Origin of the sequence: Algoriella sp., assembly GCF_036647415.1 — a bacterium.
In the GTDB taxonomy this organism is placed as follows: domain Bacteria; phylum Bacteroidota; class Bacteroidia; order Flavobacteriales; family Weeksellaceae; genus Empedobacter.
This window is the reverse complement of record NZ_JAVXKG010000003.1, coordinates 77,613-135,283: the sequence shown is the minus strand read 5'-3', so window position 1 is coordinate 135,283 and position 57,671 is coordinate 77,613. Positions and strand designations below refer to the sequence as shown.

Here is a 57,671-nt window from a genome sequence, read left to right as displayed (position 1 = left end):
GTGGAAAAGTAGGAACATTCATATTCTCAAATCTATTTTCTACAGTTTGTTGCATTGTAGCGAAAGGACATTCAATTATTACTTTTTTAGGATTTAGTTTAAATTCAGAAATAGCTTTCATAATTGAAACTGCTCCCATAGAATTACCATAAAGTATGATATTATGGTTACTTTTTAAGGCATAATTATATACTGTAGCCACATTATTTGCTTCTAAATAACCAATTGTAGTTTGATATCCTTCCGAATTTCCACAACCCATAAAATCTGTTAAAATAGTAGAATATCCCATTTTATTAAAAAATTCTGCATTTTTAATAAGTGAAGATTTTTCTGATGAATAACCATGAAATAGTAAAACAATTCCTTTAGAATTTGGAATAATATTTTCCCAAATTTCTATTTCTACATTACTTTGTAGTTTCTTGGAAACTGTATTGGTCGGTATTTCTCCAATATATTTAGGCTTCGGATTATTAACGCCAAAAATTAACGTATTAATTTTCTCTAATGTATTTAATTTACTTGGTGATTGAGTTTTGTTAGAGCTTTCTTCTTTTTGAAAATGAGTAAATTTATATGAATGAAATAATGAAATAATATTCATGAAAATGAAACAAATTATTAAACTATAAATTAAAAATTTGATTGTTTTTTTTATTAATGATACTTTTTTCATTAGATTGTTTGTAACTAATTCATTTATATAAAAGTAAACGAAAACTAATCGTAAATATTTTATTTAGTTCTCAACCAATTCCTTACAAATATCTTTCACAATACGTGGACCTTCGTAGATAAAACCTGTATAAACCTGTAATAAACTTGCACCAGCTTCCAGTTTTTCTTTCGCATCTTCGGCAGAATGTATTCCGCCAACACCAATAATAGGAAAAGCTTTGTTTGATTTTTCTGAAATATAACGAATCACTTCTGTAGAGCGATTTTTAAGTGGTTTTCCCGAAACGCCACCTGCTTCTTTTATTAGTTCAGGATCAGAAATTAATCCATCTCTCGAAATAGTTGTATTTGTAGCAATAACTCCCGAAATTTTAGATTCTGTCACAATATCAATAATATCATCTAATTGAGAATCGGTTAAATCTGGTGCTATTTTAAGTAAAATTGGCTTAGGATTTTCGTTTTGATTATTATATTGTTGCAAATAATTCAGAATATACAACAAGGGTTCTTTTTCTTGTAAATCGCGTAGTCCAGGCGTGTTTGGCGAACTTACATTTACCACAAAATAATCAACATAATCAAACAACGCATTGAAACATTTGATATAATCATCAACAGCATCTTCGTTTGGAGTCAATTTATTTTTACCAATATTTCCACCAATTATGTATTGATCACGATTTTTTAATTCTTTTAGTTTAGAAACTGCAAAATCAACACCTTTATTATTAAAACCCATTCGATTAATAATTGCTTCATCGTCAACCAAACGAAACATTCGTGGCGCATCATTTCCTGGTTGAGGTTTTGGTGTTACAGTTCCAATTTCAATAAATCCAAATCCGAAGTGGTTCAATTCTTCAATATATTCGGCATTTTTATCGAAACCTGCGGCTAAACCAATCGGATTTTTGAATTTAATTCCGAAAACTTCTCGCTCTAAACTTGGGTGATTATATTGATAAAATTTGTCCAATAATTTTCCAACTCCAGGAAAAGCCGCATAATTTTGTAAGTTGCGTGTCACAAAATGATGTGCTTCTTCGGGCTGTAATTGAAAAAGAATGTTTTTGATTTGTTTGTACATGCTGCAAAATTAAGAATATCCAATTAATATTCGAATTAACCAGCGAACTGTTTTAAATTATTTCGAAAGATTTTGATTATTAGCGATTAGATTTTAATATAAACTTTAGAAATCGTACTTTTGCAGACTATTTATATAAAAAAGAAAAAATTATGCAATCAAATTTTGTTGACTACGTAAAAATCAATTGTAGAGCCGGACACGGTGGTGCGGGTTCAGCAAGTTTGCATCGCGAAAAATATATCGATAAAGGAGGTCCAGATGGTGGTGATGGTGGTCGTGGTGGTAATATTACGATTGTTGGTAATTCTAACTTTTGGACTTTATTAGAATTTCGTTTTAAAAGACATTTCCGTGCAAAAAATGGTGGTCGTGGTGGTAAATCACGTTCTACTGGTGCAGACGGAGAAGATATTATTTTGGATGTTCCGATTGGTGTTATTGCCAGAGATGAAGAAGGAAACATTATTGGAGAAATTACGGAAGATGGTCAAGCATTGATTATCGCAAAAGGAGGAAAAGGAGGTTTAGGAAACTGGAATTTTCGTTCTGCAACACGTCAAACTCCTCGTTATGCACAACCAGGTTTAGATGGTGATGAGTTACAAGTAACATTAGAGTTAAAAATATTAGCCGATGTAGGTTTAGTAGGTTTTCCGAATGCTGGGAAATCAACTTTATTATCTGCTGTTTCTGCTGCAAAACCAAAAATCGCAGATTATGCGTTTACAACGCTTACGCCTAACTTAGGAATTGTAGAATATCGTAATCATAAGTCATTTGTAATGGCGGATATTCCTGGAATTATAGAAGGTGCTGCCGAAGGAAAAGGTCTTGGACATCGTTTCTTACGTCATATTGAACGTAATTCTACATTATTATTCTTAATTCCTGCAGATGCGGAAGATTACGGAAAAGAATATGATATTTTGTTGAATGAGTTAACGAAATTTAATCCAGAATTGTTGGATAAAGACCGTGTTTTAGCAATTTCTAAATCAGATATGTTAGATGATGAATTAAAAGCTGAAATTTTAGCACAATTACCAACAGATATTATTACAACTTTTATTTCGTCTATCACAGGAGAAGGAATCACAGAATTGAAAGATATTTTGTGGGATAAGTTACATGAATAATTAACTATTAAAGATAAAATAAATGTTTGGAAATTTTGGAGACATCATGGGAATGATGGGGAAAATTGGTTCAATTAAAGATAAATTCTCTGATTTGAAAAATGATTTGGAAGGAGAAGTTTTTACAACGACATCTAACGATGGAAAAGTGAAAATTACGATGTCTAAATTAGCTACAGTAAAAGATATTGAATTAGCTGAAGGTATGGATAAAGAAGAAATTGAAGATTTGTTGGTAATGACGTTAAACAAAGCCTTAGAGCAAGTAAAAACCGAAGCCATAGATCGTGCAAAGAAAACAGCACAAGAAAATTTACCTAATATTCCTGGATTACCTTTCTAATCACTTAGAAAATATAAAACAATAAAAATCCCTGAAAGTAAACTTTCAGGGATTTTTTCTTGTATCAAAAATAATTATTTACTTGATGATTAATTTAGATGTTGATTGTCCTTCGTCAGAAGATACTTTTACAACATAAACACCAGCAGGTAATTTTGTGTCAATTTGTTTTTTGAAATTACCAGAAGCATTTTCAGAAGAAGTGTAAACAGTTCTTCCATTCAAATCGATAATTTCTACACTAACTTTACCAGATGTTTTTTGCTCTATTGTAAAACTTCCGTTTGATGGATTAGGATAGATTAAAGATTTTTTTGCGTCTAATTCTTTTGTAGCTAAAGTTCCTGTCGAGAATTTTTTAACTGCTAAATAGACATTGTCTACAGCTTCTATCATAATATAACCATTTGTTACATCTTTTGCATTTGCAGGTAAAGCAAAGTTTGCAGTTCCTGTATTGTCTACAACACCCAATTCTTCGAAAGTACTACCATTATCCCAAGAGATAGATACTTTTACTTTAGCAGTATTTACAGGCGCTATATTAGTATTTGCAACATTCCAAGTTACATCAAAATTAGATGCATTAAGCATTAACTTATTGTCTGTATCATTTGGTGTATTTACAATAAATGGACCAGCAGCATTAGAAGCTATAATTTTTACAGATGCAGTATTTGTTTGAGGACCTTGAGGATTATAATCTCTTGCTGTTACAGTAAAATCATAATTTCTTGCAACAGATGTTACCGATTCCCAAACCGAATTTCCTGTACCTGTATGTAATAGTTTATTTGTTAAGATAGCACTAAATTTAGGAAAATATCTATATGTTTCTTTAACTGGTGCAAAAGATCTAAAGTTTGGACCAACTGTTTTGGTTTGTTTTACTCTACTATTACCATCTTCAGTAGTAGAATTTCCTGAATTGTTTTGTTCCCATGTTGTTAAAAAAGCATCATTTTCTGCATCAGTAATTTTTGCATCTAATTTAAAAGCTGTTGAAATAGGAATAGTATAACTAGTTTTTACTAATTCAATTTTTGGAGGTGTATTTAAAATAGGTTTTTGAATACCACACGTTTTATTTTTTAGATTATTCTGAACTTGTAAAATACTTCTATATGTAAAATAATCATCAGAATTTGATTGTACATTATATGCTGTGATTCCTGCATATCCCATGATTGTAGATCCACTTCCTGGTTCTACGTTAACTCCAGTTCCTTCGTAAATATGAGAATAAGTATGGTTTGCACCAATTTGATGTCCTATTTCATGTGCAACATAATCAATGTCGAATTTATCTCCAGATGGAATACCATTCGAAGGAGAAGTCATACCACTTCCTTTTCCATCAGGAAAATCTGTGTCACAAATACATCCAATACATCCTGCATTACCACCGCCTCCACTAGAACCAAAGAAGTGTCCTATATCATATTTTGCTTCACCAAAACTATTTGTCAGGTAAGATTGTAGTTCTACTTGCCAAGTTGATAAGTAGTATGGAGCACCACCATAAGTAGGGTCGTCACTCATTCCTTTTGAGGGAGCCGAATATGGATCTGTAGTAGAATCGGTAAAAATCAAATCATTCGTATCATCTACAAGCTGAAAGTTAAGCGCCATATCTTTTTCAAAAACACCATTTACACGTGTCATTGTATTTGTCATAGCAGCTAAAGCTTTTTCCTTTGTACCTCCAAAATAAGCAGTGTATTCACCAGGGACAGAAAGTGCTAAACGATATGTTCTAAATACTTTATCATTTGCTTTATTAGCTATATTTACAGACTCATCATTTGTTTGATGTTTAGATATCAACTCGTTTGTAGAGCAAACAAAGTTACTACTTGCTTTACTAGAGCTATGTACTTCATAAAAAGTATTACCATTTACATCATGAGAGTCTATAAAATCAGAATTTCCATCATTTCTAAAAATAGAAGAACTAAATCCTAATGGAGTTACACTAAATCTTAAGTATACAGAAGGATCTTCTAAATTTTTACCAACGTAAGATTTGATATTAGGATATTTCTCCTGTAATTTAGGTGATAAAATTGAAGCTTCCCATACCATGAATTTTTGAATATTTCCGTCAGAAGTAGGAATATCAATAACAGCTCCAGTTTGACTACTTGTACTAGAAGGTGCTGATGCTAATTTATTTTTTAAATTAGTAGCATCCATAGAATAGACTTTAGAATTATTAAATTCTGAGTTGGAGTTTTTGCTTTTTAAAATATTATTTGAAACTTGTGTCCAATTTTGAGCATTTGCAGAATTGAAAAAAGTTAAAACTGATAATGTGAATAAAAATTTTTTCATTAAAAAAGGGTTAATTATATTTGGGTTATATAGAATAATTATAAAATTAATATTTTTTTATGAAACTTAACATATTATTATCATGCTTTTTAATTTTAACTGCATGTCAAAAAAATAATTATTTAGAGAATGAAAAAGATTCTCTATCTAAGATAGAAAGAACAGAATCGTCTAGAAGGGGAAGTTACACGATTGGACTAAATAAGGATGTTATTTATTTAATCCAACATGAGAATGACACGTTAAATAAACGAAATGTTAAAAACGAATGGAGAGAAATTAATAATTTGATGAATGGAATTTCTTTTAATAAAATTGAAGAAATAAAATCTCCAAGTCAATCTTTTATGCGTGATGGAGCAGCCGCAACTTCTATCAAATTTGATACAAAGGACTCTATATTTTCTACAAACAAATATGATAAAGGAAATCCGGCAACAGATTTAAAGAAATTAGATGATTATTTGACTAAATTATCCGAATCATTGTCAAAATAATCTTCATTATCTTTTTCATTCAAAGCGTTGAGATATTCAGCTTTTTCACGCTCTTGTTCTAGATAAGTATTCCATAATTGTTCTTCGCGAGGATCATAATAATTTTCTTGATCCCATTTAGGACTTTCTTTTTGTGGACCAATTTTTCTGAATAAATAAGCGAAAAAAGCACCAGTTATAAACCCGCTTAAATGTCCTTCCCAAGAAATAGAATTATTTCCAACTTCGGATTTTAATTGTGGTAAAATTTCTTGTGGAACCATGCCCCAAATCATTCCGCCATATAAAACAATTATAATCAAAGAAACAGCCATTAAACCTCGTTCTTTACGAATAACTCCACTGAAAAATATAAAGGAAGCCAATAAATATACAATTGTACTTGCGCCGATATGACAACTTACATGATCGTCTAAAAAAGGAGGATTTCCGATAATCCAAAGTAAAATTCCAGAAATTATCCACCCAAAGAAAATAACATAATATGCTAATCTATCGTATAATAACAAAGCTAAAAAGCTAAGAAAAGCCAAAGGAAAAGTATTACTCAAAATATGTTTCCAACCAGAATGAAAAAGAGGAGAAAAAAGAATTCCTTTTAGTCCGACAAATGTTCGCGGAATAACACCATAACACCCACTTGTTTCGTATCCATTTATCTGAAACAGAAAAATAATCCACATAGGAATTAGAAGTAATACAGGAATTACAAGAGTTTTTTTAGGAAATGGATAATTCATAAAAGTGATTTGTAAAATCCTTTTCAATCTTTATTCCCTTTCAAAAAATATGACAAATATGGTTAAATTACGACTTATAGCGCGCCATAATTTCTTTTGCAAGTAACCTCCAATCTGTCCATTTTATACCATTTTTGTTATTTTGAACCGCAATTTTATGTTGATAATTCAAATGCTTAAGTACTTCTTTGTAGGCTTTTAACAAATTATAACTTGGGTCGTAAATATGTGTAGCTTCAGAATTTGCACCGTTAATTTCGAGTATGACAAAATTTCCGTTCTGAAAATTTTCTAAATTTTTTGCTTTTAAATCAATTCTTCCATAAAAAAAGCCATCTATGTTTTTAGCAATTTTATCAATTGTTTTTTCAAGTTGAATTGTTTTTAAATGACTTCCATCCAAAAAAATTGTACCACGACTATGGTTTCCAATTGGTTCTATTAATTTTTGTTCGCCATTTGCTAAAATCAGAAAAAGATGGGTTTTATAACGTTCAAACAAATAATCTTTACGGTAAAATGCACGTAAATTTTGATTGATTAATTCTTTGAAAGTTGATTTTCCATCGCCAGTAAATGTTAAAAATTCTTTTGTTGTAATTGAGATAATTTTTCCATTTTTTTCATTCGGTAATCTGACATAAAAAACACCAAATTCAAATTTAGAATTGAAGTATTCTTGTAAAATTAATTCGCGATTATTTTGTAGAATATACGTTTCCCAATCGCTTTTATTTCTGATTAATTCTACGCCAATTCCACGTTCTCCAATATTTGGTTTTGCAATAAAAGGAAAATCAAATGGAATTTTTTGCGAAGTAAATTCTTCAAAGAAAACTGTTTTTGGTTTATACTTTTCTTCAATTTGATTAAGAAGATCAATCTTAGGATAATTCATAAAACCACCCCATTTTATACCTGGGTTTACTGCACAAAAATAAGCAGGAGCACCAGCACGAAATATTTTGTAAATATACCAAGGCGTTAATGGTCCATAAAATAGCCAAAACGACCAAAATTCATATCGTGTCCACTTTGTTATTTTTGGATTCATTTGTTATTTTGAGGATTTTTTAATGAATATTTATTTGCGTCATCTTCAGAAAACATAATAGTCAAATGGTCTGCCCAATAATAAGGATTTCCATTTTCTCTCAATTCTAGTGTAGAAATCCATATATTTTCTCCTTCAAAATTAATTTCCCAAGTCAAAGGCAAACGAATATGTGTTTTTCTTCCTATTGGAATTAAATAATTAAAAACCTTTTGCAAAGATTGACTTTCACTTTCATCCCAGTAAACTTTTATTGCAGAAATAGTTTTTCCAATTATATTTTTCCAATTAATATTATCAGAAACTTGAATTAGTTTATATCCCTCTTTTGTTTCTAATTCAAAGATTTCAATAAAACCAATTCCATAACTTTCGAATTCATTATCCCAAAAAAGTTGAATAAGTTTTCCGTTTGAAAATTTCATAATGACATTCATGTCAATCGAATGAATTATTTTAGAAAATTCCCAATATTTCTTATTTTCCTCGTAATTAATTTCTTCATAAAAAATCGCTTCAATTTTTTGTCCAATAAAAGTTGAAATAATTCTGTTATGATAGTTTACTTCTTTTGTTATTTTAGAATTCATTTTTCTTGTTTTTGAAAATGAAGAGTAGAGGATGCAATACCAAAATTTGTAGGGATTTTAACGGTAGGAAAAGTTGTTGTTAGAGCAATTTTAAGAATAGCAAAATGATGAATACTATGATCAAAACAATACATCAACTCACGTTGATTTGTAGATTCGATAAGAAAAGAATCGTTGTAATAATTTTGTTTTAGTTTGATTTTTTTAGTCAAATCCAACTGTGAAATTTTATCATTTAAGTGATTAATAATATTCAAACTTTCAATAACAGAAGTTTCCCATAAATAGTTGCGATTACGCTCATCATAACAAACACAATTATTTTGTTGTGCTTCTATAAAACAGTAATAAAACTCAATAATATGTCGAAAATGTTGACCAATTGTTCCATTCGAAATAATTTTCAATTCTTTTTGATACATTTCATCATCAAATTGTAAAAGAATCGATTTTATTTCGCTAAAAGAATGTGCTATTGTTTTTTGAATACTCATAAATCTATGCAAAGATAAATTTTTACATTTGAAGTAAATTGAAAAATGAGATGTGTATAATCAGTTTTTATAGAAAGAAAGATCAATTTATTTTAACGCACAACAGAGATGAGGAAATAAATCGTAATTCTTCAAAAGAAATTATAGAACAAAAACGATTTAATAAAACCTATTTTTCACCTGTTGATGAGCGTGCAAAAGGAACATGGATTTTTTATTCGGAAGAATTTATTGCGTGTATTCTGAATGGTGGAGAAGAAAAACCAATTCATTTTAAAGAACATTATAAAGAAAGTAGAGGAATTATTTTATTAGATATATTAAAGTATAATTCTGTAAAAGAATATATTGAGACTGAAAATTTGTCAGACATTGCACCTTTTACAATTTTTGTATTTGAAAGAAAAAATAAAAATGCGTACCTTTTGTATTGGAACGAAAATGAATTGAAGATAGATGATGTTTCTAATCAAGAAATAGTAACATGGTGTTCGTCGACACTTTATTCGACTTCGCGTAGGAGAGAAGTTGATGGTATTTTTAAGTTGAATAAAGATTTAGAAACGACACAAATTCTGGAGTTACACGATTCATTAAAAATGAATAAAGGAGATATATACGACTTTTTAGCAACAACATCTATTTCTCAAATCATTGCGAATCATTCAAAAATTGATATGAAATATTGTCAGTTATTTTAGATTTAGTAGACAATAATTGTATATTTTTAGGAATCATTAAATCAATACTTACAAAGGCATAATTTATGCTAGTATAAATCAGAATAATTATATTTGTTAAAGACAGCTTAAATAAATGAACGATAACTTCTCACAACAAGTAAAGGACGTTATTTCTTATAGTAAGGAAGAAGCGTTGAGATTAGGCCATGACCAAATAGGAACGGAACACCTTCTGTTGGGAATTATTCGCGACGGTGAAGGTAAAGCAATTTCAGTCTTAGAGGCATTGAATGTAGATTTAGACGAAATGCGTCAAAAAATTGAAAACCTAAATCCTCCAAAAGAAACAGATGGTAATAGTATAAAGAATTTGAGTTTGACAAAACAAGCTGAAAGAGCGTTGAAAACAACATTTCTAGAAGCAAAATTGTTTAAAAGTCCAACTGTAAATACAATTCATCTTTTATTATGTATTCTTCGTAATGAAAACGATCCGATTACAAAATTGATGAATAAACTTGATATTGATTATAATACAGTAAAAGAGGAATTTAAATTTCAATTTCAAGACGAAGAGATTCAATCGCCGCGTGCAGAGAATCCTTCTTTTGATGGAGGAGATTCTGATAATGATTTTGAACGTGCATCAACAAGTAAAACAACGTCAAAAAGTAAAACACCAGTTTTAGATAACTTTGGACGAGATTTAACGGCAGCTGCACAAGAAGGAAAATTAGATCCAGTGGTTGGACGTGAAAAAGAAATTGAGCGCGTGTCGCAAATTTTATCACGTCGTAAAAAGAACAATCCATTGTTAATTGGAGAACCAGGAGTAGGTAAATCTGCAATTGCAGAAGGTTTGGCATTACGTATTATACAACGTAAAGTTTCGCGTGTATTGTTTAATAAACGTGTTGTAACTTTAGATTTAGCATCTTTGGTTGCAGGAACTAAATACCGCGGTCAATTTGAAGAACGTATGAAAGCCATCATGAATGAATTAGAGAAAAATGATGACATTATTCTTTTTATTGATGAGTTACATACAATTGTTGGAGCAGGAGGAGCTACAGGCTCGTTAGACGCTTCAAACATGTTCAAACCAGCATTAGCTCGTGGAGAATTACAATGTATTGGTGCAACAACATTAGACGAATATCGTCAGTACATCGAGAAAGATGGTGCTTTGGTACGTCGTTTTCAAAATGTAATGGTTGAACCAACATCACCAGAAGAAACATTACAGATTTTACATAATATAAAGGATAAGTACGAAGCGCATCACAATGTAAATTATACAGATGAGGCATTACAAGCTTGTGTTAGTTTAACAACACGTTATATTACAGATCGTTTTTTACCAGACAAAGCAATTGATGCTTTAGATGAAGCAGGTTCTCGTGTGCATATCAAGAATATAAAAGTTCCACAAGAAATTTTAGATCTTGAAGAAAAACTAGAAGAAGTTCGCGAAGAAAAAACAAAAGTTGTAAAATCACAGAAATACGAAGAAGCTGCTCGTTTACGCGATTCGGAAAAGCAAATTGAAAGTGATTTGAAACGCGCACAGGCACAATGGATGCAAGAATCAAAAGAAAATCGTGAAACGGTTACAGATGAAAATGTTGCAGAAGTTGTATCGTTAATGAGTGGTGTTCCTGTACATCGTGTTGCAGAAAAAGAATTGAAAAAATTAGCTCAAATGAATGAGTTAATGAAAGGAAAAGTAATTGGTCAAGACGAAGCTGTTAATAAAGTTGTAAAAGCTATTCAACGTAATCGTGCTGGATTAAAAGATCCAAACAAACCAATTGGTTCATTTATTTTCTTAGGAACAACAGGTGTTGGTAAGACACAATTAGCAAAAGTATTAGCAAAAGAGATTTTTGATTCTAATGATGCATTAATCAGAATTGATATGTCTGAGTATATGGAGAAATTTGCCGTTTCTCGTTTAGTTGGAGCACCTCCGGGCTACGTTGGTTACGAAGAAGGTGGACAATTAACAGAAGCTGTACGTCGTAAACCTTATGCAGTTATTTTGCTTGATGAGATAGAAAAAGCACATCCAGATGTTTTTAATATTTTATTACAAATTTTAGATGATGGACATGTAACAGACAGTTTAGGACGTAAAGTTGATTTCCGTAATACGATTATCATTTTAACATCTAACATCGGAACACGTCAATTGAAAGAGTTTGGAGATGGTGTTGGTTTTGGTACTTCAGCTAAAAAAGATACAGCTGATGAACGTGCAAAATCTACAATAGAAACAGCACTAAAACGTGCTTTTGCTCCAGAATTTCTAAATCGTATTGATGATATTATTTTCTTTAATTCATTATCAAAAGAAAATATCATGTCGATTATTGATATTGAATTGGCTAGTTTATTTGAACGATTAACTGCGCTTAATTATCATTTAGAATTAACTACAGAAGCAAAAGATTTTATTGCTGATAAAGGTTTTGATAAAGAATATGGTGCTCGTCCACTAAAACGTGCGATCCAAAAATATATCGAAGATCCGATGGCAGAAGAAATCATTAATGCAGAAATTAGCGAAGGAGATCATTTGTTATTAGAACTAAATGAAGCAAAAGATGGTGTTAAAATCTCTGTAAAAGAGAAAACACAAGAAGAAAAATCAGAATAATAACATTCTAAGTTTTTATATAAGAAAGTCTTAAATATTTTATTTAAGGCTTTTTTTTATTTGGCTAGTTTTGCTGTACATTTGTGCCAGCAAGCCACTTTGTCGCTGCGAATTTATTCGGAGAGGAAAGTCCGGACACCAGAGAGTAAGCATAGCGGGTAATGCCCGTCACTTCTTCGGAAGTAGGACAAGTGCAACAGAAAGTATGTACAGTTCGGCTGTAGTGAAACCAGGTAAACTCTATGCGGTGCAATGCCATGTATACCAGCAGTTAAGGGCTACTCGTCCGTTGCTGGGGGGTAGGCAGATGGAGATCTTGGGTAACTAAGGTTCTAGATAAATGACAAAGCATTACATTTGTAATGACAGAATCCGGCTTATCGGCTTGCTTTTATTAGATTGTAAGAAGTATAAAAATAAAAAAGGAGCTTATATTAAGCTCCTTTTTCATTTTATGAAATATTAGTTCTTATAACAAAGATTTTACTTTTTCTATAACTGCTGTAGAATCTATACCATATTTTTTCATTAAATCTGATGGTGTTCCAGATTCTCCGAAAGTATCGTTTACAGCAACAAAAGCTTGTTTTGTAGGTAATTTTTGTGCCAATACTCTAGCAACAGATTCACCTAAACCACCAAGAATATTATGTTCTTCTGCTGTTACAATTTTACCTGTTTTCTTTACAGAATTTAAGATGATTTCTTCATCTAAAGGTTTAATCGTATGAATATTAATTACCTCACAAGAAATTCCTTCTTTTTCTAATTCAGCCGCAGCAACCAAAGATTCCCAAACCAAATGTCCAGTTGCAACAATTGTTACATCCGTACCTTCGTTCATTAAGATTCCTTTTCCAATCTCAAATTTCTGATCAGCTGGAGTAAAAACAGGAACAGCAGGACGTCCGAAACGTAAATAAACAGGGCCTTCGTATTCCGCCACCGCAATTGTAGCTGCTTTTGTTTGGTTATAATCACATGGATTAATTACCACCATTCCTGGTAACATTTTCATTAATCCAATATCTTCTAACGTTTGGTGTGTTGCACCATCTTCTCCTAATGTTAAACCTGCATGTGATGCAGCAATTTTTACATTTTTGTTAGAATATGCGATAGATTGACGAATTTGATCGTACACACGAGCTGTAGAAAATTCTGCGAAAGTTCCAGTAAATGGAATTTTTCCACCAATTGTTAATCCGGCAGCAATACACATCATATTAGCTTCTGCAATTCCGATTTGGAAAAAACGTTCTGGATTTTCTTTGATAAATTGATCCATTTTTAATGAGCCAATCAAGTCAGCACATAATGCAACTACATTAGGATTTGTTCTTCCTAACTCTGTCAATCCGTCTCCGAATCCACTACGTGTATCTTTTTTTTCTGTGTATGTTAAGTCTATCATTTTTTTTGTTTTTTGTATTCGTTTTTGTATTCTTCTACTTCTGCTTTCTCATCAAATTGGAAAATGGAATCATCTGCTGAGATTTTTTTATTTTCTTTAGAATCTTCTTTTAACATAGCTTCTAAAGTTTCAACTTTTTCTAAAATTATTTGTTGTCCAACGCGGTAAATCAAACCTTTCAGATTTAGTTCAGAATTAATAAATGGAACTGTATTAATGTTAGAATTTGTATCGATACAAATTTCTGTTCCTTCATCTTGTTCATTATTTTTATTGTAAACGTTATAAATTTCGCACGTTTTGTTCAAGATTGTATCTTTTTGACCAGTTCTATTCGCAACATAACTATTTCCGATTTCGGAACTCGTTAAACTTGGATTGTCAGTTGTTAAAAAAACATTTCTTAATAAATCTTTTGTTCCTTCAAAATCAATTTTGAATACTTTCGGATTTTTTTCTTCGCTATAAACAGAATACATATTGTCTCCAATTTTTAACGAAGCAAGATTTCCCATCGGAGTTTGCGTTATCATCAGATGTGCATTGTAATCTTTGGTTGAAAAAATATTAAGATAATCTGAATAAAAATCATTTTTGATTCGATATTGTACAATGTTTTCAAATTTATACGTTTGCATTTGTGCAAAGGTTAAAGTTGCAATAAATATAAAAATTAAGCTAAACAATTTTTTCATGATGAATTAGTTTAGATAATGATTAATCTAAAGAATTAAGGAAAGTTGTTAATTTTTCTTTGTCGTCTTTTGTCAGTTTATCTGATTTATTGTTTATTTCTAAAACACTTTTGCGTAATGCGTTTATAGTGCCGCTTAAACTTACACTTCCACTTTCATAAATATACAAATCGCATGTTTGCCCTACATAATTGTAAACTAAATTACCCAAATCTTTATCAGAAAATGTTGGTATCTTCGTTTTCAAATCAGTACAATGTTTTGGTGCAACTTTCAGATATTCTTTTACATCAGGATTTTCTATAGCTAAACTAACTACGCTAATATCGTCTGTTTTGTAAGTTGATGTATAAGGTTCGTAAGCTTCTGCATCTAAAGCATCAACTGCTTCTGCGTATGCAGAATCTGCAGCGACTGCGGCATCTTCATAATCAGGATTTGAAACTAGTTTGAAATCATTTGCATCTTCGTAAAATTTCTTGAAAAGTTTATTTAATTCTTTTGCTTCGCTACTGTTTACCAAACCGTTTTTCTTGTATTGTTTGATAATTTGCTTTGTAGAACCTTCGACAGTTTTTAATGCTTTTGTACGTTCGTAATCAGGATTTCCATCGTAATCATCGTCTTTCTGAACTATACCATAACCCAATGAAGCAATTGTATTGAATACTGAATTTACATTTTCGTTTTCAGAAGTTGCATAAGAGTAGTATCCAATTAATGGATCATCATAACGATTATCTGACATTGCATATTCAGAAGCAATTGCTGCAGAATCTACAGCTGCATTTGCGTACAACTGTTGGTATTCTTCTTTACTTTTTACAATTTCTACGTTAAATTTTTCGATTTCTTTTTTATCATCAAAACTAATTTTTGCAGAAGAGTTAGAAATTTCATTTATTGTAAATCCATTAAAATTTCCGTCATCTAAACGTATTAAAAGACCTTTAAGATTTGCTTTTGGAACTAAAAAAACAATATTATTGATTTGATTTTTTTGATCAACACAAATTTTGGTCTTCGTTTCTTCTACTTCTTTTTTTGATATTATTTCAAATTCATTACACGTGTATCCATTGATGGTTTGTGTAGAATTTAAATTATTTATTGAAGAAAAATCTCCAATAAAATTATCATCATAAGGTTGTAAATCTTTATCTTCTACTCCTTCATAATAAGTAGGAACTTTGATACTCAATCTATTTTCTAATGAATTGGTATAAACATTGAAAACACGGTTATTTTGAATGAAAAAAGATTCTTGATTAAATGTATTTCCAGTAGAGGTGTAGTAACTAGTAACACCACTAAAAGTTCCTAATAAAGCATCTTTTGAGATATAATTAAAAAAATATATATCTTTATTAGTGAAATAAGCCGAATATTCGTCTGGAACGCTAATTTTATATGAAACTTTTTTGTCAAACGTATATGTTTTTTCTTGTCCAAAAGCTGTCAAAGAACACAGTGCGATTAAAGAATAAAATAAATTTCTCATAGTATAGTGGTGGTTTTTTTGATTAGTAATCAGTTAATTCCGTTTCAGGATTTTGATTTAAAGCATTTTCTAATTGCTCATCATTAGGAGCTTTACCATGCCAAGAGTGGCTTCCCATCATATAATCTACTCCATTACCCATTTCTGTGTGTAATAAAATAGAAACTGGTTTTCCGTTTCCTGTTAATGATTTTGCTTCATCTAAAATGGTAAGAATTTTTTCTAAATTGTTTCCATCTTTTTCTTCTAAAACAATCCATCCAAAAGCTTCTAATTTAGCTTTAAGATCGCCTAATGGTAAGACTTGGTCCGTGTCTCCATCTATTTGACGTCCGTTATAGTCTATTGTAGCAATTACGTTATCTACTTTTTTTCCTGCAGCGTACATAAAAGCTTCCCAAACCTGACCTTCTTGTAATTCACCATCACCGTGTAATGTGTAAACTAATTTGTTGTCGTTGTTCAGTTTTTTTGCTTGTGCAGCGCCCAAAGCAACAGATAAACCTTGTCCTAAAGATCCAGAAGCGATTCTGATTCCAGGTAAACCTTCGTGTGTTGTTGGGTGTCCTTGTAGACGAGAATCTAATTTTCTGAATGTTGCTAATTCGCTAACAGGGAAATATCCCGAACGAGCTAAAACGCTGTAGAAAACTGGTGAAATGTGTCCGTTTGATAAAAAGAATAAATCTTCTCCTTTTCCGTCCATAGAGAAATCTGTAGAATGTGACATTACATTGCCATATAATGCAGTAAGAAATTCTGCGCAGCCTAATGAACCACCTGGATGTCCACTGTTTACGGCATGTACCATTCTCAAAATATCTCTTCTTGTTTGTTGTACTTGTGTTTGAAGTTCTTGAAGTGTCATTGTTTGTTTATATAATTTGAACAAAAATAATTCTTTTTTATACGCCAAAAAAATCATTGAACATAAATCACTACAAATAGGGAATAGATTTTACAGAAGATTTGAAAATAAAAAAATATGAATGAAATTATTAATAATAACCCGTTGTTCATTTTGCTAATTTTAGCAATTAAATCGTTAATTCGAGTGTGATTCTGAAAGAATTTTTTATCGAGAATAAGATTTTAGAAGATAAGATTCTATTCTCGATACAATTTTTATTCATTCTTGTACTGAGTTTATCGAAGTGTCATTTCTAAAAATCACTCGAACTGACGAATTTTAATTTAAAATGCACAAGAGAATAATAAAAGTTAATCTATATCTGCTGAATATTGAGATTATAAATAAATATGTAAAATAAGTCTAAAGGTTATAAAATTTGATGTGATTTTTTTTGGCTTATTTTATGCTATTACTATTTCATTAATTTTTTTTAAAAAAATAAAACTATGAAAAAGAAACTATTATCAATCGTTTCAGTTCTTTTTGTAACAGTAATGATAAATGCTCAAACTGTAAAAGAAGATGCTAAAAAAGATGTAAAAGCCGTTACTAATGCTGTAGATAAAGGAGCAAAAGCAACTAAGGAAGGAGTGAAAGATGGAGCAGAGTGGACAGCTGAAACTGTAAAGAAAGGAGCGAAAGCAACCAAGGAAGGAGTAAAAGATGGTGCAGAATGGACAGCTGAAATTGCTAAGAAAGATGCAAAAGCAACTAAAAAAGGATTGAAAAAGGCAAAAAAATGGACTAAAAAAACAGCTAAAAAAGGAGCAGATGCAGTAAGTGATACTTATAAAGATGTTAAAAAAGATATCAAAAAAAAATAAGTTGAATATATTAGATAAATAAAAGACGAAGAAATATCTCCGTCTTTTATTTATTCTTAAATTATTTGTCTACATGCCATTCGCCACGATGTGGAATAAGCGCATCACGAACTTTCAACATTTCCGATTCTACAACAACCAAATAAGCGACAGCATATTCTGGTTCAACTTCTACAAATTCTGAAATTGAGTTTTGTAAATTTTCTTTTTCAGCGTATTGTTTCAAATGAATTGCATGATGTTTAGCCGTTGGTATAGCATCAGGACCATAAAAATCCCAGATTAATTTTAATTTCTTTTCCATTTAATTCAATTCTTTTTGACGATTAGAACTTACCAACCATAATCCGATAAATGTTAATAAACCATTTAAGATGATTAATTCTACTCCAATTCTATACTCACTAAAATTTATGACTAATTCGTTGATAATATAAGTAAATATAGGCGCTAAAATTGCCACAGTGATGATAGAATATTTTTTGTAAATATTTCGTTTAGTCAAAATTCCGAATGCAAATAATCCTAACAATGGTCCATACGTGTAACCTGCAACCTCCATCACGAGATACACAATAGATTTATTGTTAATAACCTTGAACATCATAATTAAGATAAAGAAAACGATTGTAAAAATTAAATGAACTCTAATTCTGATTTTCTTTTTTTCTTTTTCAGTCTTCGTATTGTCTTCATTAATGTTCAATAAATCGACACAGTACGAACTTGTAACGGCTGTTAATGCACCATCGGCAGAAGGAAATAAAGCAGAAATAAGTCCAATGATAAAAATAATAGAGATAATCATAGGAAAATGACTTCCAGATAAAGACAAAGCAGGAAACATGTCGTCACCCATAATATTTTGTGTACTTTGCGCCATAAAGAAACCATCTGCACTATAAGATCCACCTTCTTGCATTGCGTATAAATAAAGCAAACCACCTAAGAAAAGGAAGGCTAAATTAACAATAAGCAAAGTTCCAGCAAACGTCAACATATTCTTTTTTGAGTTCTGTAAATTATCAACCGAAATATTTTTTTGCATCATTTCTTGGTCAAGCCCAGTCATTGCAATTGTAATAAACATTCCACCTAAAATAGTTTTCAAAAAAAATGTTTTCGAGTTTGGATCAAGATTAATAAAATGTGTGTAATTTTTTGCTTGCATTACTTCGTAAGCCTCTCCAATAGATAGATTGAGATGCGATAGGATAAACCAAATACAAGCAATCAAACTAATAATCATAAAAGAAGTTTGTAAAGTATCTGTCACAACAATTGTTTTTACACCACCCTCAAAAGTATATAACAATATCATTAATAATAAGATAAACGTTGTTACCCAGAATGGAACGCCTAAATCATCTAACAAAAAGATTTGTAAAACATTAACGACTAAATATAAACGAGCGGTTGCGCCAATTCCACGTGAAATAATGAAGAAAACCGAACCTATTTTGTGCGCTTCAACATTGAAACGTTTGCCCAAATAAGTATAAATCGAAGTCAAATTCATGCGATAATACAACGGAAGTAATACGCCAGCTACAATAAAATAACCAAGGAAAAATCCGATAACCATCATATAATATTCGAATCCGCCATAAATGTATTCAGAACCAGTAAGTTTTCCGACAGTTCCCGGAACGGATATAAATGTTACACCACTTAAACTTGTTCCTATCATTCCGAAAGCAACCAACCACCATTTACTTTTTTTATTTCCGTTAAAGAATGATTGATTATCCGAATTTCTACTTGTGAAATACGAGATGATTAAAAGTCCTACAAAGTATACAATTACACAAAGGAGTAAAATTGTTGAGTTCATAATTTATTAGAGTAAATATTTTCAAATTTACTATTTTTGAACATATCACGACATATTAATTTTTAGGAGATATAATTGTAAATTTGTTGTACTTAATTTTTTGAAATGAATTACCCAAGTAAGGTCTTAGAGAAAGCTGTAGAAGAAATGTCAAATTTACCAGGAATAGGAAAAAGAACGGCTTTACGACTGGTTTTACACATGCTAAATAGACCAAAATCACAAACTGTCGCTTTGTCCGAAGCTCTTTCACATTTGATGGTTGATATAAAATATTGTCAACATTGTCATACAATTTCTGACCAAGATATTTGCGAAATTTGTCTTAATCCGTTGCGTGACGAATCCGTGATTTGTGTGGTAGAAGACGTGCGTGATGTGATGGCAATAGAAAACACAGGACAATTTAAAGGTAAATATCACGTTCTAGGAGGAAAGATTTCACCTATGGAGGGAGTTGGACCTGGACAATTAAATATTCAAACTTTAATTGACCGCGTTCAGAATGAGAGTGTGAAAGAAATAATTTTTGCTTTAAGTTCTACAATGGAAGGTGATACAACGGTTTTCTATTTGTATCGACAATTAAAGAATACACAAATTATTTTTTCGACAATAGCAAGAGGTTTAGGAGTAGGTGATGAGTTAGAATATGCAGATGAGGCAACATTGGTTCGCTCTATTCAGCATCGAATACCGTACACCGAAAATAAATTTTAATGAAATTATCAATTGTTATTGTAAGTTATAATGCACCTAAACATTTAGAAATTTGTCTTGATTCGTGTCAAGAAGCACTTAAGAATTTTGAAGGTGAAATTATAGTGGTCGATAACAATTCGTCAGAAATTGATTTTTTGTCATTAAAAAAAAACTATCCTAATGTTAACTATTTACTACAATCAGAAAATTTAGGATTTGCAAAAGCGAATAATATTGGTGTAGAAAACGCATTGGGCGATTATATTTTGATTCTTAATCCTGATACAATTATTCCCGAAGATATATTTCCTAAATTAATCGATTTTCATCAATCCAAAGAAAAGATAGGATTAGTTGGTGTTCGTTTAATTGATACAAATGGAAACTTTCATCCCGAATCTAAGCGTAATATTCCGACAGCTAAAAACTCATTTTCGAAGCTTTTTAAAAGATTTAATTCATCGACAGTTAATAATTATTATAAGTTAGAAGTTGATGAATTTGAAACTGCACCTTGCGAAATTTTGGTTGGTGCTTTTATATTCACAACAAAGCAAATTTATAAGCAAATTGGCGGATTTGACGCTCACTATTTTATGTACGGAGAAGACATTGATATTTCGTATAGTGCAGAATTAGCAGGATACACAAATTGTTATATAGGTGATATTACAGTTTTACACTACAAAGGCGAGAGTACAAAACGAGATAAAAAATATTTTAAAATATTTTTTGAAGCGATGATGATATTTCTTTCTAAATATTACCAAAAAAACTGGATAAATTATCAAGTTTTAAGAAGTGGTATTGCACTGAAATATTTGATTTCGATAATAAAATTTAATTTCTCAAATGAATCTAATCGAATAAAAGTTGAGGTAAATAAAAATGAGTTGAATTGGATAAATCAACTTTCTGAACTTAAAAATCAAAGCAAACAAAACATTGTTTTAGACGCTGAACGATTTTCTTATAAAGAAATATTGTCGACTATATCGCAATACAACTCATCAAATACTTCTTTTTATATTCATCCCAAAAACAAAAATTATGTAATTGGAGATGACAAAAAGATTATTCGTATTTAGATTATTTTTTAGCTACGCTATCTTTTTTTTCTGCAACATGTGTTTCTACAGTTTTTGTAGAATCTTTAGCTTCTGCTTTTTCTTCGTGTTTAGCTTCTTTTGAATGTCCTTCATGTGCTTCTTCAGCAGCATGAGTTTTATGGTGCATTTCTTCAGCAGTAGCAGTTTCGTGTTCTAATTTAACTACACCGTGATTAACACCTGGCTTAGAATTACAAGAAGTTGCAAATGCAGCTAAAGCTATTATAAGAGTTAATTTTTTCATGTCGTACAAAATTTATTGTAAGGATATATTATGTTTGATAATTGTTTTGACAAAATTAGTTAAAAACATTGAGTTAATTAACTGATTTATTTCAATAGTGCAATTTTCTGAATTCCACCTTTTGTTTTATCTCCAACTTTTACATTTATCTCAGTTCCTAATGGTAAAAAGATATCTACACGAGAACCAAATTTGATGAAACCGTACTCTTTTCCAGCAACAGCATCATCATTCTCTTTACTATAACAAACAATTCTACGTGCAACAGCACCTGCAATTTGTCTAAATAATATTTTTGTATGATCTGCATTTTCTACAACTACAGTTGTTCTTTCATTCAATTCTGATGATTTTGGATGAAATGCAACCAAAAATTTACCTGGATGATATTTAGAATAAATAACTTTTCCATTTACAGGATAACGAGTGACATGTACATTAAGTGGTGTCATGAAAATAGAAAGTTGAATACATTTTTGATTCAAAAATTCGCTTTCATAAACTTCCTCTAATACCACTACTTTTCCATCAACTGGTGCAATGACACAATTTTCTGATGAATCAGATTCTCGAATTGGATTACGGAAAAACCAAACAATAAATCCATATAAGATCCATAATGGTAATGCAAAGAATAATCCATAAACTGGGAAAAAGTAATTTAATACTCCCGTTAAGATTGCAAATAAAATTAGGCAACCAATTAAAATAGCTGTTCCTTCTCTGTGAAGCTTCATAAAGTATATACTAGTAAATAATATAAATAGATAAATGGAACGACAAATATAAAACTATCTAGCCGATCTAAAAAACCTCCGTGACCTGGAATTAAATTACTACTATCTTTTACATCGAAAAAACGTTTTAATTTAGATTCTGTCAAATCACCAATTGGACCTAAAGCAGCTACAATTAACCCGATAATCATCCAATTACCGTGTAAGTTTTCTCCAAAATATTTTTGAATCAAAAATCCTGTTAAAATTGTAAAAACAATTCCTCCAAAAAAGCCTTCCCATGTTTTTGCACCAGAAATTTTTGGTGCCAATTTATGTTTTCCAATTAAGTTTCCTGTTAAATAGGCAAATGTATCGCTACACCAAAGTAATAAAAAAACAAAGAATACTTCGTAGTGCATTACCTTTTCTCCTAAGTTGTAATCAAAACTAGGTAAAGTTAGTGCTAAAGCGAATGGAGCAATAATGTAGGTTAAGCCTAAAGTTGCTTTTCCAAAATCGTTTAATAATTCATTTGTAGATTTAAATATGATATAAATACTAAAAACAAATAAAACAGGTATAATAAAGTAAAGACTTTTTAAGTGAAAATAATAATGATTAGAAGTTTCGAAGGCTTCTAAAAATTCTTTTCCATAATAACCATATACAATTAAGGCAGCTAATAAAGCTCCTAATTGATAAATTTTAGAAGTAAGTTTTGTGATTTTAAAAAATTCGTACAAACAAAAAAGTCCAAAAACGATCATCAAAGTAATTAATCCTTTTGGATGGATTGTTGTGCCTAGAAATATAATAATCGCGTAGATAAGTCCAGAGAAAGCTCTAATTGCTAAATTTTTCATGGTTATTCTTCAACCAATAACAAATAAATATTCTTCGCATTCTGTACATTTGGAAATTTGTGCATATTTTTTCCTCGAATCGAAGTAATTTTAGATGGAAGATTGTCTTTTTTTAGTGTTCGTAATTTTTGTAAAGCCGCGCCAACATTTTCAACAAGTTGCGAAGGGCGTGCATAGATAATAAAATTTGTCGGAAAATCGTCTATATTTCTTCCACAAGTTTGATGAGCCGAAAGCATAATACTACCATCAAAAGCAATTAAGAATTCGCAATTAAGAAAACTTAATGTGTAGCGAGAATCGTTTAGTTTTTCTACAAAAGGCACATCTATAGTTGTTAAGATTTGCTGCAATTGTTTGTCTAAACAAATCAACTCAGTTACGTTTTCGTATTTTACAATTTCTTTTAAATTCTGAAAAGCCTCGTCATTATTATCGCAAAATAGAAAATGTCCACCACCAGCATTAAAATTGGTCGCGAAAATTTCGTCCATAGAAGCATTACTCTCAGTATAATTCGGGTGAAATAAATCAATATGATTTTCCTCCGATTTATTCTCAGATTGTTGATTTGCTTTTTTTAGTAGGTTTTTAATTGCTTTCCACATGAATACTCATGATTTAATGCGAAATTACATAATTTAATTTTAAAGATAATGAAAATTGTCAATATAATAATAAGCAAAAAAAAAATCGTCTAAATAAGACGATTTTTTTAACAGTATTGATTATTTTTTAAATATCATTTCCAGATTCTGGTTGAATAACTTGTTCTGGATTTGCATTAATTGCATCTTCCTCTTGTTGTTCAACTTTATCTAACTCGTTTACAAATTCTCTTTTTCCGAAAATTTCTTCTAAGTCTTCTCTAAAAATAACTTCTTTTTCTATTAATTTATCAGCTAAAATATCTAGTTTATCACGATTTTCTACTAAAATTTGTTTTGCTCTTTCGTATTGCGCTTCAATCATTGCTTTAACTTCTTGATCTATGATTTGAGCTGTTTTTTCTGAATATGGTTTACTAAAGCCGTATTCATTTTGTCCAGAAGAATCATAGTAAGATACGTTACCAATTTCTTTGTTCAGACCATAGATACTAATCATTGCAGAAGCTTGTTTCGTCACTTTTTCTAAATCGCTTAATGCACCAGTAGAAATATTACCTAATACAACTTGCTCTGCAGCACGACCACCCATTGTCATACACATTTCGTCTAACATTTGTTCTGTCGTTGTAATTTGTCTTTCTTCTGGTAAATACCAAGCTGCACCTAAAGAACGTCCACGTGGAACTATTGTTACTTTGATTAGTGGAGCTGCGTGCTCTGTTAACCAACCAATAGTTGCATGACCTGCTTCGTGATAAGCGATACGTCTTTTTTCTGAAGGTTTGATAACTTTACTTCTTTTCTCTAATCCACCAATAATACGGTCGACAGCATCTAAGAAATCTTGTTTTTCTACAACTTCTTTGTTTTTACGCGCAGCAACTAAAGCTGCTTCGTTACAAACATTAGATATATCTGCACCAGAAAAACCTGGCGTTTGTTTTGCTAAAAATTCTACTTCAACATCTTCTCCTAATTTTAAAGGACGTAAATGAACTTGAAAAATTTCTTTACGTTCGTTTAATTCAGGTAAATCAACATTGATGATACGGTCAAAACGACCTGGACGTAATAATGCTTTATCTAAAACGTCCGAACGGTTTGTTGCTCCAATTACAATAACGTTAGATTCTGTACCAAAACCATCCATTTCTGTTAATAATTGGTTCAATGTATTTTCGCGTTCGTCGTTAGATCCTGTAAAATTAGATTTTCCACGTGCTCTACCAATTGCATCAATCTCATCAATAAAAATAATTGATGGTGATTTTTCTTTAGCATTTTTGAATAAGTCACGAACACGAGATGCACCAACACCTACAAACATTTCAACAAAATCTGAACCTGATAAAGAGAAAAATGGAACTTTAGCTTCACCAGCAACTGCTTTTGCTAATAAAGTTTTACCAGTACCCGGAGGTCCTACTAATAATGCTCCTTTTGGAATTTTACCACCCAATTTTGTGAATTTATCAGGGTTTTTTAAGAATTCTACAATTTCTTCGATTTCTTCTTTTGCTCCTTCTAAACCAGCAACATCTTTGAATGTTGTTTTGATGTGATCATCTCCTTCAAATAATTTAGCTTTAGATTTTCCTACTGAGAAAATTCCTCCGCTTCCACCTGCAGATCCTCCAGCGCCCATTTTTCTAAATAAAAAGAAATAGATTAAGCCAAAGAAAATTAAAGTTATAAAAAGATTAGTGAATAAGCTACTAAATCCGCTTGAGACAACCGTATTTAGTTTTGCTGTTTTATTTGGGCTTTTTTCAACATTAGCATAAAAATCTTTTTCAAAATTTCCTGCATCAGCTACATTAAATGTAAAGTTTGCTGAAGGACCTCCAAAACTAGATAAACCGTTGTCAGTTTTCTTGAATTTTTTAAACTCTTCTTTATTTAGAGCTTCGTCTGTCAAAAAAATATTTACTCTACCAGTTTCCTTTTCTAAATCAGCTTCTTTTACGTAGCCTTTTTGTACATAGCTAAGGAAAGTCGTACGGTCTATATTTTTGGTTGGACCACCCATTCCGCCAATATTATCAGAAAATAATAAAAAGGCAATCAGCAATAACCCAATAATGGCATAAATCCACGTAGGATTAAACCCCGATGGTTTAAAATTATTTTTTTTCAATTTATTTTGGTTTCAGTTTTACGATTAATATTCCATTTCGATACGAGTTTCTATAGCGTCACCCCATAAACTTTCGATATCGTAATATTCTCTTTGATCTTTTTGAAAAATATGAACAATTACATGTGTGTAGTCCATTAAAATCCATTGATTATTTTGTTTTCCTTCTATATGGAAAGGTCTTTCTCCCATTTCAGTTTTTACGGTTCTTTCTATAGAACCAGCTAAAGAACTTACTTGTGTGTTCGAATTTCCTGTACAAACTACAAAGTATTCACAAAAAGCATTTTCAATTTCTCTTAAATCTAAAATTGTAATTTCTTCTCCTTTAACGTTTGTTATTCCATCAACAATGCTATCTAGCAAGTCTTTTGTATATTGTGTATCTACCATCTTTTATTTTGTAATTGGCAAATTTAGTGAATCCTTACCAAACTATGAACTTTTTAAAATAACTTTAACCACTAGATAAAATTAATTATAAAAATGAACTTGATAAGTTTTGACTCTTTGCCTAATACCAACGAATTTCTAATGGAATTATCCAAAAAAGATGCCAATAGTTGGACTGTCATACATGCTAAAAATCAAACCAAAGGAAAAGGTTACGCTGGAAATGAGTGGAAAGTTGTAGATGGAGAAAATTTAACCTTTAGTTTTTTGTTAAAAACAGATTATAGTTTTCAAGAATTAATTTATTTCAACGAATGGATTTCGAACACAATTTGCCTGTTTTTAAAACAATTTCACCCAAAAAGTAATGTAAAATGGCCAAATGATATTATTTTGAACGATAAAAAGGTTTGTGGTATTTTAATCGAAAATCACCGTTCTAATCATATTATGCATTCAATTATTGGAATAGGAATTAACATCAATCAAACTGATTTTAATCATTTACCAAAAGCCTCTTCATTAAAAAATATTACTGACACACAATATGACATCGAAGTAATTTTGACAGATTTGATGACGAATTTCCAAAAAGAATACCACATTTTAGAACAAAAGAAATTCAATTTGATTCATAAAACTTATTTAAATAATCTTTTTAGAAAAGATGAAATCTCACAATTCAAATTAGATGGAGTAGAAGTAGACGGTATAATTAGAGATGTAAATGAAGCTGGGAATTTGGTTATCGAAATAGATAATCAGTTAAGAGAATTTAAACACAAAGAGATAGAACTTCTTTTTTAATCACACATAAAAGGTTATTTTTGTTAGATGAAAGAATTCGTGGTTTTAGTTGATCAAGATGATCAAAAATTAGGATTGATGGAAAAACAACAAGCGCATGTCGCAGGTTTGTTACATCGCGCATTTTCAGTTTTTGTGTTCAATTCTAATGGCGAATTGATGATTCAGCAACGTGCTGCAAGTAAATATCATTCGCCAACTTTATGGACAAATACATGTTGCAGTCATCCGCGCGATAACGAAACTTACGAACAAGCGGCGCACAGACGTTTGCAAGAAGAAATGGGATTTGATTGCGATTTAGAATTCAAATTTAGTTTTATTTATAAAGCACATTTGGATAATAATTTGACAGAACACGAATTGGATCATGTTTTTATCGGAACTTTTGATGAAGAACCACAACTAAATCCAGATGAAGTAATGGCGTATCGTTGGGTTGATTTGATGGATTTGAAGAAAGATATCGAAAAAAATCCACAAAATTATACCGCTTGGTTCAAAATAATTTTTGAAAATTACGTTTCGTATATAGAAGCCTAAAAATATAAACAGATGAAAGTAACTGTAAACAGAAAAGCTCATTTTAATGCTGCTCATCGATTGTTTAATCAGAATTGGAGTGATGAAAAAAATCTAGAAATTTTCGGAAAATGTTCATTTCCAAATTTTCATGGTCATAATTACGAAATTATAGTTGCGGTAAAAGGAGAAGTTGATCCCGAAACTGGTTTTGTGATGAATTTGGACGAATTACGAAAAATTATAGAGGTTGAAGTGGAAGATTATTTGGATCATAAAAACTTGAATATTGATATAGAAGAATTTAAAAATACAAACCCGACAGCAGAAAATATTGTGATTTTGATTTGGAATAAAATTAGAGCAAAATTAGCTTCAGATTTAGAATTGAAAGTTACACTATACGAAACACCACGCAACTTTGTAGAATACGACGGAAAATGAATTTAGGTGAACATATACCAACTTTTTCGTTGGAAGATAATAAAGGAAACTGGTTCAATTCGGATGAATTTTTATATAAAAAATACTTTGTACTATTCTTTTACCCGATGGATTTTACGCCAACTTGTACCAAAGAAGTGTGTGAATTTCGTGATGTAAATGCAGATTTCAATGCGTTAGATGCTATAATTATCGGGATTAATGGACAATCAACATCATCTCATGAGAAATTTTATACCAAACATCAACTTAATTTCCCGTTACTTTCGGATAAAGGAGGAAAGTTGACCAAACGATTAGGTGTGAAAAAAACATTTGGATTAATCACACCGCGCGAAACTTTTGTATTCAATAAACGAGGAATGTTAATAGAACACATCGTTTCAAATAACGCAACAATACACATCGAGCAATCGATGGAAGTAATAAAAAAAGACCAAGAAAATTAGTTTTCTTGGTCTTTTTGCTTGTACAACATTTTTCTGATGACAACACGGTATATAAAAAAGATGACCGTCCCAATTGCCGAATAAACCAGCATAGATTGTACATCGCTTTTATCAAATAAATATTTCAGTCCGAATAACACGAAAAAGAAAATAATACTGTAAATGATGTTTTGTTTCATGTGGTAAAAATAGGGATTAATTATTTTATGAGAAGATGAATTGTATTAAGCTTTATTCTTCGACAAGCTCAGAATGACAAAATAATTTATTGAAAAACTCTGTCACTCTGAACTTGTCGAGAGTTTTTTCTATTATTTTTGATTAAATTTTAATGCGAAGTTGAAATAACTTCAGCTTGACAGATTCGATGTTGTTTTGAATTTGATTTGAGAATTGCATCTTATTTTTAATTATTCTTCGACAAGTTCAGAATGATAAATTAGTTTATTAAAAAGTTCTGTCACTCTGAGCTTGTCGAAGAGTCTTTTTTACTTTTTGATAATAGAGGTAAAACTTCAAATCTATTATTAATCAATGCTTCTTTTTTTGCTCTACTCCAACCTTTTAATTTTTTCTCAAAAATTATCGCTTCGTTTACATCAATGAATTCTTGATTAAAAACTAATTCTACTGGTCTTCTCGAATACGTGTAACTATAAGAGTCTATTCCGCTATTATGTTCGTTAATTCTTTTTAGGAGATTGTTTGTAATTCCAACATAATACGAATTATCAGAACATTTAATAATATAGACAAAATACAAGTTTTTCATAAATTTAGATTTATTCTTCGACAGGCTCAGAATGACAAATTAGTTTTTAAAAATCTCTGTCACTCTGAGCTTGTCGAAGAGTTTTTTCTATTTGATTTGAGAAACATAAAAATTTTAAAATCTCAATTCCCCAATTCGAGTTAATTTTTCTGAACTTGCTAACTGATTTGGATTTGTTCCTGGTTCATCTTGCGGAACTTCTTTTCCTTTCTTTTTGTAGAAATCAATCCAAAAATTATCAATAATTCCAGTTTCTTTATTTTTGAAATTCATCGGAATTAATTCAAAAACTTCATCATTTCTAAAAGCTCTTTCTACAAAATCAGAACAATATAATTCATCATCATTCAAGATATACAACCAATTATACGGTTTTCCAAGCATTGTTTTCGCTTTAGTAATTGCATTTTGAATTGTTGCTTGATATTCTTTTTGTAATCGATAAATGACAATTTTATTCTTTTTTTCGGTTTGTGAAGCATAAAAATGATTAATTTCCTCTCGTTGCGAACCACCCATTGGCGCAGCATGTAATACGAAAATAGAATCTGATGTTTTTTCGATTAAACCAACATGGTCAAAATTTGTTTTCTCCGAAATTTTTGTAACACGACTTATTGCACCCGAAAGTTCTTCAGTTTGCGCGCCAACAAAGATTAAATCTCCATTTTTTATATTTTTCAGCGAAATAATTTCTTTTTCAGCAAAAGATTTTATTTGTGTACAGCTATTCATTGTCAATGTAAATAGAAGTAAAAAGATAGGAAATAAAACGAATATTTTTTTCATTCGGATTGAATTGTTACTTTTAAACTACGAATTAACCAAAAAGATGGATATAAAAAAAGGATTAACCATAGCAATTATAGTTTTATTGATTTTTGTCGGTATATCTATTGTTATCGGCAGTAATAAAGATCGACGTGTTTTTTTTATTAATGATTTTCACAAATCGATAGAGAGTAGTATTCCATCGAGATTAAACAAAGATTATTCGTATCAAATAGTAAAAGTAAAAGGTAAAACCAACGATACAATTCTTGTAAAACCTTGTGAAGATTGTCAGTCTAAAAAGTTGGTTGGTAAAATTGATGAAAAATTTCAAATCAAATTTGAGAAAGGTAAATCTGTCATGCGTTTTGATCCGTATAAAGCGACAGATGGTGATTTGAAAATTATACATAAAATTAGATAAAATTTTATAGACCAATTTTTCTACGAATTAATTCCTTATTTTTGGGATAATTATTAAAATTTTCAAAGCAAACAAATAATGAAAGTAACTGCATTAAACCAAAAGCACAAAGATTTAGGTGCGAAAATGGTTCCTTTTGCTGGATATGAAATGCCAGTACAATACGCAGGTGTTAACCAAGAGCACTTTGTAGTACGCGAAAAAGTTGGTGTTTTTGACGTTTCTCACATGGGACAATTTTTCTTGAAAGGAGAAAAAGCAACAGATTTATTACAGTATTTATTGACAAACGATGTAACGAAAGTTGCAATTGGTCAGGCACAATATAATGCAATGCCAAACGAAAAAGGTGGTATTGTAGATGATTTAATTATCTATAAAATGGCTGATGATGAGTGGATGGCAGTTGTAAACGCATCTAACATAGATAAAGATTGGGCTTGGATGACAAAACACAATACATTTGGTGTTGAGATGACAAACAAATCTGATGATATGTCTTTGTTGGCAATTCAAGGGCCAAAAGCAATAGAGTCTATGCAAGCTTTAACAGATATTAATTTGGCAGAAATTCCTTTTTATCACTTTGCTGTAGGTAAGTTTGCAGGAATCGAGAACGTAATTATTTCAGCAACTGGATATACTGGTTCTGGAGGTTTTGAGATTTATTTTGCGAATGATTCTGCGAATGAAATGTGGGATAAAGTGATGGAAGCTGGTGCAGATTTCGGAATTGAACCTTGTGGTTTAGCTGCGCGCGATACATTGCGTTTGGAGAAAGGTTACTGTTTATATGGAAATGATATCAACGATGACACAACACCATTAGAAGCTGGCTTAGGTTGGGTAACTAAATTGGATACAGGTTTTATTTCTTCGGATATTTTGAAAGCTCAGAAAGAAGCAGGAGTAGAGAAGAAGTTAGTAGGATTCAAAATGATCGAAAGAGGAATTCCTCGTCATGATTATAAAGTAGTAGATGATAACGAAAATACAATAGGTATTGTAACATCTGGTACACAGTCGCCAATGTTGAAAGAAGGAATCGGTTTGGCGTATGTACACACTGATTTTGCAAAAGTTGGTACAAAAATCAGAATTCAGATTCGTGATAAAAATGTATTAGCAGAAGTTGTAAAAACTCCTTTTGTCTAATTAAAAGATAAATAAATAGAAAGCCATTACAGTTGTAGTGGCTTTTTTTATATTTTATAATTGAATTAATAACTATGATTAAAGTATGATTAATTTTAGCGTTTTTTATTTAAGAATAAATAAAAAAATATTAGTAATTGTACGAATCTAATAAAAATGTTAAATATTATTAAAAAAATCTTAATAACATTTGTCATGTTATATTATTATTAATATTTTTGAGTATCAATATTACTGATCAGTGATATTAATTAACACTAATTATGATTTTAAGGCTTCTGTTAAAGAAGCCTTTTTTATTATTAAAAATTTGAAGAATCGGCACTTGGTCCGTAGCTTGAAGGTAGTTCAATATCATTTAAACGATAATAAACACCTAATTGCGCACGATGATGTGTAATTTGATTTAATGCATGACGAATAGCTTCGTATTTTGTATAATCTGCAAATACAACATCGCCAGAAGTAATTTTCCAATTCTTTTTCAAATCGCCATTTGTCGCTTTTTTCAAAGCTGTTTTTCCAGTTTTGTAATCTTCTTCTAATTTTTTTAATAATTCTTCCGAAGTTTCAAATTTTGTTGGTTTGTAATCTCCAGCAGCAAAATCTAATTTATCCGTCTGTAAAATAAGTGCTGGCCAAGCAAAAATTTCGACAATATGATTGGCTAATGTTGTGATGTCCATACTTTTTTCGTGTGGCTTAAAATCTACTTTGTCACCAGGAAATTTCGACATGAATTCTATTGTAATTCGATGTTCATTTTTCAATTCGGTTTGTAATAATTTTAAAATTTTCATATGTTTTTGATTTAGTAGTTAAGGTACAAAAAATGAGAACACAGAATAAAAAAAAACTGCTTTACTAAATTGTAAAGCAGTTTATATTTTAAATTTCGTCCGTGTATAAATCTATAATAGGTCGAGGATCTTTTCGTTTGATTTGAGAAAGCCAATACACAAAAATACCTAATCCATTACCAAAAATAATTGCAATAATCCATAATAGTCGATCATCACTTTTTATTAAATTAGGATTTTTAACGGCGTGTACAATAAAATAAACGAATGAAATAACACCCGTAAAAAAACTCATTAATACCAAAAAGATAAAAATAATAAGATTTCCTAATAATGCACTCAATAGCGATTTAGAATTTCCCATGTGTCCCAATTGCGCATCAATTGTGCTAAACATAGAAAAGAAAATTCCAAAATAACTTAACAAGCCAAGTATAAATAAAGTGACTGGAACAATGGCCAAAATGGCTTGTAGTTTCGGATTGTTCAGTAGAGAAGTTAAATCTCTATCAATTAGTAGGTTTTTCATTAGAAAAATAATCTTTTACTTTTTTAGCTTTCGATTTTCCTATAACATCTGTTAATTGTAACAAAGATGCATTTTTTATTCGTTCTACCGATTTAAAATTTGTTAATAATTCTTTAATTGTTTGTGGTCCTATACCGTCTATTTCTTCTAAAACCGAATTAAACGCATTTTTACTTCGTCTATTTCTATGATTTGTAATTCCATAACGGTGCGATTCATCACGTACGTGTTGTAAAACTTTTAGTGTTTCCGAATTTTTATCCAGATACAACGGGTATGGATCGTTCGGATAATAAATTTCTTCCAAACGTTTTGCAATTCCAATTACTGTAACTTTTCCACGTAATCCCAAACGATCAATAGATTTTAGTGCAGAACTTAATTGCCCTTTTCCACCATCTATCAAAATAAGTTGAGGTAAAGGTTCGCTTTCTGCGATAACCCGCGTATATCTACGTTCTATTACTTCTTCCATCGTTGCAAAATCATTTGGACCATCAACAGTTTTAACATTAAAAATGCGATAATCTTTCTTGCTTGGTTTACCATTTTTAAAAACCACACAAGCCGAGACAGGATTTGTTCCTTGAATGTTAGAGTTATCAAAACCCTCTATATGTCGTGGTTCGGTAGGTAATCGTAAATCAATTTTCATTTGATTCATAATTCGATTTGTATGTCGGTCTGGATCTACAATTTTGGTTTGTTTCAGTTGTTCTAAACGATAAATTCGGGTATTTTTTAATGATAGATCGATGATGTGTTTTTTATCACCAATTTTTGGAACAGTAATTTTACGATTCGGAATTTCTAAATTTAATTCAAATGGAACATATATTTCTTTTGAATTAAGATTAAATCGTTCCGAAAAATCAATAATTGCTCGTTCTAATAAATCTTCATCAGTTTCGTCCAATTTCTTTTTCCATTCTTCTGTATATGACTGTATAATTGCTCCATGATAAATTTTCATGAAATTGACATACGCATATTCTTCGTCTGATGTAATCGAAAAAACATCAACATTGGTAATGGTTGGCGAAACAATGGTAGAACGTGCTTGATAATTTTGCAACGATTCTATTTTTTCTTTGATAACTTGTGCTTTTTCAAACTTTAATTCTGAAGCATATTTTATCATTTGATTGGTCAAATATTGTTTTGCTTCGTTAAATTCTCCTTTGATAATATTTCGAATAGCAGAAATTTGTTCGTTATATTCTTCTTCGGTTTGATACCCTTCGCATGGTCCCAAACAATTTCCGATATGATATTCTAAACAGACTTTATATTTATTGTTTTCGATATTTTTATCGCTCAAATCGTAGTTACAAGTTCGTATTTGGTACAATTCTTTAATCAAACCCAATAAAACTTTCATCGTTTTTACGCTAGAGTATGGACCAAAATATTCTGATCCATCTTTTATGATATTCCGTGTCGAAAATATTCGAGGAAAACGTTCATTTTTAATACAAATCCATGGATAAGTTTTGTCATCTTTCAGTAAAATATTGTAACGTGGTTTGTGTTCTTTTATCAAATTATTTTCTAGAAGCAACGCATCATATTCAGAATTAACGTTGATAGTTTCTATGGTATCAATATTACTTACAAGAACGCGTAAACGTTTAGAGTCATGTTGTTTATTAAAATATGAACTTACACGACGTTTTAAGTTTTTTGCTTTACCTATATAAAGTAAATCTCCTTTTTTATTATAATATTGATAAACACCAGGCGAATCTGGCAAACTTGCTAGTTTTAATTTGATATTTTCATTCATTCACTTACCTCTACAACATTAATTTTTTGCTGTTCATCGTCAATATAGATTAATATTTTAGATTGAATAGTATAACCTAACGATTTGAAAAAATCTGCATATCGATTGACTTGAAAATGATGATCTAAATCGGGTTGACCAGTTTTATAATCGATAATTGTACATTTATTCTCTTGATCAATCACAACGCGATCGGCTCTGAAAATTTGTCCATTTTCGTCTATAAAATCTCGCTCATTCAACACCGTTAAATCTTCTGCAAAATATGGAACTAATTTAGCATCTTGTAGCATATTTTCCAAGACATTTTGTAGATGTTGAACATTTTCCACAGAAATAGTTCCACGTTGTTTTTCTTGTTCTATTATTTTAGGCAAATCTTTTGCTGTAATAATTTGCGAAAGAACGGTGTGCACTGTATTTCCGAATTCTGTAAACGCTAGTTTTTGTTGTGCCTTTTCCGAATTTGTATTTATTATCAAACGTGTATTCCAATCCGAAGAATATAGTGTTAATTCTGAAGAATATTGCTCTTTTTCTTTTGGAATAGAAACGCGTTCTGGCGAACCTTTCAAGATAATTTCATCTTCATGAAAACCTTTATAATTGACAAATTCATATAGAAAATTAGCAATATTTTTTGAGCTCGAATTTTCTTTTGGTTTTAATGAAATCATGTACAATTGCTCTTTTGCACGTGTTGTGGCAACATAAAGTGTATTAATTTCATCCAATTGAACCAAGTTTTCTTCATCATCAATCTTCGATTTAATTTCTTCGTTTTGAATTGTTTTTAAATCATTATTGATATTAACATAAAATGTTTCAAACGGATTTTCTTCGCTTTTTTGCAATGGAATCCAGATTTTAGAGCTTTTACTTTGCCAATCTAAAAACGGTAAAATAACAACTGGAAATTCTAAACCTTTTGATTTGTGAATGGTCATAATTTGTATCGCATCTACACCTTTTGGTGTCTTGATACTTGATTTATCTTTTGCTGTTGACCAAAATTCTAAAAACGAATTCAAATCGGATTCATTTTTAGATGAATATTCTAAAATAACATCTAAAAAGCTTAAAATATATGCTGGCGAACGGTTTTCTAATTTTAATGTTCGGATTGTTTTTTCGGTAAAATCATACAACGATAAATTTTGATCTTGAATAAAATCTAAATCAATTCCGATTGATTTTGTTAATTTAAGAAAGGCTTTTAATCCATCTTTCAATGCTTTTTCTACCGTAATTGTTAAATCATCTGTAACAAATAATTCAAGCTCATAAGCAACCATCAAAAATCTGATTTTCGACTGCTCGTCCATTGGATTTGAAGTGATTTTGAACAAATATTCAATCAATTGAATTTCGAACGAATTTTTAAGTAATAAAGCTTCATTAGAAATGACAACCAATTCGTTTTCGGTCAGAAATTTTGCCAACATAATTCCTTGTGCATTACTACGAACTAAAATTGCAATATCACTTAATGAAAAACCATTTGCTTGACATTCTTTAATATAATTTAAAACTAATTCTAAGTTTTTTTCTTTAAATAAATCTTTAGATCGACCTTCTTGCTCGATGAAATTAATTTTTACAAAACCATTTTCTTTATCATTTACAAGCTGTTTATTTCCTATTTCGTAGATGTTTTGGAACATAGGTAAATTAAGCTGTGGCGCAATGTAAGAATATAGTTCGTTGTTGAATTGGATGATATTTTCGTGACTTCGCCAGTTTTTTTCCAATTCTTCAACAAGAATTTTTTCTTCATCTTTTCTCTCAATCAAGTCTATCATTTGCATTGGATTTCCACCACGCCAGCGATAAATAGATTGTTTTGCGTCGCCAACTAACATAATTGTATCCGATTGCGCACGTGCATTTTCCACCAACGGATTTAGATTATTCCATTGCAATGTCGATGTATCTTGAAATTCATCAATAAAATAATGACTGTATCTCGACCCAATTCTTTCGTAAATAAAATTTGCGGGCTGATTTTGAAGATTTTTACTGATAATTGTATTGAATTCGTTTATTAATAAAACATTAGAATCTTTTTTGATGGTATCTAACGATTTTTCAACTTCATTGATTAATGAAATAGATGAAATATTTTTCTGAATAGAAGACAACAAAATTAAATGATCATTGATTGTTGCAGCTTTTTCGAATAATTTTTTGATTTCTGGAAAAATAGATTCGGCAATTGTATCTTTTACTTTAGATAAATAACCATCATCATTTATATCCTTATTATTTGCATCGGTTGGTAAAATCATTCCAAAACCATCAAAATTTTTCAATTTTGAGAAAAAACCTGCAATTCCTCTACTTTTTCCAGGTAATTCGTTTATTGATATTCCATTGTTAGAAAGTAGATCAAAAAAGTCATTTCCGACAAGAATTAATCCATCTTTCAAGGTTTTTATATCAGTATAAATTGTTTTTCGATAGTTGATAAATTCATCTAACGAAATGTTTTTTAATTTTTCTAAATCTTGTAAATGACGATCATTCGAAATTTCATTAGTATCAGAAGAAAGTGTTTTTCGGATGTCCCAAGATTTGTTGTCATCCATATTATCCAACGCAATTTTTATCATGGTTTGCGTCAGTTTTTCATCTTCTCCGATTTTAGAATACAATAAATCGACAGATTCGTTTATGATTTCTGAAGTATTCATTTCTACATCAAAATTCATGGAAAGGCCTAAATCTTGCGCAAAAGATTTCATTAGACGCAGATTGAATTTATCGATTGTAGAAATAGAAAATTTAGAGTAATTGTGCAAAATAGTAATCAGAATATTGTGCGCCTTTATTTTGATGATTTCTGGTTTCAGATTTAACTCTTTGGCTAACTCTGTAATATAAAAATCTTCGGTAGGATTTGGGTTTTTAGCAATTTCTTCGAGTGTTTCTATAATACGCTCTTTCATTTCGTTTGCGGCTTTGTTTGTAAAAGTTATAGCCAATATATGTTCGAAATGATAATTGCTTTCATTTGCTAATAATAACGAAATAAATTCTTTTACTAAAGTGTATGTTTTACCTGCACCAGCGGATGCATTGTAAATTTTGAAATCACCTGCTTGTAACACTATCTAAATTTTTCAGAAAGTTAATAATTTACAACAAGAATAAAAAGTTGAAAAGCCAAACAATGACGTACAAAAAAAGGAAGTCATTTTGACTTCCTTTTCTTAAATGTTATAAAAAAAATAACTAATTACGATTTATTAGTATAGAACACTATATAGTAAAAAATATTGTGTATTTTTTTTGAAAACTTATTTATCAAGATTTTTTCTTCAACTCACGTTGTTGTTTTTCCACTTCTTTCAACATTTTTTTTGTGTTTTTTTCTTGTAGTTTTAACTCTTGCTTTTTTTGTTCAAGATGTTCGCTCATACTTTTGTTGTCTTGAAAATAAGCAGATTCAACTCTAAACTTTATGATTTCTTTTATTTTTGTAGGATCCTTAAAATCTTTTGGATCAACTTTAAACGTATATAATTGTTGAATATTCTGTTTATTTTTTTTATTACTTTTTGTTAAATAAATAGGATCAATTTCTGAATTTAAAATCTTATGTTGAACTCCATTCTTATCAGTATAAATTGTATATCCATCTTTTGTGTAAAGTTTTACATTTAGATTTAAATTATTTGGAATTGAAGTTTTATCATCAAAACTATATTCAATAGAGTCATTTATAATGACAAGTTTTTTACCATCTAATTTTCTTACATCAACTTTTTTAATGTCTTTTGGATGTAAATTGTTTAATCTATTTTTGATGTCTTCTGTTAATAATTCGTTTGTTTTTAGATTTTTTATTTGAATTAATTTTGTTTCGCTTGGTGTAAAATTATAATTGACGTAATACTTTACTGTATCATTATTATTTTTTGTTATTATAATTTGTTTTTTATCAACATCAATAGATTTAATGTCTTTAGGATCAATGTTTTTAATAGAATCCTTTGGATTGATGATAAATGTACCAACTTGAGTAATGGAATCTTTATTTTTATCAGGTTTGACTTCAAAAATTAATTTAGCTTGAGAGTCAACAGATTTATCTAATACTTTTTCTACTTTTTGAGCATTTTGTTCTACTTTTTGGGCAAATGTTTTTTGACTAAATAAAACGAATGCAGACAAAAGGAAAGGTAAAGTAGCAAAAGATAACATTTTCACTTTTTGTTTAGATGTATTTTTTGTCATCATAAGTAAGCGTTTTTTTGTTAATATAAAATTGAAATGACTTGCCATGATAGATGGATTCTGAGCTGCAATAGAATCTAATATTTGATGTTGATACGTTTTGACATCATTATTTTGCATTAAAACGTATTCATCAGCAAGAAATTCATGATTTAATTTGATTGATTTTTTATAGAAATACACAAACGGATTGAACCAAAAAATAATTTGAAAAACTTCAATTAACAAAATATCAAGACTATGTTTTTGTATGCAATGCGCTTTTTCGTGATCAATTAAATTCTGATGCAGTTTATTTATTTGTTTTTTTGGTATGAAAATATACTTCCAAAAACTGTAAGGTTGTTCAGATTCAAGATCCAAAATATAAGTAATTTCAATATCTTTTAGTTTTTCTTCGGTTTTAATTTTAAACAATAATTCGTACAAATTGTAGATGAACCTTCCAAGTAGAACTGTTCCTATAATTAAATAAATAATGTTTAGAATATCACCGAAATTGAATCCTTTTTCTTGTTCTAGGAATTCTGGATTTTGTATAATCCAAGCCAAAAGTTCGGGCGATATATTGGTTTCTTGTACCGTAATTGGAACTTGAATTTTGTATAATGGCGCGATTAAGGCAAAAATTAGAGCAAATAATAAATAAAGTCGATTGATTTTATACATGCTTTCACGTTCTAAGAATAATTTATAAAACGAATATAAAAAACCAGAACAAAGTATAAATTTAATCAGATACGCAATCATACACTATTTCTTTTTACGGTCTATTTCATTGTCAATTATTGCACGTAATTTCTCTAATTCTTCTACCGACATATTATTTGATTTTGCAAAAAATGAGGCAAATTGTGAAGTCGAATTATTAAAAAAGTTACTTATCATTCCTTTTACTTCTTTTGTGAAGTAATCATCTTTCTTAACCAAAGCAAAATATCTGCGCGAGTTTCCCATTTGCTCATAATCTATATAGCCTTTATCGTGCATTCTTTTTAGTAAAGTAGAAATTGTCGTATTTGCAGGTTTTGGATCGTCATAAGAGTCAAGAATATCTTTTGCAAAAACATGTTTTCCGCTCCAAATAACTTCCATAACTTCTTCTTCTCTTTTAGATAATCTTATTTTCATGTCTACAATTGTGTTTATTATTCTACAAATGTAGTTTAAAAACTGAATTGTCAAAATTATTTTATAAATATTTAACAATTAGACACAAAAAAAAGGAACTTAAACAAGTTCCTTTTAATAAATATGTTCTAATTATAGAAATTACATTTCCATTAATTTGTACGCTACACCAATACTAAAATACGTATTTGTGATTTTGTAGTTATCATTTATTCCTTCTGGAAAGTAGTTGTTTATGTTAGATAAACCTTTTGTAAAACGAGCGTTGATTTCTAATTCGTCTGTTACTTTATAGCCTGCTCCAAAGTTTAATCCAAAATCAAATGTTTTGAAATTATCTGTGATTTTAACTTTTGTATCTGTTTTTCCTTCTTCAGTTTTTCCTTTTGCAGAAACTAAAAATCCTAATTGAGGTCCAAATTCTACATTCAACCCTTCCATAATTTCATAACGTCCCATCAATGGAATATTAATGTTATGTGTTACAATTTTTGAGTTAGAATTTCCACTATTTTTAATTCCAGCACCTTGTTTAGAATATAAAAGTTCTGGTTGAAAACTAATTTGATCTGTTACTTTGTAATTAGCATAACCACCAACGTAAAAGTCTGTTCTAAATTTTGTTTGATCTCCCATTAATTCACGAGAATCTCCTGATAAAGTAGGGAAGTTAAGGCCTCCTTTTACACCTAAATCAATTTGAGCATTTGCTGCACTTAATCCTCCAAAAAGTGCTATTCCTAAGATTAGTTTTTTCATGTTTTATTTTGTTTTATTACTTTAGCTAACGCTATTTATTATTGCAAAAGTAAAATTTTGTTCATAGTAAACGATTAATAATAAATCAATAATGTATTGGCTGTTACAACTTTTGTGCCCTTTTGTTAAATTTTTGTGAATTACACCGGATTTTATATTATTTTTTCTAAATATTCTAAAATAATTTTTGTTGCATTTGGAGAATTTTGTACAAAATCTCCAGCTTTTTTTCCGCTTTGTTTTCTATAATTTTCATCATTCATTAATTGATTCAAGATTTGATTAAACTCCTCTTGATTAGCAATCGAAAATCCACCACCAACTTCTATCAAATCTACTGCTTCCTGAAATTTCTTGTATTTTGGACCAAAAACAACAGGATTTCCAAATGTTACAGCCTCCAAAGTATTGTGAATTCCTGCACCAAAACCGCCACCAATGTACGTTATATCGGCATAAGAATAGACTTTAGATAAAATACCAATTGTATTTAGAATAAATATTTTCGAGTCGATTAAATCTTGTTTTGATGTTTTTTCTAAATCGGAGAATTTAACTGCTTTTTGATTAATCTTTGATAAAAAAGAATTGATTTCAGATTCATTCAAATTATGAGGCGCAAAAACAATTTTCCAATTATCAGTTAATTTTTGATTGATTAATTCTACAAATAATTCTTCGTCTTTTGGCCAAGAACTTCCAACCACAATTAGTTTAGAATTTTGTTTGAAATCATTCATAAAATCCAAATTATTGTCTTGATGAATGATTTGTTTTACACGATCAAAACGCGTGTCGCCCGCAATTGTATTTTGAGTGATATTTATAGAATCTAACAAATTTTTTGATTTTTGATTCTGAACAAAAAAGTGATTTATTAAACTCAATTTTTTTGCAAACCAATTTTTTCCATTTTTCTTAAAAAAGTTTTGACTTTCTCTAAATATTGATGAAACCACAATTGTCGGAATATTTTTATCATTTAATTCGGTAATTAAATTGAACCAATATTCATATTTAACCAAAATCAAAATTTCTGGATGAAGAACTTTTATCAACTTTTCTGCATTGGATTTTGTGTCCAAAGGCAAATAAAAAATTAAATCTGCACCTTGATAATTTTTTCTGATTTCATAACCCGAAGGTGAGAAAAAAGACACGGCAATTTTATGCGAAGGATATTTTTCGCGTAAAGCCTCAATGACAGGTCTTCCTTGTTCAAATTCACCTAAAGAAGAGCAGTGTACCCATAAAATTTTATCGGTTTTAGAAATTTTGGAAGCAATTTTTTCTTCCCAATTTTTTCTACCGTTAACCCATAGTTTTGCTTTTTCGTTAAAATTCGAAGCTAATTTCAGCGCCGTTCCGTACGCCTTAATTGATATGTTGTAAAATCCTTGCACAATCTTGCAAAGTTAAAAATTTAGAATGAGCTTTTTTTGTACATTTGTTGTAATAAAAACGACTTTTTTTAGTTGGTTGATTTATAGATTCATTAAGATATGAAAAAAATACAAATGGTTGACTTGCAAAGTCAATATCAAAAAATAAAAGGTGATGTAGATGCCGCAATTTTGAATGTTTTGGATTCGGCTGCTTTTATTAATGGTCCAGAAGTAAAACAATTTGAAACAGAATTACAAGATTACTTAAATGTAAAACACGTAATTCCTTGTGGAAATGGAACTGATGCTTTACAAATTGCTTTGATGGCATTAGGATTAGAGCCAGGTGATGAGGTAATTACAGCAGATTTTACATTTGCAGCTACAGTAGAAGTTATTGATTTATTGAATTTAAATTCTATTTTGGTTGATGTAGATTATGATACATTTACGATAGATACAGATAAATTAAAAGCTGCTATTACACCGAAAACTAAAGCAATTATTCCAGTTCATTTATTTGGTCAATGTGCTAATATGGATGAAATTATGGCGATTGCAAAAGAACATAATTTAGTTGTAATAGAAGATACAGCACAAGCAATTGGAGCAGATTATAAAGGTAAAAAAGCTGGTACAATAGGTCATATTGGTTGTACATCTTTCTTCCCTTCTAAAAACTTAGGTTGTTATGGAGATGGTGGAGCAATTTTTACAAATGATGATGATATTGCTCATCGTTTACGTGGTATTGTAAATCACGGAATGTACAAACGTTATTATCATGATGAAGTAGGTGTTAACTCTCGTTTAGATTCTGTTCAAGCAGCAGTTTTACGTCGTAAATTACCTTTATTAAATGATTATAACGCAGCTCGTAACAAAGCAGCAGCTTATTATTCATCAGCTTTCGCGGATATTGATGAGTTATTAACACCAGTAAAAGGTGACGATACAACTCACGTATTTCATCAATATACATTACGTGTTACAAATGGAAAACGTAACGAATTACAAGCTTTCTTAACAGGAAAAGATATTCCTGCGATGATTTATTATCCAGTTCCATTGCGCAAACAAAAAGCGTATGATAACGGACATTATAATGATGCGGATTTTCCTAATACAAACAAATTGGTAGAAGAAGTAATGTCTTTACCAATGCACACAGAATTAGATGATGAGCAATTAGCTTATATCACTTCTGCTGTAAGAGAATTTTTCGGAAAATAATTTTATTCCATTAAATAATTACTAAAAAGCTTCTGATTTGTTTCAGAAGCTTTTTAATTTTCCTAAATTTGGTTTACAATCAAAATACTATTTAAAAAAAGATAATGAATAAAATATTGGTAACTGGTGGTTTAGGCTACATTGGTTCGCATACAGTTGTTGCATTGCAAAATGCAGGTTATGAAGTTGTTATTATTGATGATTTATCAAATACAGAAATTGATGTTTTAGATCGTATTACATCTATTACAGGTATAAAACCAAGTTATTTCGAGATTGACTTAAAAAGTCAAGAAGTGGTTAATGATTTTTTTAAATTCAATAAAATTGACGGAATTATCAATTTCGCAGCACATAAAGCTGTTGGCGAATCGGTAGAAAAACCATTGATGTATTACCGCAATAATTTATTAGGATTAATTAATCTTTTGGATGCGATGAAAGATTTTGATACAGATAATATCATTTTCAGTTCATCTTGTACAGTTTACGGACAAGCAGACAAAATGCCAATTGATGAGGAAACTCCGCTTAAAAAACCTGAATCTCCGTACGGAAAAACAAAAAAAATGGGCGAAGAAATTTTAGAAGATTTTTCTGCAGCATTTGATAAAAATGTAATTTGTTTACGTTATTTCAATCCAGTAGGAGCGCATCCAACAGCTAAAATTGGAGAGTTACCAAAAGGAATTCCAAATAATTTGATTCCTTATGTTACGCAAACTGCGGCTGGTATTAGAGAAAGTTTATCGGTTTGGGGAGATGATTATCCAACACGTGACGGAACGGCGATTAGAGATTATATTGATGTAAATGATTTGGCTGAAGCGCATGTAAAAGCAATTACACGATTGATTGAAAATAAAAATCAAACAAAATTAGAATTCTTTAATCTTGGTACAGGAACAGGTTCTACGGTTTTGGAAGTTGTACATGCTTTTGAAGATGCAAATGATGTAAAGTTGAATTACGAGATAAAAGAACGTCGTGCTGGAGATATTATAGAAGCGTATGCAAATAATGCTTTAGCAGAAAAAGAATTGGGTTGGAAACCTGAAACAAAACTTTCTGAAAGTATGCGTACAGCTTGGGAATGGCAAAAAAGTTTAGAAAAATAAATTTTTTAAGATGTGATTCTGAAATGAATTCAGAATGACTTTTTTGGAGTTTATCATGCAGAACGAAATTCAACATGACATTGGGTATTTGTCATACTGAACTTGTTTCAGGATCTCAAAAATTTTAGTTTCGTAAGAAAAATAATTTCAAAAATAAAAGGCAATCTAAGTTAGAGATTGCCTTTTGTTTTTTTATTATTTTATCTTTTTCAGGATGTATTTATCTTTCAAATTTCCTGTGATTTCTTTTCCTTGTTGATCCAAAACTTTCAATCTATTTTCTTCAACTTTCAATACCAACGGACTAACATTAGAATTTAAATGTAAAACATTTCCAGAAGCATCCCACTTATAAAAACCTTCGTCTTGATACACCGTTTCTTTTCCTAAATATTCTTGCTCAATAAAAAAGTTACCGTCTTTTTTCAACTCAACAATATATTTTATTCCTTCGCAATCGGCACAAGGTAAAGTTCCTTCATATTTACCAGCCCAATCTAACGAATTTTTAGAATTATGGTCTGTAGTGGCAACAATAGCAGGAATAGCTTTGTCTACACTGTTATTTTTTTGTTCTTGTTGAACACCTTTTGATTGACATGAGAATAATATAATTGAGGCAAAAAAGCTTACGAATATAGATTTTTTCATTTGGTTAAATTTTGCGTGATAGACTAAAATATTTAACATCAAATTTCGTTTATAATTTTCTAACTTTCAAACAAAATTTAATAAAATGTTTTACTCTAAAAAAATACAAACTCCTCTTGGAGAAATGCTTGCGATAAAGACAGAAAAAGGACTTTGTATGTTAGAGTTTTTGGATGGAAAATCGACTGAAAAACAAGTAAAAGAGTTAGAGTCTTTAGGCGATATTTTGGAGAAAGAGGACGACTTTTTTGAACAATTAGAAACAGAATTAAATGATTATTTTGAAGGTAATTTGACTCAATTTACGATACCATTTGATTTTATTGGAACAGATTTTCAGAAAAAAGTATGGAACGAATTGATTAAAATTCCTTTTGGAGAAACAAAATCTTACAAAGAACAAGCAATTGCTGTGGGCGATTTGTTGGCAATAAGAGCTGTAGCAAATGCAAATGGGAAAAATAAAATTGCCATTTTGGTGCCTTGTCATCGTGTCATCGGTTCGGATGGTTCGTTAACTGGTTATGCGGGAGGAAAAAAACGCAAACAATTTTTGTTAGAATTAGAATCGAAACAATTGAATCTTTTTTATCAAAAATAATCGTAAATTAGCATTTCAGAAAAGTAACGTATGAGTGTTGAAACATTACCTGACGGGAGAGTGAAAAAACCCGAATGGTTGCGCGTAAAGTTGCCAACAGGAAAAAAACATAAAGAACTAAGAGGTTTAGTTGACAAATATAAATTGAATACCATTTGCCAAAGTGGAAGTTGCCCTAATATGGGCGAATGTTGGGGTGAAGGAACTGCAACATTTATGATTTTGGGAAATGTGTGTACACGTTCGTGTGGTTTTTGTGGTGTAAAAACTGGTCGTCCAGAACAAGTGGATTGGGCAGAACCAGAAAAAGTAGCACGTTCTATAAAATTAATGCAGATAAAACATGCCGTTTTAACGTCTGTTGATCGTGATGATATCAAGGATATGGGATCGATTATTTGGGCAGAAACGATACATGCAGTTCGTCGTATTAGCCCTGGAACAACGATGGAAACATTGATACCAGATTTTCAAGGAATCGAAAAACACATAGATCGTATTATAGAAGCCGCTCCAGAAGTATTGTCGCATAATATGGAAACTGTTCGTCGTTTGACGAGAGAAGTTCGTATACAAGCAAAATATGACCGTAGTTTAGAAGTTTTACGCTATGCAAAAGAAGCAGGTCAACGTCGTACAAAGACAGGAATTATGCTTGGTTTGGGAGAGTTTGAAGATGAGGTTTATGAAACAATTCAGGAAGTTGCAAATGCAAATGTAGACATCATTACAATTGGTCAATATTTACAACCAACGAAGAAACATTTGCCTTTGAAAGAATTTATTACGCCAGAACAATTCAAGAAATACGAAGATTTTGCGCGTGGATTAGGATTTCGTCATGTAGAATCAGGACCATTAGTTCGTTCTTCTTATCATGCAGAAAAACATATTTTATAATCAAATTATTTAATAATATTTTAAAAGAGACACAAGAAATTGTGTCTCTTTTTTGTTATATTTAAATATTAATCAAACTAATATGAAAAAACTAATAACTATTATTGTATTGTTCTCAAGTTTTGCACAAGCACAGTTTTATGAAGTTGAATACGAAATGCAAGTGCAGACACATTACACAGAAAAAGGTTTAAAATTTTTTGAAGAATGGGAAAAGGATCCTAAAGATCGACAAATTATTATTGACATGAATATGAATCCGCCTATAGAAAACTATAAATTCATGTTTAATGAAAACTATAGTTCCTCTAATCATATTGCAAAAGTTAATAATTCGCAAGAAGATCAGCATATTTCTGTGAATAAAACCGCACCTACCTTTGGTAAAAATGCTTTTATAGATTACAAGGAAAATAAATTTTGGTCGCAGATAGATGTATATGGAGATAAGTATTTAGCGTATGATTCTATACACAAAATTAGTTTTGAAGATACAGGAAAAACGAAAGAAATATTAGGAATACAAGTAAAAGAAGCTATTGGGAAAATTGGAAAATATGATTTAATTACTTGGTATGCTCCTTCAATTAATTATAAATTTTCACCTGATATTTTTTACGGTGCAAATGGATTGATTTTAGAATTGCACTATAAGTATAAAATGAGTGATGAAGGAGAAATACTTGTTTCTTGGAAAGCGACTAAGATAAAAGATTTGAATAAATCATTAAAACTAGTAAAACCAAACAAAGGAAAACTTGTAAAGTATACTGATTTAAATAAGATTTACGAAGAAGCAAATAATAAAAGAAATGCTATGTATAATCAGGAGGGCGTTGACAAAAAATAATATGAAAAAACTAATTGTATTAATCATTTTAATTTCAAGTTTTGCAAATGCCCAATTTTATGAAATCGATTTTGAAGTTCAGCCTCAAATACGTCTTACAGCTAAAGCTTATGAAGCTATAAATAATCATTATAAAGATAAAAAAGATCGAGAAAAAGCTATAGAGAGTATAGAAAAAATAGATACGTTATTTTATAAATTTTCTTATAATAATGAGTTAAGTCAATCAGCTATTATAGAGAAAATAGATAATTCGCAAAATTATAATGATGATAGAATACAAATTTCTCCAAAAATAGGTGGAAAATCATATGTAAATTATAAAGAAATGCTTTTTTATACAGAAAAGGATTTTAATGATAAGGCAATTAATGTTTATGATTCTGTATATAAAATAAATTTTGTTGATACGGGAAAAACAAAAACTATTCTGGGAATCGAAACAAAAGAAGCAAAAGGTAAATACAAAGATGTTGATATAATTGCTTGGTATGCACCATCAATTCCTTACAACTATTCTCCAGATATATATTATGGTACAAAAGGTTTGATATTAGAGTTGCATTATATGTATATATTAAATGAAGCGGAAGTTTTGATTTCGTGGATTTCAACTAAGAAAAAAGAATTGAAAAAAGAACCCATTTTTAAAAATAATAAAATATTACAAACAGTTTCTTTATCGGAGTTAACAGAAATGTATAATAAAAATGCTGAAAATTTTAAAGAGATAATGAATCAAGGAGTTGATAAAAAATAAATTAACATGAAAAAACTAATTACACTAATTATTTTAATTTCAAGTTTTGCAAATGCGCAAGTTTATGAAGTATTTATAGAAGCCAAGCATCATACAGAATATACGCCCGAAGCTATAGAAAAATCATATGGACATATAAAAGATCCAGAAGTAAGGAAATGGAATGTTGACCAAAATACGAATCCAAAACCGCTTGAATTTAAAATTTACTCTTCAAAGACAGAGTTAAATACAATAGAACAAGAGAAGATTGACAATCAACAAGGAACGCAAGGTGGAGTGAAAAAATCAGCTCCAGGATTAGCTTTTGGTCTTACTTATTCAGATTTTACAAAAGGAGAAAATTATAGACAAGTTGATGTTTATGGAAAAAACTATATTGTTATAACTCCTTTACAGGAATTGGATTGGAAATTTACAGATGAAACAAAAGAAATTCTTGGTTATAAAGCATACAAAGCAACTTCTAAATACGGAAATGGAAATTTTGATGTTGAGGCTTGGTTTACGAAAGAAATAGATTTTGATTTTATGCCAATAACGGTAAAACCTATTGATGGTTTTGTATTAGAAATGAATATTTTTATAGACATAGAGAATGTTGGAAAGATGAATAATTATATCAAAGTCTTATCATTAAATAAATTAGATAAAAAATATAAATTCAAAATTCCTATTACAGAACCAGGTAAAAAGGATAATATTATAACACCAAAACAATTAGCTGATATTTACGAAGAAGCAAACAAGAAAAGAAATGAAATGTATAATCAGGAGGGCGTTGACAAAAAATAAACTAATACAACTCAAAACTTGCTTAACTTTAAGCAAGTTTTTTTTATAAAATGAATACAAAAGCAACTTTACTTACAATTGGCGACGAAATTTTAATCGGTCAAATTGTTGATACAAATTCGGCGTTTATCGCAAAAGAATTGAATAAAATAGGAATAGATGTAGAAGAAATAATTTCTGTAAAAGATGAACAACAACATATTATAGAGGCTTTTCAGCGAGGAATTAATAAATCGGATATTGTTATCGTAACTGGTGGTTTAGGACCAACTAAAGACGATAAAACGAAGGCAGCTTTGTGTCAATTTTTAGATTGTAAATTAGTTAGAGAGCCTAAAATATTAGAAAATATTGTTCAATTATTTGCTTCAAGAGGTTATGGGAAAGAATTAAATAGTCTGAATCAAGATCAAGCTCTAATTCCAGAAAAATCTACATTTATTCAAAATAAATTCGGAACAGCACCGTGTCTTTGGACAGAAATAGAAGACAAAATTATCATCAATTTACCTGGTGTACCTTTTGAAATGAAAGGTTTGATTCGTGATGAAATTATTCCTCAATTACAAAATCGATATAATTCGGATTTAATCATTCATCGTGATATTTTGGTCAGTGGAATTCCCGAAAGTGATTTGGCAATTTTGCTTGAAGATTGGGAAAATAAGTTACCAAGTTTTATTCATTTAGCTTATTTACCCAACAGAACGTCTATCGATTTACGATTTACAGCGACTGGAAAAGATGAGGTAATTTTAAAAGAAACGATTCAACAAGAAATAGAAAAATTTAAGAATATTGCAGGACAATTTTTAGTTTCAGAAAATTCTGGAAGTGTGCAACAAGTTATAGGTGATATTTTAAGAGAAAAAAGATTGACGATTTCTACAGCCGAAAGTTGTACTGGAGGAATGATAGCTTCTATGCTGACTTCGGTTTCGGGAAGTTCTGCATATTATTTCGGAACAATAGTTTCGTATGATACTTCTGTAAAAATAAATGTGTTAAATGTTGATGAAAAAGCGATTGAAGAATTTACAGTTGTTTCGGAGCAAGTTGCAGAGCAAATGGCAAAAGGTGTAAAAAATGTTTTGAATACCAATATTGCAATTTCTACAACTGGTGTTGCGGGACCAAATAGAGGAGAGGATAAAAATGATGTCGGAACAGTTTGGATTTCTGTAACAAATGGAAATACAATAAGTAATAAAAGGTATTTTTATCCGTTTTTAGATCGAGAAGATTTTATAAAAATTGTTTCTACAAATGCACTGAATGATGCGGTAAAATTTATTCAAGAAAATTATTAAAATTAACACGATGATGAAAAAAATTATTTTGCTAACTTTTTTGGGATTGGTAACAAATATTTATGCTCAACAAACTTTTGGGTTAACAGTTGGAGGACAAACAACAGGTATAACAGATGCAAAAATAGGAGATAATCAGAATCAATATGGGTTTTATGTTGGAGGTTATTACAATTTACCTTTTGATCAAGGATTTAGTTTTCAGCCAGAAATTATGTATTCCTTTCAATCATTTAACAATCTAAATATTACTTATTCGGAGTATTTTGGTGGAATTGAAAATCAAGAGACAACTCAACCACGTTTTGATTTTAAGTACCAAATGCATTTAATCAAATTACCTTTATTACTGAAATATCAACCCAATAAATTATATGTAGAGTTAGGTCCTGAGTTTTCTTATTTGATGTCTGCAAAAGGAAACTATCATGATAAATCGAATGAGATTCCTGCTTTAAATGGAAAGATAGAAAATATTAATCATTTTCAAGCAGCATTAGTAACAGGAGCAGGATACCAATTAAATGAAAAATTAAATGTAGGGCTTCGTCTTTCATGGGGTTTTACAGAGTTTAGTGAATATTCTTATATCAGGAATTTTAATGTAGGAGTTGGAGTCAATTATCGTTTGAATTAGTTCATCTTAAAATAAAATAAGCACTTCAAAAGAAGTGCTTATTTCGTTATTTTCTACGTTTTGGTTTCGAATTCTTAGGTTTTGTAAACTCTTTTTTCGGTTTGAAACCTTTATTATTTTTAGAATTATTATTAAGATCTGGTTTCTTAAAAAACTCTTTTGGCGTTCTAACAACCGTTATATAATTGTTGATTAATTTTTCAATATTTGCCAAATCTCCATTTTCATCAGCAGCACATAAAGAAATTGCTTTTCCTTCTCGACCGGCACGTCCAGTACGTCCAATTCGGTGTACATACGTTTCTGGCACGGTTGGTAATTCATAATTAACAACATAAGGTAATTGATCAATATCAATTCCACGAGCAGCAATATCAGTCGCAATCAATACTTTTATTTTGTCTTCTTTAAAATCATTTAAAGCTTTTTGACGCGCATTCTGAGATTTTTCACCATGAATAGCAGCAGCCATAATTCCAGCCTTTTCTAATTGTCTTACCAAACGATTTGCAACATATTTTGTACGTGTAAAAACTAAGGTACGATCTTCTGGATGATCATTCAAAATACTTACCAAAAGTGGCACTTTCATGTCTTTATCCACATGATAAACAATTTGCTCTACTGTTACAGCAGTCGAAGAAACTGGCGTAACGCTTACTTCTTTTGGACGACGAAGAACTGAATGAGAAAATTTTCGAATCGATTTTGGCATCGTAGCCGAAAAGAACATGGATTGTCTATTTTTTGGAATGATATCTAAAATCTTTTGCACTTCATGTACAAATCCCATATCCAACATACGATCTGCTTCATCTAAAACAAAAATCTCTATTTGATCAATTTTTAAATGTCCTTTTCCAATCAAATCTAATAAACGACCAGGCGTTGCAATTAAGATATCAACACCGTTTTTAATAGCGTCAATTTGTGGATTTTGATTAACACCACCAAAAATTGCCAAATGTTTTAGTGGTAAATATTTACCATATAACTGAAAACTTTCATTGATTTGTATCGCTAATTCACGTGTTGGTGTAAGGATCAAAGTTCTTACTTTATGTCCTTCGCTTGGTGTATTTGTTAAATTCTGAAGAATAGGAATTGCAAAAGACGCTGTTTTTCCTGTTCCTGTTTGTGCGCAACCAATAATATCCGTTCCTTCCAAAACTAGAGGAATAGCTTGCTCTTGAATTTCAGTTGGCTCTGTATAGCCAGCTTCTTCAATTGCTTTTAATATTGGATCGATAATATTTAATTCTGAAAAATTCATGGTGTAAGTTTAAAATCTAAATAGAAAAGCACTTCAAATTGAAGTGCTTTTTATATATGAAATAATTATTCCATTTCTTTTGCGTGACGATCAATTTTTTTCTCTGGCTCAGTTGCATGAATAGAGTTTTGAGTATAATTACGCCATCTGTCTAATAAATCAACCATATCTGCTGGAAGTGGAGATTCAAAAGACATTTTTTCTCCCGTTGTTGGATGTATAAATCCAAGTGTACGTGCATGTAAAGCCTGACGTGGACAAGCTTTGAAACAGTTTTCTATGAATTGTTTGTATTTAGAAAAAGTAGTTCCTTTCAAAATACGCTCACCACCATATCGTTCATCATTAAATAATGGATGACCAATATGTTTGAAATGCGCACGAATTTGATGTGTACGACCAGTTTCTAATTTACATTCTACTAAGGTTACATACGAAAAACGTTCTAAAATACGATAATGTGTAACAGCATGTTTACCTTCGCTTCCGTCTTCAAAAACAGCCATTTGCATGCGGTCTTTTACATGACGACCAATATGTCCGGTAATTGTACCTTGTTCTTGTTCTACAGATCCCCAAACAACAGCGTTGTACAAACGGTCTGTCGTATGAGCAGCAAATTGTAAAGCAAGATGATTCATCGCTTGTTCTGTTTTCGCAATAACCAATAAACCACTTGTGTCTTTATCAATTCTGTGAACCAAACCAGGACGTTCTAATTCTGCTGACATAGAAGGTAAATTATCAAAATGATATTTTAATGCATTTACCAATGTTCCTGTATAATTTCCGTGTCCTGGATGAACAACCATTCCAGGAGCTTTATCAACTACTGCAATTTGATCATCTTCGTAAACAATATTTAATGGAATATTTTCTGCGATTACGTCATTCTCTCTTGGAGGAGTAGATAACATAACTTGTATTAAATCACCAGGTTTTACCTTATAATTAGATTTTATTGGCTCATTATTTACTAAAATATTTCCATTTTCAGCAGCTTGCTGAATTTTATTTCTTGTTGCATTCTCAATCCTAACCATCAAGAACTTATCGATACGTAATGCTGATTGACCTTTGTCAACTGTTATCGAAAAGTGCTCGTATAATTTATTGTCGTCTTCCTCTTGCAAGAAATCTTCTAAATCTTCTGTCATTTATCTCTTTCTATTCAATAATAACTTCTTCCGCAGTTTTTGGTGCTTCAGTCGTTGGTTTTTGCTCTGTTGTTGGAGCTGTTTGTTGTTGCAAATCTTTTATTTGCTCTTCCGCTTTTTGCGTTACAATATCTTTGTATTGTGAACCACTAATTGTGTCTTCACCAAAGTTTTTGTATTGTACGTCCAATTCTTTTAATTGAGCTCTAATTTTTTCTCTCGGCTCTATAGATAACCAAATATCAATCGGTTGACCTTGGTCATACGTATCAGTTGCAAATGGAAACTGATAGACAACTCTTGCATTAATTGTATCAGTAGAACTTCCGATAAATTTAATTTGACCAATTTCAAAGAAATTATCTTTGATTGATTTTTTTGCTTCTGTTAAGGTGAAATTAAGTAAGTTTGGCATTCTTACACCAGATAACATACCACGACCTAAAACTAAGTCTACAGTTGCAAAACGAGGTAATTGTTCACCTGCTTTTACAATTTTACCGTTGTACAAAATTTTAAGAACAGCATCTTTTGCTAAATCTGGTTCATAGATTATTTTACCAATTTTAAGCCCAGAAATTTCTAATTGTGTTAAAGCCAAACGCTTCGATTTACCAATTAAATCTGGTAAATCCACAGGACGATAAGTTCTTGGATTTGATTTGATAAAGATACGTCGACCTTCTTTTACGCGAGATTGCGCTGTCGGATAAAAATCCATAATAGCAAATGGTTTGGTATTTGGATCAAAACGAGAACTGTCTACTTCGTATGTCAAACCAAGTTCTTCTAACTTAGCTGTTGCATCATTAATTTTCATTTTTGATAAATCCGGAACTTCCACAAATTCGTTGTGGTTGGTATACGAATCTAACCAAACGTTAAAAATAAAATGATAAAGCCCGTAAGATAAAGCGATAACGATAGCAACGTTAAGGAAAACTTGTATGATTGATTTTACTCCTTTCATTGAAATGATTAATTGTCGCACAAATATAGTTCAAAAATAATATTTATGATTGATGTCAAAGTTCTATATTTGAATAAATTTAAAATTAAGCATGTTAAGAGTAGCAGTTGTAGCAGGTGGATACTCAGACGAAAGTGTAGTTTCGTTGAAAAGTTGTGAATTGATTTTTGCAAGTTTAAATCCAGAAAAGTACGACAGAACAAGGGTTCGAATCTTGAAAGAAGGTTGGTTTGCCGAAATTGATGGTGAAAAATACCCAATCAGTAAAGGTGATTTTTCTTTTGAGAAAAACGGAGAAAAAATAAATTTTGATGTTGTTTTTAATACCATTCATGGTACGCCAGGAGAAGATGGTTATTTACAAGCTTACTTCGAAATGATTGGTATGCCATACAATGGTTGTCCATTTTATCAATCTGCCCTAACGTTTAATAAGAAAGATTGTATTGCAGTTTTGAGTAAATATGGAATTCCGCATGCAAAATCTGTCTATATTAACAAAGGAGAAAACTATTCTGAAGACGAAATTATCGCAACAGTTGGTTTACCTTGTTTTGTGAAACCAAATAGATCGGGATCTAGTTTAGGAATTTCAAAAGTTCATAAAATAGAAGAATTTGAAGCAGCAATGCAAAAAGCATTTCGTGAAGATACAGAAGTTTTGATTGAATCTTTCTTAGACGGAACAGAAGTTTCTGTAGGAGTTTTAAATTACAAAGGAGAAACAACGGTTTTGGGAATAACAGAAATTGTTTCTCACACCGAGTTTTTTGATTATGATGCAAAATATAATGGTTTATCAGATGAAATAACACCAGCGCGTCTAACACCAGAAGTGGAGCAACGTGTACGTGATATTGCAGAAAAAGCTTATAATTGTATTAATATGTCAGGTTTTTCTCGTTCAGAATATATTATTGTTAATGGAGAGCCACATTTTATAGAAATGAATACTTTGCCAGGTTTTTCACCAGCAAGTATTTTTCCACAGCAAGCTGCAATTGCAGGAATAGCGTTGGAAGATTTGATGGATAGTGAAATAGAATTTGCATTAAATAGACCTTCAGCATGGATAGAATAGCAGTTTTTCCTGGATCTTTTGATCCTATAACTTTAGGACATTTAGATATTATAGAACGTGCAGTTCCTTTGTTTGACAAAATAATTGTAGCAATCGGAACAAACTCTTCTAAACATTATATGTTTTCTGAGGAACAACGTAAAAAATTTATAGAACAATCTGTTGCAAAATTTCCAAACGTAGAAGTTGATGTTTACGAAGGTTTAACAGTAGATTATTGTATAGAAAAAAATGCTCAATTTATTTTAAGAGGTTTGAGAAATCCTGCAGATTTTGAATTTGAGAAAGCAATTGCTCATACAAATCGTGCAATTACTCAAAAAGATATCGAAACAATTTTCTTGTTAACATCCTCAGGAAAAGCTTACATCAGTTCTAGTATAGTACGAGATGTAATGAGAAATGGAGGAAATTATACCATTTTGGTACCTGATGCTGTAAGAATATAATATAGTAATATACGTTTTAAAAATTTCAAAAGAGTAGATAAATTATCTACTCTTTTTTTGTGCTAAAAAAAATGAAAATAGATATATTTACAACAATTAACACAATAAAAATAATATGAAGAAATTAATTTTACTATTAATTGCATTTGTATTTAGTACTCTATCATTTGGACAATTAAAACCAATTCCTAAAAAGGTAGAGGAGGCTAAATTAAAAAGTCGCAATTTCAAATCGTACAAAGTTTTTAGTAACACGATTCAACAAAAAGGTGATCAATTTGCTGAATTCGCAAAAGGAGTTTCACTGTTTAGATTAGAACAAACAGAGCTCAACAAACTTTATGAATCAAAACCAACATCTCTTACATTACAAATTCCTTTTGATGGAAGAACACTCGACCTAGAGTTGGTACAAAATACAGCTTTATTTACAGATAATTTTAAAGCAGTTGATCAGAATAATAAATTGATTAATTATGAACCAGGTTTGTATTACCAAGGAATTATTGGAGGAGATAAAACTTCGGTAGTTGCCATCTCAATTTTTAAAGATCAAGTAATTGGAGTAGCTTCTTCTAAAGCTTTAGGAGATGTTGTAATCGGAAAACTGAAAGATTCGGAAGAATATGTTTCGTATTCATCTTATAATATTGAAGCTAAAAATAATGTTGAATGTGCAGTAGATCAGCTAGAAGAAAATAAAAATTACAAACCAAATTTTGATGCAAAAACATTAAATTCTAATAAGAATGAGATGACAGAAAAATGTGTTCGTGTTTATTATGAAATAGCTTATGCTCCTTACAAGCAAAATGGATTAGATGAAACAAAAACATTAAATTGGTTAACAGCTATTCATAATAATATAGCGACACTTTATACAAATGATTATATTAGAACATCTTTATCTAAAGTAATGATTTGGAAAGAGCAAGATCCTTATACAGGAGATTATAATGCACAATTGAATAAATTTAGAACTACAAGAACAGATTTTGACGGAGATTTTGCACATTTAGTAAACTATCCTTCAACAACGTCTGTTGCTTATTTAAACTCAATGTGTAATAATGATTATCATTATGCATATTCAGGTATTAATATGACTTATGGAAATGTACCAGTATATTCATGGACTATTATGGCTATGACACATGAAATGGGTCACGCATTAGGTTCGCCACATACACATGCATGTGCTTGGAATGGAGATGGAACAGCAATTGATGGTTGTGCACCAACTTATGACCCTAAATTAGCAGAAGGAACTTGTCCTACTGGACCAATACCGTATGCTGATAAAGGAACAATTATGAGTTACTGTCACTTAGTAGGAGGAGTTGGAATTAACTTTTCTAATGGATTTGGAGAGCAGCCAGGTAATTTGATTAGAGCAACTGTAGATGGTAAAATATGTTTAAGTACAGATTGTAGTATGACTTGTCAACAAACAATAAAAAGTGTTGATGGTACATTAGATGGTCAAACAATAACATTTAAATTGAATGACGATTCAGGAACAGTTTGGAAATATAAATTTGAAAAAATAGGAGGAGAACCAGGTATTTGGAAAGTAACTACAGATAAAACATTAGTTTTTTCTAACCTTGAAAAAAATTCTTACTATAAAATTGAAGTTGTAAATATATA

Annotated in this window: 60 protein-coding genes and 1 other RNA gene (1 of these 61 only partly in view); 27 read left to right on the top strand and 34 right to left on the bottom strand. The window is 30.4% G+C overall.

Going from position 1 to position 57,671, the window contains the following annotated elements; genetic code table 11:
- On the bottom strand, positions 1–607 hold the 5' portion of the coding sequence (locus RSC72_RS02300; RefSeq protein WP_332546449.1) for an alpha/beta hydrolase. The gene continues 275 nt to the left of window position 1, outside the view; only the first 607 of its 882 coding nucleotides appear in the window; it begins with the start codon at positions 605–607; its stop codon lies beyond the left edge, outside the window.
- 135 nt (positions 608–742) lie between these two features.
- Entirely contained in the window at positions 743–1,771 is a 1,029-nt protein-coding gene (locus RSC72_RS02295; protein ID WP_332546448.1) for a quinone-dependent dihydroorotate dehydrogenase, read from the bottom strand.
- Positions 1,772–1,923: 152 nt separating this feature from the next.
- Here RSC72_RS02295 and obgE point away from each other — a divergent pair, with 152 nt between their 5' ends.
- Positions 1,924–2,910 (top strand): GTPase ObgE, encoded by a 987-nt coding sequence (obgE, locus tag RSC72_RS02290; protein WP_332546446.1) that lies wholly within the window; start codon positions 1,924–1,926, stop codon positions 2,908–2,910.
- Between the two features lie 22 nt (positions 2,911–2,932).
- Positions 2,933–3,253, top strand: coding sequence for a YbaB/EbfC family nucleoid-associated protein (locus RSC72_RS02285; protein WP_332546444.1), 321 nt, complete (start codon positions 2,933–2,935; stop codon positions 3,251–3,253).
- Positions 3,254–3,331: 78 nt separating this feature from the next.
- On the opposite strand, the gene RSC72_RS02280 is transcribed toward RSC72_RS02285, so the two are convergent.
- Positions 3,332–5,587 carry a zinc-dependent metalloprotease gene (locus RSC72_RS02280; protein ID WP_332546442.1) on the bottom strand — a complete coding sequence of 752 codons (2,256 nt, stop codon included), beginning with the start codon at positions 5,585–5,587 and terminating at the stop codon, positions 3,332–3,334.
- Between the two features lie 59 nt (positions 5,588–5,646).
- On the opposite strand from RSC72_RS02280, the gene RSC72_RS02275 reads away from it, so the two are divergent.
- Complete coding sequence (locus tag RSC72_RS02275; RefSeq protein WP_332546441.1) at positions 5,647–6,084, top strand: hypothetical protein; 438 nt, start codon at positions 5,647–5,649, stop codon at positions 6,082–6,084.
- On the opposite strand, the gene RSC72_RS02270 is transcribed toward RSC72_RS02275, so the two are convergent.
- The 4 genes from RSC72_RS02270 to RSC72_RS02255 form a co-directional block, all read right to left on the bottom strand.
- Complete coding sequence (locus RSC72_RS02270; RefSeq protein ID WP_332546439.1) at positions 6,048–6,824, bottom strand: rhomboid family intramembrane serine protease; 777 nt, start codon at positions 6,822–6,824, stop codon at positions 6,048–6,050. The two genes, RSC72_RS02275 and RSC72_RS02270, sit on opposite strands and share 37 nt — an antisense overlap.
- 67 nt (positions 6,825–6,891) lie before the next feature.
- Positions 6,892–7,878, bottom strand: coding sequence for a D-alanine--D-alanine ligase (locus RSC72_RS02265; protein ID WP_332546437.1), 987 nt, complete (start codon positions 7,876–7,878; stop codon positions 6,892–6,894).
- The gene (locus RSC72_RS02260; RefSeq protein ID WP_332546436.1) at positions 7,875–8,468 is read right to left on the bottom strand and encodes a hypothetical protein; all 594 of its coding nucleotides are present in this window, start codon (positions 8,466–8,468) and stop codon (positions 7,875–7,877) included. The genes RSC72_RS02265 and RSC72_RS02260 overlap by 4 nt, the downstream gene beginning before the upstream one ends.
- Entirely contained in the window at positions 8,465–8,962 is a 498-nt protein-coding gene (locus tag RSC72_RS02255; RefSeq protein ID WP_332546434.1) for a hypothetical protein, read from the bottom strand. The genes RSC72_RS02260 and RSC72_RS02255 overlap by 4 nt, the downstream gene beginning before the upstream one ends.
- Positions 8,963–9,012: 50 nt before the next feature.
- On the opposite strand from RSC72_RS02255, the gene RSC72_RS02250 reads away from it, so the two are divergent.
- From RSC72_RS02250 to rnpB, 3 genes are all read left to right on the top strand, one after another.
- Positions 9,013–9,663 (top strand): NRDE family protein, encoded by a 651-nt coding sequence (locus RSC72_RS02250; RefSeq protein WP_332578399.1) that lies wholly within the window; start codon positions 9,013–9,015, stop codon positions 9,661–9,663.
- A gap of 115 nt (positions 9,664–9,778) precedes the next feature.
- Positions 9,779–12,304, top strand: a complete 2,526-nt coding sequence (locus RSC72_RS02245) for an ATP-dependent Clp protease ATP-binding subunit (RefSeq protein ID WP_332578398.1) — start codon at positions 9,779–9,781, stop codon at positions 12,302–12,304.
- Positions 12,305–12,390: 86 nt separating this feature from the next.
- An RNA gene (gene rnpB, locus RSC72_RS02240) (RNase P RNA component class A) lies at positions 12,391–12,700 on the top strand.
- Positions 12,701–12,773: 73 nt separating this feature from the next.
- Here rnpB and RSC72_RS02235 read toward each other — a convergent pair.
- The 4 genes from RSC72_RS02235 to RSC72_RS02220 are packed head-to-tail and all read right to left on the bottom strand — an operon-like array spanning position 12,774 to position 16,782.
- A complete protein-coding gene (locus RSC72_RS02235) occupies positions 12,774–13,715 on the bottom strand; it encodes a transketolase family protein (RefSeq protein WP_332566137.1) in 942 nt (313 codons plus the stop codon).
- Complete coding sequence (locus RSC72_RS02230; RefSeq protein WP_332566130.1) at positions 13,715–14,413, bottom strand: hypothetical protein; 699 nt, start codon at positions 14,411–14,413, stop codon at positions 13,715–13,717. The genes RSC72_RS02235 and RSC72_RS02230 overlap by 1 nt, the downstream gene beginning before the upstream one ends.
- A 22-nt stretch (positions 14,414–14,435) precedes the next feature.
- Positions 14,436–15,914: a hypothetical protein gene (locus tag RSC72_RS02225; RefSeq protein ID WP_332566131.1), complete on the bottom strand. Its 1,479-nt coding sequence runs from the start codon at positions 15,912–15,914 to the stop codon at positions 14,436–14,438.
- Between the two features lie 22 nt (positions 15,915–15,936).
- On the bottom strand, positions 15,937–16,782 hold the full coding sequence (locus RSC72_RS02220; protein WP_332566132.1) for a transketolase: 846 nt from the start codon (positions 16,780–16,782) through the stop codon (positions 15,937–15,939).
- Positions 16,783–17,273: 491 nt separating this feature from the next.
- Here RSC72_RS02220 and RSC72_RS02215 point away from each other — a divergent pair, with 491 nt between their 5' ends.
- Positions 17,274–17,651, top strand: a complete 378-nt coding sequence (locus RSC72_RS02215; protein WP_332547026.1) for a hypothetical protein — start codon at positions 17,274–17,276, stop codon at positions 17,649–17,651.
- Between the two features lie 61 nt (positions 17,652–17,712).
- Here RSC72_RS02215 and RSC72_RS02210 read toward each other — a convergent pair whose 3' ends face one another.
- Positions 17,713–17,955, bottom strand: coding sequence for a hypothetical protein (locus tag RSC72_RS02210; protein ID WP_332547024.1), 243 nt, complete (start codon positions 17,953–17,955; stop codon positions 17,713–17,715).
- Positions 17,956–19,485 (bottom strand): sodium:solute symporter, encoded by a 1,530-nt coding sequence (locus RSC72_RS02205; RefSeq protein ID WP_332547022.1) that lies wholly within the window; start codon positions 19,483–19,485, stop codon positions 17,956–17,958.
- A 105-nt stretch (positions 19,486–19,590) separates the two neighbouring features.
- Between RSC72_RS02205 and recR the strand changes: the two genes are divergently transcribed.
- Positions 19,591–20,205, top strand: a complete 615-nt coding sequence (gene recR, locus RSC72_RS02200; protein ID WP_332547021.1) for a recombination mediator RecR — start codon at positions 19,591–19,593, stop codon at positions 20,203–20,205.
- Positions 20,205–21,275 carry a glycosyltransferase family 2 protein gene (locus RSC72_RS02195; protein WP_332566134.1) on the top strand — a complete coding sequence of 357 codons (1,071 nt, stop codon included), beginning with the start codon at positions 20,205–20,207 and terminating at the stop codon, positions 21,273–21,275. The genes recR and RSC72_RS02195 overlap by 1 nt, the downstream gene beginning before the upstream one ends.
- A gap of 1 nt (position 21,276) precedes the next feature.
- Here the strand turns inward: RSC72_RS02195 and RSC72_RS02190 are convergent, their stop codons facing one another.
- From RSC72_RS02190 to rsfS, 6 genes are all read right to left on the bottom strand, one after another.
- Positions 21,277–21,540, bottom strand: a complete 264-nt coding sequence (locus RSC72_RS02190; RefSeq protein WP_332547099.1) for a hypothetical protein — start codon at positions 21,538–21,540, stop codon at positions 21,277–21,279.
- Positions 21,541–21,626: 86 nt separating this feature from the next.
- The gene (locus RSC72_RS02185) at positions 21,627–22,277 is read right to left on the bottom strand and encodes a phosphatidylserine decarboxylase family protein (protein ID WP_332547101.1); all 651 of its coding nucleotides are present in this window, start codon (positions 22,275–22,277) and stop codon (positions 21,627–21,629) included.
- Positions 22,274–23,122: a phosphatidate cytidylyltransferase gene (locus tag RSC72_RS02180; protein ID WP_332566135.1), complete on the bottom strand. Its 849-nt coding sequence runs from the start codon at positions 23,120–23,122 to the stop codon at positions 22,274–22,276. The genes RSC72_RS02185 and RSC72_RS02180 overlap by 4 nt, the downstream gene beginning before the upstream one ends.
- A 2-nt stretch (positions 23,123–23,124) precedes the next feature.
- On the bottom strand, positions 23,125–23,730 hold the full coding sequence (locus RSC72_RS02175; protein WP_332544686.1) for a hypothetical protein: 606 nt from the start codon (positions 23,728–23,730) through the stop codon (positions 23,125–23,127).
- Between the two features lie 127 nt (positions 23,731–23,857).
- Positions 23,858–25,870 (bottom strand): ATP-dependent zinc metalloprotease FtsH, encoded by a 2,013-nt coding sequence (gene ftsH / locus RSC72_RS02170; RefSeq protein ID WP_332566136.1) that lies wholly within the window; start codon positions 25,868–25,870, stop codon positions 23,858–23,860.
- 24 nt (positions 25,871–25,894) lie between these two features.
- Entirely contained in the window at positions 25,895–26,263 is a 369-nt protein-coding gene (gene rsfS, locus RSC72_RS02165; RefSeq protein ID WP_332544688.1) for a ribosome silencing factor, read from the bottom strand.
- 93 nt (positions 26,264–26,356) lie between these two features.
- Between rsfS and RSC72_RS02160 the strand changes: the two genes are divergently transcribed.
- Genes RSC72_RS02160 through RSC72_RS02145 form a run of 4 tightly spaced genes read left to right on the top strand, consistent with a single transcriptional unit; the run spans position 26,357 to position 28,485 of the window.
- A complete protein-coding gene (locus tag RSC72_RS02160; protein WP_332544690.1) occupies positions 26,357–27,070 on the top strand; it encodes a biotin--[acetyl-CoA-carboxylase] ligase in 714 nt (237 codons plus the stop codon).
- A gap of 27 nt (positions 27,071–27,097) precedes the next feature.
- On the top strand, positions 27,098–27,613 hold the full coding sequence (idi, locus tag RSC72_RS02155) for an isopentenyl-diphosphate Delta-isomerase (protein WP_332544692.1): 516 nt from the start codon (positions 27,098–27,100) through the stop codon (positions 27,611–27,613).
- A gap of 12 nt (positions 27,614–27,625) precedes the next feature.
- A complete protein-coding gene (locus tag RSC72_RS02150; RefSeq protein ID WP_332544694.1) occupies positions 27,626–28,036 on the top strand; it encodes a 6-pyruvoyl trahydropterin synthase family protein in 411 nt (136 codons plus the stop codon).
- Positions 28,033–28,485, top strand: a complete 453-nt coding sequence (locus tag RSC72_RS02145; RefSeq protein WP_332544696.1) for a peroxiredoxin — start codon at positions 28,033–28,035, stop codon at positions 28,483–28,485. The genes RSC72_RS02150 and RSC72_RS02145 overlap by 4 nt, the downstream gene beginning before the upstream one ends.
- Here RSC72_RS02145 and RSC72_RS02140 read toward each other — a convergent pair.
- The 3 genes from RSC72_RS02140 to RSC72_RS02130 form a co-directional block, all read right to left on the bottom strand.
- Positions 28,482–28,664, bottom strand: coding sequence for a hypothetical protein (locus RSC72_RS02140; protein WP_332544698.1), 183 nt, complete (start codon positions 28,662–28,664; stop codon positions 28,482–28,484). The two genes, RSC72_RS02145 and RSC72_RS02140, sit on opposite strands and share 4 nt — an antisense overlap.
- A gap of 281 nt (positions 28,665–28,945) precedes the next feature.
- Positions 28,946–29,257, bottom strand: coding sequence for a GIY-YIG nuclease family protein (locus RSC72_RS02135; protein WP_332544700.1), 312 nt, complete (start codon positions 29,255–29,257; stop codon positions 28,946–28,948).
- Between the two features lie 114 nt (positions 29,258–29,371).
- Positions 29,372–30,046, bottom strand: coding sequence for a YiiX/YebB-like N1pC/P60 family cysteine hydrolase (locus RSC72_RS02130; protein ID WP_332544702.1), 675 nt, complete (start codon positions 30,044–30,046; stop codon positions 29,372–29,374).
- A gap of 43 nt (positions 30,047–30,089) precedes the next feature.
- Between RSC72_RS02130 and RSC72_RS02125 the strand changes: the two genes are divergently transcribed.
- Both RSC72_RS02125 and gcvT read left to right on the top strand, forming a co-directional pair.
- The gene (locus tag RSC72_RS02125; protein WP_332544704.1) at positions 30,090–30,452 is read left to right on the top strand and encodes a hypothetical protein; all 363 of its coding nucleotides are present in this window, start codon (positions 30,090–30,092) and stop codon (positions 30,450–30,452) included.
- Between the two features lie 78 nt (positions 30,453–30,530).
- Complete coding sequence (gcvT, locus tag RSC72_RS02120; protein ID WP_332544706.1) at positions 30,531–31,607, top strand: glycine cleavage system aminomethyltransferase GcvT; 1,077 nt, start codon at positions 30,531–30,533, stop codon at positions 31,605–31,607.
- A gap of 302 nt (positions 31,608–31,909) precedes the next feature.
- Here the strand turns inward: gcvT and RSC72_RS02115 are convergent, their stop codons facing one another.
- From RSC72_RS02115 to RSC72_RS02080, 8 genes are all read right to left on the bottom strand, one after another.
- Positions 31,910–32,407 (bottom strand): DinB family protein, encoded by a 498-nt coding sequence (locus tag RSC72_RS02115; protein WP_332544708.1) that lies wholly within the window; start codon positions 32,405–32,407, stop codon positions 31,910–31,912.
- Positions 32,408–32,495: 88 nt separating this feature from the next.
- Positions 32,496–32,936 carry a hypothetical protein gene (locus RSC72_RS02110; RefSeq protein ID WP_332544710.1) on the bottom strand — a complete coding sequence of 147 codons (441 nt, stop codon included), beginning with the start codon at positions 32,934–32,936 and terminating at the stop codon, positions 32,496–32,498.
- Positions 32,917–34,722 (bottom strand): excinuclease ABC subunit UvrC, encoded by a 1,806-nt coding sequence (gene uvrC, locus RSC72_RS02105; protein WP_332544712.1) that lies wholly within the window; start codon positions 34,720–34,722, stop codon positions 32,917–32,919. Before uvrC ends, RSC72_RS02110 begins: the two co-directional genes overlap by 20 nt.
- Positions 34,719–37,832 carry a UvrD-helicase domain-containing protein gene (locus RSC72_RS02100; RefSeq protein WP_332544714.1) on the bottom strand — a complete coding sequence of 1,038 codons (3,114 nt, stop codon included), beginning with the start codon at positions 37,830–37,832 and terminating at the stop codon, positions 34,719–34,721. Before RSC72_RS02100 ends, uvrC begins: the two co-directional genes overlap by 4 nt.
- Before the next feature lie 196 nt (positions 37,833–38,028).
- The gene (locus RSC72_RS02095) at positions 38,029–39,711 is read right to left on the bottom strand and encodes a M56 family metallopeptidase (protein ID WP_332544716.1); all 1,683 of its coding nucleotides are present in this window, start codon (positions 39,709–39,711) and stop codon (positions 38,029–38,031) included.
- 3 nt (positions 39,712–39,714) lie between these two features.
- Positions 39,715–40,092 carry a BlaI/MecI/CopY family transcriptional regulator gene (locus RSC72_RS02090; RefSeq protein ID WP_332544718.1) on the bottom strand — a complete coding sequence of 126 codons (378 nt, stop codon included), beginning with the start codon at positions 40,090–40,092 and terminating at the stop codon, positions 39,715–39,717.
- Positions 40,093–40,233: 141 nt separating this feature from the next.
- Positions 40,234–40,851 carry a porin family protein gene (locus RSC72_RS02085; RefSeq protein ID WP_332544719.1) on the bottom strand — a complete coding sequence of 206 codons (618 nt, stop codon included), beginning with the start codon at positions 40,849–40,851 and terminating at the stop codon, positions 40,234–40,236.
- 152 nt (positions 40,852–41,003) lie between these two features.
- Positions 41,004–42,254, bottom strand: a complete 1,251-nt coding sequence (locus RSC72_RS02080) for a 3-deoxy-D-manno-octulosonic acid transferase (protein ID WP_332544720.1) — start codon at positions 42,252–42,254, stop codon at positions 41,004–41,006.
- Positions 42,255–42,353: 99 nt separating this feature from the next.
- Between RSC72_RS02080 and RSC72_RS02075 the strand changes: the two genes are divergently transcribed.
- Together RSC72_RS02075 and galE are read left to right on the top strand one after the other, a co-directional pair.
- Positions 42,354–43,469 (top strand): DegT/DnrJ/EryC1/StrS family aminotransferase, encoded by a 1,116-nt coding sequence (locus tag RSC72_RS02075; RefSeq protein WP_332544722.1) that lies wholly within the window; start codon positions 42,354–42,356, stop codon positions 43,467–43,469.
- 104 nt (positions 43,470–43,573) lie between these two features.
- Positions 43,574–44,587, top strand: coding sequence for a UDP-glucose 4-epimerase GalE (gene galE / locus RSC72_RS02070; protein WP_332544724.1), 1,014 nt, complete (start codon positions 43,574–43,576; stop codon positions 44,585–44,587).
- 195 nt (positions 44,588–44,782) lie between these two features.
- Here the strand turns inward: galE and RSC72_RS02065 are convergent, their stop codons facing one another.
- Entirely contained in the window at positions 44,783–45,238 is a 456-nt protein-coding gene (locus RSC72_RS02065) for a copper resistance protein NlpE (RefSeq protein ID WP_332544726.1), read from the bottom strand.
- 85 nt (positions 45,239–45,323) lie between these two features.
- Between RSC72_RS02065 and RSC72_RS02060 the strand changes: the two genes are divergently transcribed.
- From RSC72_RS02060 to RSC72_RS02030, 7 genes are all read left to right on the top strand, one after another.
- On the top strand, positions 45,324–45,839 hold the full coding sequence (locus RSC72_RS02060) for a methylated-DNA--[protein]-cysteine S-methyltransferase (RefSeq protein ID WP_332544728.1): 516 nt from the start codon (positions 45,324–45,326) through the stop codon (positions 45,837–45,839).
- A gap of 30 nt (positions 45,840–45,869) precedes the next feature.
- Complete coding sequence (gene lipA, locus RSC72_RS02055; RefSeq protein WP_332544730.1) at positions 45,870–46,739, top strand: lipoyl synthase; 870 nt, start codon at positions 45,870–45,872, stop codon at positions 46,737–46,739.
- Between the two features lie 82 nt (positions 46,740–46,821).
- Positions 46,822–47,589: a GLPGLI family protein gene (locus RSC72_RS02050; RefSeq protein ID WP_332544732.1), complete on the top strand. Its 768-nt coding sequence runs from the start codon at positions 46,822–46,824 to the stop codon at positions 47,587–47,589.
- Position 47,590: 1 nt separating this feature from the next.
- Positions 47,591–48,349, top strand: coding sequence for a GLPGLI family protein (locus RSC72_RS02045; RefSeq protein WP_332544733.1), 759 nt, complete (start codon positions 47,591–47,593; stop codon positions 48,347–48,349).
- 6 nt (positions 48,350–48,355) lie between these two features.
- A complete protein-coding gene (locus tag RSC72_RS02040; RefSeq protein ID WP_332544734.1) occupies positions 48,356–49,144 on the top strand; it encodes a GLPGLI family protein in 789 nt (262 codons plus the stop codon).
- Positions 49,145–49,194: 50 nt separating this feature from the next.
- Positions 49,195–50,454: a CinA family nicotinamide mononucleotide deamidase-related protein gene (locus tag RSC72_RS02035; RefSeq protein ID WP_332544735.1), complete on the top strand. Its 1,260-nt coding sequence runs from the start codon at positions 49,195–49,197 to the stop codon at positions 50,452–50,454.
- Positions 50,455–50,464: 10 nt separating this feature from the next.
- On the top strand, positions 50,465–51,091 hold the full coding sequence (locus RSC72_RS02030; protein ID WP_332578397.1) for a porin family protein: 627 nt from the start codon (positions 50,465–50,467) through the stop codon (positions 51,089–51,091).
- Between the two features lie 46 nt (positions 51,092–51,137).
- Here the strand turns inward: RSC72_RS02030 and RSC72_RS02025 are convergent, their stop codons facing one another.
- From RSC72_RS02025 to RSC72_RS02015, 3 genes are all read right to left on the bottom strand, one after another.
- A complete protein-coding gene (locus RSC72_RS02025) occupies positions 51,138–52,364 on the bottom strand; it encodes a DEAD/DEAH box helicase (protein ID WP_332544545.1) in 1,227 nt (408 codons plus the stop codon).
- Between the two features lie 65 nt (positions 52,365–52,429).
- Positions 52,430–53,521, bottom strand: a complete 1,092-nt coding sequence (locus RSC72_RS02020) for an RluA family pseudouridine synthase (RefSeq protein WP_332544547.1) — start codon at positions 53,519–53,521, stop codon at positions 52,430–52,432.
- Between the two features lie 10 nt (positions 53,522–53,531).
- The gene (locus tag RSC72_RS02015) at positions 53,532–54,491 is read right to left on the bottom strand and encodes a PASTA domain-containing protein (RefSeq protein WP_332566020.1); all 960 of its coding nucleotides are present in this window, start codon (positions 54,489–54,491) and stop codon (positions 53,532–53,534) included.
- Positions 54,492–54,582: 91 nt separating this feature from the next.
- Between RSC72_RS02015 and RSC72_RS02010 the strand changes: the two genes are divergently transcribed.
- The 3 genes from RSC72_RS02010 to RSC72_RS02000 all read left to right on the top strand — a co-directional run.
- The gene (locus RSC72_RS02010) at positions 54,583–55,572 is read left to right on the top strand and encodes a D-alanine--D-alanine ligase (RefSeq protein WP_332544549.1); all 990 of its coding nucleotides are present in this window, start codon (positions 54,583–54,585) and stop codon (positions 55,570–55,572) included.
- On the top strand, positions 55,560–56,021 hold the full coding sequence (gene coaD, locus RSC72_RS02005; protein ID WP_332544550.1) for a pantetheine-phosphate adenylyltransferase: 462 nt from the start codon (positions 55,560–55,562) through the stop codon (positions 56,019–56,021). The genes RSC72_RS02010 and coaD overlap by 13 nt, the downstream gene beginning before the upstream one ends.
- 115 nt (positions 56,022–56,136) lie before the next feature.
- A partial coding sequence (locus RSC72_RS02000; protein ID WP_332578396.1) for a M12 family metallo-peptidase occupies positions 56,137–57,671 on the top strand: 1,535 nt, incomplete at its 3' end.

Bases quoted from the DNA above. Each gene is read 5' to 3' on its own strand.
- RSC72_RS02210 (WP_332547024.1), bottom strand. From the start codon at position 17,955: ATGGAAAAGAAATTAAAATTAATCTGGGATTTTTATGGTCCTGATGCT.
- RSC72_RS02295 (WP_332546448.1), bottom strand. From the start codon at position 1,771: ATGTACAAACAAATCAAAAACATTCTTTTTCAATTACAGCCCGAAGAA.
- RSC72_RS02010 (WP_332544549.1), top strand. From the start codon at position 54,583: ATGTTAAGAGTAGCAGTTGTAGCAGGTGGATACTCAGACGAAAGTGTA.
- RSC72_RS02025 (WP_332544545.1), bottom strand. From the start codon at position 52,364: ATGAATTTTTCAGAATTAAATATTATCGATCCAATATTAAAAGCAATT.
- rsfS (WP_332544688.1), bottom strand. From the start codon at position 26,263: ATGGTAGATACACAATATACAAAAGACTTGCTAGATAGCATTGTTGAT.
- RSC72_RS02220 (WP_332566132.1), bottom strand. From the start codon at position 16,782: ATGACACTTCAAGAACTTCAAACACAAGTACAACAAACAAGAAGAGAT.
- RSC72_RS02260 (WP_332546436.1), bottom strand. From the start codon at position 8,468: ATGAATTCTAAAATAACAAAAGAAGTAAACTATCATAACAGAATTATT.
- RSC72_RS02115 (WP_332544708.1), bottom strand. From the start codon at position 32,407: ATGAAAATTTTAAAATTATTACAAACCGAATTGAAAAATGAACATCGA.
- RSC72_RS02045 (WP_332544733.1), top strand. From the start codon at position 47,591: ATGAAAAAACTAATTGTATTAATCATTTTAATTTCAAGTTTTGCAAAT.
- RSC72_RS02135 (WP_332544700.1), bottom strand. From the start codon at position 29,257: ATGAAAAACTTGTATTTTGTCTATATTATTAAATGTTCTGATAATTCG.
- RSC72_RS02205 (WP_332547022.1), bottom strand. From the start codon at position 19,485: ATGAACTCAACAATTTTACTCCTTTGTGTAATTGTATACTTTGTAGGA.
- galE (WP_332544724.1), top strand. From the start codon at position 43,574: ATGAATAAAATATTGGTAACTGGTGGTTTAGGCTACATTGGTTCGCAT.
- RSC72_RS02020 (WP_332544547.1), bottom strand. From the start codon at position 53,521: ATGACAGAAGATTTAGAAGATTTCTTGCAAGAGGAAGACGACAATAAA.
- RSC72_RS02065 (WP_332544726.1), bottom strand. From the start codon at position 45,238: ATGAAAAAATCTATATTCGTAAGCTTTTTTGCCTCAATTATATTATTC.
- RSC72_RS02030 (WP_332578397.1), top strand. From the start codon at position 50,465: ATGATGAAAAAAATTATTTTGCTAACTTTTTTGGGATTGGTAACAAAT.
- RSC72_RS02250 (WP_332578399.1), top strand. From the start codon at position 9,013: ATGTGTATAATCAGTTTTTATAGAAAGAAAGATCAATTTATTTTAACG.
- RSC72_RS02125 (WP_332544704.1), top strand. From the start codon at position 30,090: ATGGATATAAAAAAAGGATTAACCATAGCAATTATAGTTTTATTGATT.
- RSC72_RS02085 (WP_332544719.1), bottom strand. From the start codon at position 40,851: ATGAAAAAACTAATCTTAGGAATAGCACTTTTTGGAGGATTAAGTGCA.
- RSC72_RS02180 (WP_332566135.1), bottom strand. From the start codon at position 23,122: ATGAAAAATTTAGCAATTAGAGCTTTCTCTGGACTTATCTACGCGATT.
- RSC72_RS02215 (WP_332547026.1), top strand. From the start codon at position 17,274: ATGAAAAAGAAACTATTATCAATCGTTTCAGTTCTTTTTGTAACAGTA.
- RSC72_RS02050 (WP_332544732.1), top strand. From the start codon at position 46,822: ATGAAAAAACTAATAACTATTATTGTATTGTTCTCAAGTTTTGCACAA.
- RSC72_RS02245 (WP_332578398.1), top strand. From the start codon at position 9,779: ATGAACGATAACTTCTCACAACAAGTAAAGGACGTTATTTCTTATAGT.
- RSC72_RS02150 (WP_332544694.1), top strand. From the start codon at position 27,626: ATGAAAGTAACTGTAAACAGAAAAGCTCATTTTAATGCTGCTCATCGA.
- recR (WP_332547021.1), top strand. From the start codon at position 19,591: ATGAATTACCCAAGTAAGGTCTTAGAGAAAGCTGTAGAAGAAATGTCA.
- RSC72_RS02060 (WP_332544728.1), top strand. From the start codon at position 45,324: ATGTTTTACTCTAAAAAAATACAAACTCCTCTTGGAGAAATGCTTGCG.
- RSC72_RS02040 (WP_332544734.1), top strand. From the start codon at position 48,356: ATGAAAAAACTAATTACACTAATTATTTTAATTTCAAGTTTTGCAAAT.
- RSC72_RS02075 (WP_332544722.1), top strand. From the start codon at position 42,354: ATGAAAAAAATACAAATGGTTGACTTGCAAAGTCAATATCAAAAAATA.
- RSC72_RS02015 (WP_332566020.1), bottom strand. From the start codon at position 54,491: ATGAAAGGAGTAAAATCAATCATACAAGTTTTCCTTAACGTTGCTATC.
- RSC72_RS02110 (WP_332544710.1), bottom strand. From the start codon at position 32,936: ATGAAAAACCTACTAATTGATAGAGATTTAACTTCTCTACTGAACAAT.
- RSC72_RS02190 (WP_332547099.1), bottom strand. From the start codon at position 21,540: ATGAAAAAATTAACTCTTATAATAGCTTTAGCTGCATTTGCAACTTCT.
- RSC72_RS02090 (WP_332544718.1), bottom strand. From the start codon at position 40,092: ATGAAAATAAGATTATCTAAAAGAGAAGAAGAAGTTATGGAAGTTATT.
- coaD (WP_332544550.1), top strand. From the start codon at position 55,560: ATGGATAGAATAGCAGTTTTTCCTGGATCTTTTGATCCTATAACTTTA.
- RSC72_RS02230 (WP_332566130.1), bottom strand. From the start codon at position 14,413: ATGAAAAAATTGTTTAGCTTAATTTTTATATTTATTGCAACTTTAACC.
- RSC72_RS02035 (WP_332544735.1), top strand. From the start codon at position 49,195: ATGAATACAAAAGCAACTTTACTTACAATTGGCGACGAAATTTTAATC.
- idi (WP_332544692.1), top strand. From the start codon at position 27,098: ATGAAAGAATTCGTGGTTTTAGTTGATCAAGATGATCAAAAATTAGGA.
- RSC72_RS02130 (WP_332544702.1), bottom strand. From the start codon at position 30,046: ATGAAAAAAATATTCGTTTTATTTCCTATCTTTTTACTTCTATTTACA.
- RSC72_RS02275 (WP_332546441.1), top strand. From the start codon at position 5,647: ATGAAACTTAACATATTATTATCATGCTTTTTAATTTTAACTGCATGT.
- RSC72_RS02225 (WP_332566131.1), bottom strand. From the start codon at position 15,914: ATGAGAAATTTATTTTATTCTTTAATCGCACTGTGTTCTTTGACAGCT.
- gcvT (WP_332544706.1), top strand. From the start codon at position 30,531: ATGAAAGTAACTGCATTAAACCAAAAGCACAAAGATTTAGGTGCGAAA.
- RSC72_RS02175 (WP_332544686.1), bottom strand. From the start codon at position 23,730: ATGTGGAAAGCAATTAAAAACCTACTAAAAAAAGCAAATCAACAATCT.
- RSC72_RS02270 (WP_332546439.1), bottom strand. From the start codon at position 6,824: ATGAATTATCCATTTCCTAAAAAAACTCTTGTAATTCCTGTATTACTT.
- RSC72_RS02285 (WP_332546444.1), top strand. From the start codon at position 2,933: ATGTTTGGAAATTTTGGAGACATCATGGGAATGATGGGGAAAATTGGT.
- RSC72_RS02140 (WP_332544698.1), bottom strand. From the start codon at position 28,664: ATGAAACAAAACATCATTTACAGTATTATTTTCTTTTTCGTGTTATTC.
- RSC72_RS02195 (WP_332566134.1), top strand. From the start codon at position 20,205: ATGAAATTATCAATTGTTATTGTAAGTTATAATGCACCTAAACATTTA.
- obgE (WP_332546446.1), top strand. From the start codon at position 1,924: ATGCAATCAAATTTTGTTGACTACGTAAAAATCAATTGTAGAGCCGGA.
- RSC72_RS02185 (WP_332547101.1), bottom strand. From the start codon at position 22,277: ATGAAGCTTCACAGAGAAGGAACAGCTATTTTAATTGGTTGCCTAATT.
- RSC72_RS02145 (WP_332544696.1), top strand. From the start codon at position 28,033: ATGAATTTAGGTGAACATATACCAACTTTTTCGTTGGAAGATAATAAA.
- RSC72_RS02160 (WP_332544690.1), top strand. From the start codon at position 26,357: ATGAACTTGATAAGTTTTGACTCTTTGCCTAATACCAACGAATTTCTA.
- RSC72_RS02255 (WP_332546434.1), bottom strand. From the start codon at position 8,962: ATGAGTATTCAAAAAACAATAGCACATTCTTTTAGCGAAATAAAATCG.
- lipA (WP_332544730.1), top strand. From the start codon at position 45,870: ATGAGTGTTGAAACATTACCTGACGGGAGAGTGAAAAAACCCGAATGG.
- uvrC (WP_332544712.1), bottom strand. From the start codon at position 34,722: ATGAATGAAAATATCAAATTAAAACTAGCAAGTTTGCCAGATTCGCCT.
- RSC72_RS02265 (WP_332546437.1), bottom strand. From the start codon at position 7,878: ATGAATCCAAAAATAACAAAGTGGACACGATATGAATTTTGGTCGTTT.
- RSC72_RS02095 (WP_332544716.1), bottom strand. From the start codon at position 39,711: ATGATTGCGTATCTGATTAAATTTATACTTTGTTCTGGTTTTTTATAT.
- RSC72_RS02280 (WP_332546442.1), bottom strand. From the start codon at position 5,587: ATGAAAAAATTTTTATTCACATTATCAGTTTTAACTTTTTTCAATTCT.